Annotated in this window: 62 protein-coding genes (1 of these 62 running past the window's edge); 31 read left to right on the plus strand and 31 right to left on the minus strand. The window is 62.7% G+C overall.

Annotation, left to right across the window (positions count from 1 at the left end; all coding sequences use genetic code 11):
• From MN188_RS14865 to MN188_RS14885, 5 genes are all read left to right on the plus strand, one after another.
• The coding region (locus MN188_RS14865; RefSeq protein ID WP_242110009.1) for an Ig-like domain-containing protein at positions 1-4,113 on the plus strand (4,113 nt) is incomplete at its 5' end.
• A gap of 211 nt (positions 4,114-4,324) precedes the next feature.
• The gene (locus MN188_RS14870; RefSeq protein ID WP_242110011.1) at positions 4,325-5,941 is read left to right on the plus strand and encodes an ArnT family glycosyltransferase; all 1,617 of its coding nucleotides are present in this window, start codon (positions 4,325-4,327) and stop codon (positions 5,939-5,941) included.
• 104 nt (positions 5,942-6,045) lie between these two features.
• A complete protein-coding gene (locus tag MN188_RS14875) occupies positions 6,046-6,585 on the plus strand; it encodes a phosphatase PAP2 family protein (protein WP_242110013.1) in 540 nt (179 codons plus the stop codon).
• Positions 6,586-6,645: 60 nt separating this feature from the next.
• Complete coding sequence (locus MN188_RS14880) at positions 6,646-7,392, plus strand: glycosyltransferase family 2 protein (RefSeq protein ID WP_242110014.1); 747 nt, start codon at positions 6,646-6,648, stop codon at positions 7,390-7,392.
• A 1-nt stretch (position 7,393) separates the two neighbouring features.
• The gene (locus MN188_RS14885) at positions 7,394-7,711 is read left to right on the plus strand and encodes a lipid-A-disaccharide synthase N-terminal domain-containing protein (RefSeq protein ID WP_242110016.1); all 318 of its coding nucleotides are present in this window, start codon (positions 7,394-7,396) and stop codon (positions 7,709-7,711) included.
• Positions 7,712-7,720: 9 nt separating this feature from the next.
• On the opposite strand, the gene MN188_RS14890 is transcribed toward MN188_RS14885, so the two are convergent.
• The 17 genes from MN188_RS14890 to MN188_RS14970 all read right to left on the minus strand — a co-directional run bounded on the left by MN188_RS14890 (position 7,721) and on the right by MN188_RS14970 (position 20,048).
• Entirely contained in the window at positions 7,721-8,533 is an 813-nt protein-coding gene (locus MN188_RS14890; protein WP_242110017.1) for a division plane positioning ATPase MipZ, read from the minus strand.
• A 48-nt stretch (positions 8,534-8,581) separates the two neighbouring features.
• Positions 8,582-9,766, minus strand: a complete 1,185-nt coding sequence (locus MN188_RS14895) for a cation:proton antiporter (protein ID WP_242110018.1) — start codon at positions 9,764-9,766, stop codon at positions 8,582-8,584.
• A gap of 126 nt (positions 9,767-9,892) precedes the next feature.
• A complete protein-coding gene (gene rpmE / locus MN188_RS14900; RefSeq protein ID WP_242110019.1) occupies positions 9,893-10,114 on the minus strand; it encodes a 50S ribosomal protein L31 in 222 nt (73 codons plus the stop codon).
• A gap of 11 nt (positions 10,115-10,125) precedes the next feature.
• Complete coding sequence (gene rplS / locus MN188_RS14905; RefSeq protein ID WP_242110020.1) at positions 10,126-10,500, minus strand: 50S ribosomal protein L19; 375 nt, start codon at positions 10,498-10,500, stop codon at positions 10,126-10,128.
• A gap of 279 nt (positions 10,501-10,779) precedes the next feature.
• A complete protein-coding gene (locus MN188_RS14910; RefSeq protein WP_242110021.1) occupies positions 10,780-11,835 on the minus strand; it encodes an acyltransferase family protein in 1,056 nt (351 codons plus the stop codon).
• A gap of 72 nt (positions 11,836-11,907) precedes the next feature.
• Entirely contained in the window at positions 11,908-12,738 is an 831-nt protein-coding gene (gene trmD, locus MN188_RS14915; RefSeq protein ID WP_242110022.1) for a tRNA (guanosine(37)-N1)-methyltransferase TrmD, read from the minus strand.
• A 65-nt stretch (positions 12,739-12,803) separates the two neighbouring features.
• Positions 12,804-13,586, minus strand: a complete 783-nt coding sequence (locus MN188_RS14920; RefSeq protein ID WP_242110023.1) for a hypothetical protein — start codon at positions 13,584-13,586, stop codon at positions 12,804-12,806.
• Positions 13,583-14,095 carry a ribosome maturation factor RimM gene (rimM, locus tag MN188_RS14925; RefSeq protein ID WP_242110024.1) on the minus strand — a complete coding sequence of 171 codons (513 nt, stop codon included), beginning with the start codon at positions 14,093-14,095 and terminating at the stop codon, positions 13,583-13,585. Before rimM ends, MN188_RS14920 begins: the two co-directional genes overlap by 4 nt.
• A gap of 92 nt (positions 14,096-14,187) precedes the next feature.
• Complete coding sequence (gene rpsP / locus MN188_RS14930) at positions 14,188-14,601, minus strand: 30S ribosomal protein S16 (RefSeq protein WP_242110027.1); 414 nt, start codon at positions 14,599-14,601, stop codon at positions 14,188-14,190.
• A 36-nt stretch (positions 14,602-14,637) separates the two neighbouring features.
• Positions 14,638-14,949: a chorismate mutase gene (locus MN188_RS14935; protein ID WP_242110028.1), complete on the minus strand. Its 312-nt coding sequence runs from the start codon at positions 14,947-14,949 to the stop codon at positions 14,638-14,640.
• Positions 14,946-15,461 carry a GNAT family N-acetyltransferase gene (locus tag MN188_RS14940; protein ID WP_242110030.1) on the minus strand — a complete coding sequence of 172 codons (516 nt, stop codon included), beginning with the start codon at positions 15,459-15,461 and terminating at the stop codon, positions 14,946-14,948. Before MN188_RS14940 ends, MN188_RS14935 begins: the two co-directional genes overlap by 4 nt.
• A complete protein-coding gene (locus tag MN188_RS14945; protein ID WP_242110031.1) occupies positions 15,458-15,985 on the minus strand; it encodes a GNAT family N-acetyltransferase in 528 nt (175 codons plus the stop codon). The genes MN188_RS14940 and MN188_RS14945 overlap by 4 nt, the downstream gene beginning before the upstream one ends.
• A complete protein-coding gene (locus MN188_RS14950) occupies positions 15,982-16,593 on the minus strand; it encodes a GNAT family N-acetyltransferase (protein WP_242110032.1) in 612 nt (203 codons plus the stop codon). The genes MN188_RS14945 and MN188_RS14950 overlap by 4 nt, the downstream gene beginning before the upstream one ends.
• Positions 16,590-17,141, minus strand: coding sequence for a GNAT family N-acetyltransferase (locus MN188_RS14955; protein WP_242110033.1), 552 nt, complete (start codon positions 17,139-17,141; stop codon positions 16,590-16,592). The genes MN188_RS14950 and MN188_RS14955 overlap by 4 nt, the downstream gene beginning before the upstream one ends.
• The gene (gene ffh / locus MN188_RS14960; protein WP_242110034.1) at positions 17,138-18,646 is read right to left on the minus strand and encodes a signal recognition particle protein; all 1,509 of its coding nucleotides are present in this window, start codon (positions 18,644-18,646) and stop codon (positions 17,138-17,140) included. Before ffh ends, MN188_RS14955 begins: the two co-directional genes overlap by 4 nt.
• Positions 18,647-18,903: 257 nt before the next feature.
• Entirely contained in the window at positions 18,904-19,380 is a 477-nt protein-coding gene (locus tag MN188_RS14965) for a hypothetical protein (protein ID WP_242110035.1), read from the minus strand.
• Between the two features lie 92 nt (positions 19,381-19,472).
• On the minus strand, positions 19,473-20,048 hold the full coding sequence (locus tag MN188_RS14970; RefSeq protein ID WP_242110036.1) for an FMN-dependent NADH-azoreductase: 576 nt from the start codon (positions 20,046-20,048) through the stop codon (positions 19,473-19,475).
• A gap of 104 nt (positions 20,049-20,152) precedes the next feature.
• Here MN188_RS14970 and MN188_RS14975 point away from each other — a divergent pair, with 104 nt between their 5' ends.
• The 3 genes from MN188_RS14975 to MN188_RS14985 are packed head-to-tail and all read left to right on the plus strand — an operon-like array spanning position 20,153 to position 22,448.
• Positions 20,153-21,016 (plus strand): LysR family transcriptional regulator, encoded by an 864-nt coding sequence (locus tag MN188_RS14975; protein WP_242110037.1) that lies wholly within the window; start codon positions 20,153-20,155, stop codon positions 21,014-21,016.
• Positions 21,007-21,891 carry a DMT family transporter gene (locus tag MN188_RS14980; RefSeq protein WP_242110038.1) on the plus strand — a complete coding sequence of 295 codons (885 nt, stop codon included), beginning with the start codon at positions 21,007-21,009 and terminating at the stop codon, positions 21,889-21,891. The genes MN188_RS14975 and MN188_RS14980 overlap by 10 nt, the downstream gene beginning before the upstream one ends.
• 59 nt (positions 21,892-21,950) lie before the next feature.
• Positions 21,951-22,448: a ClbS/DfsB family four-helix bundle protein gene (locus tag MN188_RS14985; RefSeq protein ID WP_242110039.1), complete on the plus strand. Its 498-nt coding sequence runs from the start codon at positions 21,951-21,953 to the stop codon at positions 22,446-22,448.
• A 17-nt stretch (positions 22,449-22,465) separates the two neighbouring features.
• On the opposite strand, the gene MN188_RS14990 is transcribed toward MN188_RS14985, so the two are convergent.
• Positions 22,466-22,789: an ArsR/SmtB family transcription factor gene (locus MN188_RS14990; RefSeq protein WP_242110041.1), complete on the minus strand. Its 324-nt coding sequence runs from the start codon at positions 22,787-22,789 to the stop codon at positions 22,466-22,468.
• Positions 22,790-23,007: 218 nt separating this feature from the next.
• On the opposite strand from MN188_RS14990, the gene MN188_RS14995 reads away from it, so the two are divergent.
• From MN188_RS14995 to MN188_RS15020, 6 genes are all read left to right on the plus strand, one after another.
• On the plus strand, positions 23,008-23,340 hold the full coding sequence (locus tag MN188_RS14995; RefSeq protein ID WP_242110042.1) for an AtpZ/AtpI family protein: 333 nt from the start codon (positions 23,008-23,010) through the stop codon (positions 23,338-23,340).
• A 64-nt stretch (positions 23,341-23,404) separates the two neighbouring features.
• Entirely contained in the window at positions 23,405-24,181 is a 777-nt protein-coding gene (locus tag MN188_RS15000; RefSeq protein WP_275116241.1) for a F0F1 ATP synthase subunit A, read from the plus strand.
• A 54-nt stretch (positions 24,182-24,235) separates the two neighbouring features.
• Positions 24,236-24,472 carry a F0F1 ATP synthase subunit C gene (locus MN188_RS15005; protein WP_242110043.1) on the plus strand — a complete coding sequence of 79 codons (237 nt, stop codon included), beginning with the start codon at positions 24,236-24,238 and terminating at the stop codon, positions 24,470-24,472.
• A gap of 79 nt (positions 24,473-24,551) precedes the next feature.
• Positions 24,552-25,124, plus strand: a complete 573-nt coding sequence (locus MN188_RS15010; RefSeq protein WP_420839006.1) for a F0F1 ATP synthase subunit B' — start codon at positions 24,552-24,554, stop codon at positions 25,122-25,124.
• Between the two features lie 4 nt (positions 25,125-25,128).
• Positions 25,129-25,689: a F0F1 ATP synthase subunit B gene (locus tag MN188_RS15015; protein ID WP_242110044.1), complete on the plus strand. Its 561-nt coding sequence runs from the start codon at positions 25,129-25,131 to the stop codon at positions 25,687-25,689.
• A 120-nt stretch (positions 25,690-25,809) separates the two neighbouring features.
• The gene (locus MN188_RS15020) at positions 25,810-26,019 is read left to right on the plus strand and encodes a YgaP family membrane protein (RefSeq protein WP_242110045.1); all 210 of its coding nucleotides are present in this window, start codon (positions 25,810-25,812) and stop codon (positions 26,017-26,019) included.
• A gap of 45 nt (positions 26,020-26,064) precedes the next feature.
• Here MN188_RS15020 and MN188_RS15025 read toward each other — a convergent pair whose 3' ends face one another.
• The 4 genes from MN188_RS15025 to MN188_RS15040 form a co-directional block, all read right to left on the minus strand.
• Positions 26,065-26,820 carry a FadR/GntR family transcriptional regulator gene (locus tag MN188_RS15025; RefSeq protein WP_242110046.1) on the minus strand — a complete coding sequence of 252 codons (756 nt, stop codon included), beginning with the start codon at positions 26,818-26,820 and terminating at the stop codon, positions 26,065-26,067.
• Positions 26,821-26,929: 109 nt separating this feature from the next.
• A complete protein-coding gene (locus MN188_RS15030) occupies positions 26,930-27,571 on the minus strand; it encodes a YiaD family glycine zipper/OmpA-like lipoprotein (protein WP_242110047.1) in 642 nt (213 codons plus the stop codon).
• A gap of 104 nt (positions 27,572-27,675) precedes the next feature.
• On the minus strand, positions 27,676-28,536 hold the full coding sequence (locus tag MN188_RS15035) for a methylated-DNA--[protein]-cysteine S-methyltransferase (RefSeq protein ID WP_242110048.1): 861 nt from the start codon (positions 28,534-28,536) through the stop codon (positions 27,676-27,678).
• A complete protein-coding gene (locus MN188_RS15040; RefSeq protein WP_242110049.1) occupies positions 28,475-28,861 on the minus strand; it encodes a hypothetical protein in 387 nt (128 codons plus the stop codon). The genes MN188_RS15035 and MN188_RS15040 overlap by 62 nt, the downstream gene beginning before the upstream one ends.
• Positions 28,862-29,004: 143 nt before the next feature.
• Between MN188_RS15040 and nth the strand changes: the two genes are divergently transcribed.
• Together nth and MN188_RS15050 are read left to right on the plus strand one after the other, a co-directional pair.
• Positions 29,005-29,652, plus strand: coding sequence for an endonuclease III (gene nth / locus MN188_RS15045; protein ID WP_242110051.1), 648 nt, complete (start codon positions 29,005-29,007; stop codon positions 29,650-29,652).
• A complete protein-coding gene (locus tag MN188_RS15050; RefSeq protein WP_242110052.1) occupies positions 29,645-30,643 on the plus strand; it encodes an adenosine kinase in 999 nt (332 codons plus the stop codon). The genes nth and MN188_RS15050 overlap by 8 nt, the downstream gene beginning before the upstream one ends.
• A 95-nt stretch (positions 30,644-30,738) precedes the next feature.
• On the opposite strand, the gene MN188_RS15055 is transcribed toward MN188_RS15050, so the two are convergent.
• A complete protein-coding gene (locus tag MN188_RS15055; protein WP_242110053.1) occupies positions 30,739-31,155 on the minus strand; it encodes an OsmC family protein in 417 nt (138 codons plus the stop codon).
• Positions 31,156-31,176: 21 nt separating this feature from the next.
• Entirely contained in the window at positions 31,177-31,995 is an 819-nt protein-coding gene (locus MN188_RS15060; protein WP_242110054.1) for a sulfotransferase family protein, read from the minus strand.
• A 152-nt stretch (positions 31,996-32,147) separates the two neighbouring features.
• Here MN188_RS15060 and MN188_RS15065 point away from each other — a divergent pair, with 152 nt between their 5' ends.
• From MN188_RS15065 to MN188_RS15090, 6 genes are all read left to right on the plus strand, one after another.
• The gene (locus MN188_RS15065; protein WP_242110055.1) at positions 32,148-33,725 is read left to right on the plus strand and encodes a DUF5928 domain-containing protein; all 1,578 of its coding nucleotides are present in this window, start codon (positions 32,148-32,150) and stop codon (positions 33,723-33,725) included.
• Between the two features lie 8 nt (positions 33,726-33,733).
• Entirely contained in the window at positions 33,734-34,117 is a 384-nt protein-coding gene (locus tag MN188_RS15070) for an HIT domain-containing protein (protein WP_242110056.1), read from the plus strand.
• Positions 34,118-34,286: 169 nt separating this feature from the next.
• The gene (locus MN188_RS15075) at positions 34,287-34,463 is read left to right on the plus strand and encodes a zinc-finger domain-containing protein (protein WP_242110057.1); all 177 of its coding nucleotides are present in this window, start codon (positions 34,287-34,289) and stop codon (positions 34,461-34,463) included.
• Positions 34,464-34,503: 40 nt separating this feature from the next.
• Positions 34,504-37,293 carry a DNA polymerase I gene (gene polA / locus MN188_RS15080; RefSeq protein ID WP_242110058.1) on the plus strand — a complete coding sequence of 930 codons (2,790 nt, stop codon included), beginning with the start codon at positions 34,504-34,506 and terminating at the stop codon, positions 37,291-37,293.
• Between the two features lie 41 nt (positions 37,294-37,334).
• Positions 37,335-37,979, plus strand: a complete 645-nt coding sequence (locus MN188_RS15085; protein ID WP_242110059.1) for an SGNH/GDSL hydrolase family protein — start codon at positions 37,335-37,337, stop codon at positions 37,977-37,979.
• Between the two features lie 55 nt (positions 37,980-38,034).
• A complete protein-coding gene (locus tag MN188_RS15090; protein ID WP_242110060.1) occupies positions 38,035-38,958 on the plus strand; it encodes a cation diffusion facilitator family transporter in 924 nt (307 codons plus the stop codon).
• Here MN188_RS15090 and MN188_RS15095 read toward each other — a convergent pair.
• The 6 genes from MN188_RS15095 to MN188_RS15120 all read right to left on the minus strand — a co-directional run bounded on the left by MN188_RS15095 (position 38,955) and on the right by MN188_RS15120 (position 42,604).
• Complete coding sequence (locus MN188_RS15095) at positions 38,955-39,383, minus strand: hypothetical protein (protein ID WP_242110062.1); 429 nt, start codon at positions 39,381-39,383, stop codon at positions 38,955-38,957. The two genes, MN188_RS15090 and MN188_RS15095, sit on opposite strands and share 4 nt — an antisense overlap.
• Before the next feature lie 61 nt (positions 39,384-39,444).
• Positions 39,445-39,903, minus strand: coding sequence for a hypothetical protein (locus MN188_RS15100; RefSeq protein ID WP_242110064.1), 459 nt, complete (start codon positions 39,901-39,903; stop codon positions 39,445-39,447).
• Positions 39,904-40,018: 115 nt separating this feature from the next.
• The gene (locus MN188_RS15105; RefSeq protein WP_242110066.1) at positions 40,019-40,708 is read right to left on the minus strand and encodes a helix-turn-helix transcriptional regulator; all 690 of its coding nucleotides are present in this window, start codon (positions 40,706-40,708) and stop codon (positions 40,019-40,021) included.
• Positions 40,709-40,711: 3 nt separating this feature from the next.
• Positions 40,712-41,098 (minus strand): VOC family protein, encoded by a 387-nt coding sequence (locus MN188_RS15110; protein ID WP_242110068.1) that lies wholly within the window; start codon positions 41,096-41,098, stop codon positions 40,712-40,714.
• Positions 41,099-41,157: 59 nt separating this feature from the next.
• Entirely contained in the window at positions 41,158-41,925 is a 768-nt protein-coding gene (locus MN188_RS15115) for a hydroxypyruvate isomerase family protein (RefSeq protein WP_242110069.1), read from the minus strand.
• 76 nt (positions 41,926-42,001) lie between these two features.
• Entirely contained in the window at positions 42,002-42,604 is a 603-nt protein-coding gene (locus MN188_RS15120; protein ID WP_242110070.1) for a DUF1285 domain-containing protein, read from the minus strand.
• A gap of 60 nt (positions 42,605-42,664) precedes the next feature.
• Between MN188_RS15120 and MN188_RS15125 the strand changes: the two genes are divergently transcribed.
• Genes MN188_RS15125 through MN188_RS15140 form a run of 4 tightly spaced genes read left to right on the plus strand, consistent with a single transcriptional unit; the run spans position 42,665 to position 49,336 of the window.
• Positions 42,665-43,669: an AAA family ATPase gene (locus MN188_RS15125; RefSeq protein WP_242110071.1), complete on the plus strand. Its 1,005-nt coding sequence runs from the start codon at positions 42,665-42,667 to the stop codon at positions 43,667-43,669.
• Positions 43,666-44,538: a DUF58 domain-containing protein gene (locus MN188_RS15130; RefSeq protein ID WP_242110072.1), complete on the plus strand. Its 873-nt coding sequence runs from the start codon at positions 43,666-43,668 to the stop codon at positions 44,536-44,538. Before MN188_RS15125 ends, MN188_RS15130 begins: the two co-directional genes overlap by 4 nt.
• Complete coding sequence (locus MN188_RS15135) at positions 44,538-47,270, plus strand: DUF4159 domain-containing protein (RefSeq protein ID WP_242110073.1); 2,733 nt, start codon at positions 44,538-44,540, stop codon at positions 47,268-47,270. Before MN188_RS15130 ends, MN188_RS15135 begins: the two co-directional genes overlap by 1 nt.
• The gene (locus MN188_RS15140) at positions 47,267-49,336 is read left to right on the plus strand and encodes a hypothetical protein (RefSeq protein WP_242110074.1); all 2,070 of its coding nucleotides are present in this window, start codon (positions 47,267-47,269) and stop codon (positions 49,334-49,336) included. Before MN188_RS15135 ends, MN188_RS15140 begins: the two co-directional genes overlap by 4 nt.
• 4 nt (positions 49,337-49,340) lie before the next feature.
• Here the strand turns inward: MN188_RS15140 and MN188_RS15145 are convergent, their stop codons facing one another.
• The gene (locus MN188_RS15145) at positions 49,341-49,697 is read right to left on the minus strand and encodes a hypothetical protein (RefSeq protein WP_242110075.1); all 357 of its coding nucleotides are present in this window, start codon (positions 49,695-49,697) and stop codon (positions 49,341-49,343) included.
• 89 nt (positions 49,698-49,786) lie between these two features.
• On the opposite strand from MN188_RS15145, the gene MN188_RS15150 reads away from it, so the two are divergent.
• The 5 genes from MN188_RS15150 to MN188_RS15170 form a co-directional block, all read left to right on the plus strand.
• Entirely contained in the window at positions 49,787-51,217 is a 1,431-nt protein-coding gene (locus MN188_RS15150; RefSeq protein ID WP_242110077.1) for an FAD-linked oxidase C-terminal domain-containing protein, read from the plus strand.
• Positions 51,214-52,344, plus strand: coding sequence for an FAD-binding protein (locus MN188_RS15155; RefSeq protein ID WP_242110078.1), 1,131 nt, complete (start codon positions 51,214-51,216; stop codon positions 52,342-52,344). Before MN188_RS15150 ends, MN188_RS15155 begins: the two co-directional genes overlap by 4 nt.
• Before the next feature lies 1 nt (position 52,345).
• Positions 52,346-53,626 (plus strand): glycolate oxidase subunit GlcF, encoded by a 1,281-nt coding sequence (glcF, locus tag MN188_RS15160; protein WP_242110079.1) that lies wholly within the window; start codon positions 52,346-52,348, stop codon positions 53,624-53,626.
• Positions 53,627-53,704: 78 nt separating this feature from the next.
• The gene (locus tag MN188_RS15165; RefSeq protein WP_242110080.1) at positions 53,705-54,523 is read left to right on the plus strand and encodes a trypsin-like serine peptidase; all 819 of its coding nucleotides are present in this window, start codon (positions 53,705-53,707) and stop codon (positions 54,521-54,523) included.
• Between the two features lie 121 nt (positions 54,524-54,644).
• A protein-coding gene (locus MN188_RS15170; RefSeq protein ID WP_242110081.1) for an Hsp20 family protein crosses the window boundary here: on the plus strand, positions 54,645-54,881 show its 5' portion. Its footprint extends 216 nt past the window's final position; only the first 237 of its 453 coding nucleotides appear in the window; the start codon lies at positions 54,645-54,647; the stop codon falls past the right edge of the window.

Here is a 54,881-nt window from a genome sequence, read left to right on the forward strand (position 1 = left end):
AGCTTTGACGGCATCGAGGAGATCGACGGCGCGGGGGCTGACATCCGCGTGGGCCGCGACGGGCGGCTTGACCTGACGGGGGTGACGCTCAGCAACGTGGGGGCCCTGGTTGGCGATCGCGGCGCCGAGACGATCCTTGGCACCGCGGGCGACGACCGGATCGACGGGCGGCACGGCTTTGACAGCGTGTTCTATGCCGGGCCGGTGCAGGGCTATACCATTGAGATTACCGGGGAAATGTCGGCGGTGATCGAGAGCCCGGAGAGCGGGCGCGACAGTCTCATCGGCATCGAGGCGGTGGTGTTCGACAATTACACCCTGCGCCTTGACGGTGAAAACAACGCGCCAATTGGCGGGCTTGACCGGCTGGTCGTGGGCGAAGACGCGGCGCTGACGCTGCCGACCTCGGACCTCATGGCGAACGACTTTGATCCGGACGGCGACGCGTTCAGCGTGACGGGGGTGGGCAGCGACGCGATCGGCATCCGGCTTGAGGATGGCATGGTCACGCTTGACCCGGCCGGTGAGTTCGAGGCGCTGGGAGCGGGGCAGACCGCCGAGATCACGGCGCGCTACACCACCACGGACGCAGAAGGCGCCCAGGGCCGCGGCGCGATCGCGATCACCGTCGAGGGCGCGAACGACGCGCCCGTGGCCGGGGCTGACACCGCGGCGACGGTGGAAAGCGTGCCGGTCAGCGGCAACGTGCTGGCAAATGACACAGACGTCGACACCGGCGCGGTGCTGCGCGTGACGCAGGTGGCGGGCGACGCGGCGGGGGTGGGCCACCCGGTCACTCTGCCTTCCGGCGCCACGCTCACCCTCGGCGCTGACGGCAGCTACAGCTACAACCCGAACGAAGCCTTCGCCTTCCTCGCCCTGGGCACCACCACCACCGACACCATCAGCTACACCGTCAGCGACGAACACGGCACAACCGACACCCAATCCCTCACCGTCACAATCACGGGCGACAACGATGCCGTGATTGATGCTGACGAGACATATAGCGTGGTGGTTGGTGGCACGCTGTCCCAGGGGGCGGCGACGGGCCTGCTTGCCAATGCAACGGACATCGACCTTGCAGATGTGGTTCAAGTCGTGGGCGCCGATAGCCTGAGCGAACAGACTGGCAGTTCGGGCGGCACCTTTGTTCTGGCCGCTGATGGAAGCTTCAGGTTCAATCCTGGCGCGGATTTCAACGATGTGGGCTTTGGCGAAAGCCGGGTGACCACGCTTGACTACATCGTCACGGATGGGAACGGCAGCACGGACAGCTCAACCGTTGAAGTGACGGTGAATGGTTCGCCGTTCGACCCGTTTACCGAAGGTGAGGCCCGGTTCACGCAGTTTGACGCCAGCGACGAAGCGGCGCTGGTGCTGCGAACGGTCACGGGGACATTCGATCAGCGCAAGCAGTTGGACGTGTTCGACACCTTGGCCGAACGCGCTGCCAGATCCGAATTCGACCTATCGACGCTGTTTGACTTTACTCTGCTCGACATTGACCAATCGATCGCGATTTCGCTTGGCGCAGGGGGCGCGAGCTTGACGACGGTGGGCGATCAATCCGGCGACGGGGTGCTGAACGATAGTATCGCCGATGCCATCGCGGCGTTTGGTGGCGGCTTGGCGGCAGTGACGCGCCCGATCGGCCCGATTGCAGCCTCACCGACGATCGACGCGGTTTTCGATCTGGAGATCGACCTTGGATTTGATCTGGATATGGCGACGCTGGGCGAGGCGGTGTTTTTCCAACCAATCCGGATTGACCTGGCCGCGCCCGAAACAATTGGTGCCAATGATGCGTTCATCCTGCGCTCGACCAACCTGCACAGCCTGACGCCTGAGACGGCGATCGAGACGGTCGGGCTTGGAAGCATTGTTGTTGAAAACACTTTTGACATTTCAGACACGACGATTAGCCACCTCGGCTATGAGATCGAGACGCGTGATTTCGGCCCCTTCGCATTCGATGGGCTGGCGTCGAAGGACTTTGCCTTCCTGGCCGAATTCAAACTGGCGGATGCGATCGAGGCGACAAAGGCGGCGATTTCGACGCTGGTGGCCGACATCAACGATGTCTTCGGGAAATCCCTGCCAGACCCGACCGATCTTCTGGACCGGTTGGTTGATATCGACGTGGCCGGGCTGGCGCAGGGGGTGATCGGCGGCACGGTGGATATTGCGGCAATCCGGGCCGAGGTGGCGGCGGCAGCAGGCAGCGGCGACCCGGCCAGTGCCAACCCGCTTGAAGTGGTGCGCAAGCTGGTGGATCAGCTGCTTGAGGCAGGCCAGGCTGACCTGTCTACGTTGACCAGTCTGGACGGCGTGGTAACCAACGCGCGCGCGCTGTATGAGCTTGGCCAGCGCACCGTGCTCAATCAATTTGATGCGTTCACGGCGGAGGGCACGGGCTTGTTCTTCCTGCCTTCTGCCGACAACCCGGATGAGATGATCGCGGTCAGCGGAGCCGATGTTCAGGCTGCTGCCGAGCAGGAGGGCATCGCTGCGCGGGTGCAAAGTGCGCTGGCGGAACTGCAGGCGATTGCCTATGCACCTTTCGACGGTGTTTCGGTCGACTTCGCGCTGCCCATCGACAATGTCGAAACGATCTCTGGCTTTTCTCCCGACGACTCCAATGTGTTTGGTGCAGAGGCGAGGGCTGGCACTCAAGGTATCGAAGTTGTCCAGGAAACCAAGCTTGCGTCGGTGGCGATAGATTTTGAAACCGTTGCGCTGAGCCTGATCGAGGAACTCCTGAAAGAGGCAGATGACACGCCACAGACCAAGGCGTTGAAGAACTACCTTGAGTTTGCCAAAGCCGCGCAGCTCGCCGCGGAACAAGGGGTCGAGGCCGAGATGGTGTTGAAGCCCGCAGAGCTGGTGGCAGCGGCGCTTGACCAAGCCTTTCGGGCCATCAACACGGCGGGCGAGACGCTTGACAGTTTCGTGCCCGGCGATTTCTACACGAAGGTCAACGGCGTGTCGGGGGCCCAGACGATCGAGCAACTGGATGCGGCGATTGACGCATCGGTCAGCGCGCTGTTGGGTCCGCAGGGGCTGGCAGGAGGGCTGGACCGCATCCTTGAGGGGGTGACCAGCTTGCCGGGAATCCCGCAGCTTGAAGCCATTCTTGGCCAGCTTGAGAGCGCGTTCTCGTCGATCGGTATCAACGAATATGGGGCAGGTGCTTTCACCAGTGCGCTCGAAGGGGCGCAGCGGGCGATTGGCACGCTCAACGGCTTTGGCTTCTCGATTGATCTTGGCTTCTACTCGATCAACGTCTACCCGTTCCGTGGCGTGACCGGGACACCGCTGTCGATCATCAACCGGGCAGTCGACGCGGCCGCCGATGGGGTGACCGCCGTCGCCAGTGCGGGTGAGGTGGCCGCAAACTTGTCGTCGGTCATTTCTGGGCTGCGCACCGCGAATTTCAATACGATCTCCGCGTTTGCCGATGACCTAGCCGACGGGCTCAAATCCCTGGCGCGCGGCGCGGAGCTGGCGGCAGAGCTGACAGCGGACTTCGTTGACGCCAAGATCGACGCCGATCTGTCAATCGTGCAACGCGCGGTGTTTGACCCCGATGAGGTGAGCGTGACCTATGGCATCGGCGGGTTCGAAATTGCCGCCGGGGTTGGGGAAGCGGTTGGCATGTATGCCGTCGGCACGGCGGGCGACACCGTGACAGGCCATGCGACCTATGCGTTCAACGGGGATGTCGACTACGACTACCGTCTGAAGATCGACGTCGACCCTCGGTTGAACTTCTTTGACAGTGATCTGGCCGCAGAAGTTTTCATGGGCAAGTTGCAGTCGGAAGGTGCCAGCCCTGACGCGAGCTTTTCTGACGAATTCGTCTTCCTGTCGCTGAATGACGGAGACCCGCGTGAGGCGATCAACAATCCCGTGATCGACATCGAGGTGGATGTGACGGGGGCCATCACTGACCAGCTGCGCGCAACCTTCCAAGAGCGCTTCGGGTTCGACGTGCCCGACGGCGTGGTTTTGGAAGACGGCGAGATTTTCCTGTTCGCACTGGAGGACATCGCGCTTGGCATGGACGATTTCGGCAAGGTGACCGAGAGCTTCGACATCCTATTGTCCTGATGTTGCCGACGCGCGCGTGTTTGTGGCCGCAGGCATTCCTGGAGCGCCGACCGCACCGGACAGGTCCCGGCTCCTCGCTTTCGTTGACAAGGTTCCGGTCGGCTCCTAGAACCCATCGAAGCGCGCCTGTGGTGGTCACGTGGCCCTTTCTCGGTGATGTCATGCCGGTTCGGAATGCGCAGGGTTGCGCTGGCAAAGGTAAATTCCCCCAATGAAAGTATTGACCTCTCTCTGGGCATTTGCGGTTCGTTACCCGCTGCTTGTCGCGATCATTCTGATCACCGTTCAATGCGCCTTTGCGCTGGACAACCGGTTCTTCTGGTTCTCGGATGAGGTGCGCTATGCCGAGGCCTATTCCAATCTTGCGCAAGACGGGCATTGGATCGTCTTGCGGCTGAATGGCGTGCCTTACCCCGACAAGCCGCCGATCTATTTCCTGATGCTGGCCTTGCTGGACCTGCTGCCCGGCATATCGCTTCCCTCCGTGATGCTGCTTGGATCCGCAGTGTCCGGTGTCATTCTGGTTGCAGCGCTGCTGCGCCTTGGCCGGGTGATCGGGTTCACCCGCGAGGAGCTGGCAGCTGGCGTCTGTGTGCTTTTGTCCTTGGTCAGCGTCGTGATGCTGTTTCACTATGTGCGCATGGACCTGTTGTTCGTGGCGCTGATTATTTTTTCCATAGCGGGATTGTATGACCACTACCTCAACGGGGCAGGCGCAAGGCCTGCCTATCTGGGCTTTGCCTTCGCAGGGCTGGCAGCATTGACCAAGGGGCCTCTTGGGATTGTCATTCCGGTTGCCGTTGTCCTTGTCTGTGCCATCTGGGCGGGCCGCGCCAGGGGCGCTTTCACCCGCGTCACCGCCGTCGGACTTGCTGTGTCGATTGCCATCATGGCGACCTGGGCGGCCGGCATTCTTATCGTCGAAGGGATCGACTTTCTGATGGGTGACATCATCGGCGACCAGATTGTTGCGCGCGCGACGGATACGTTCCACCACAAGGAACCCGTCAGTTATTACTTCAAAGTCGTGCCGATCGCGTTGCTGCCGTGGGTGGGATACCTGCTTGCGGTATCCCCGGCCAAAGCAGTTTCTCTTCCCGCAGAGCTGCTCGCGACCCGGCATACGGCCTCTCCGACTGTCGTCCTGTCGCTGTTTGCTTTGGTGGTCTTTTGTATTCTGTCGGCGTTGGACGGCAAGGTCGCGGTCTACATCCTGCCGTTGGTCTCTTTTGTCGCCTTTGCGCTGGGAAAGCTGATTGTCGGTGCCCCCAGTTCGCGCGGTTTTATGGGTGTCGCAGCGTGCCTGCTGCTTCTTGCTGTCGGGTTGGCCTTTGGTGTTTCGGACGGCGACAACCCAAGCTTGTCGCTGTTTGGGCTTCTGAGCGCGGCAATCCTGGGCGTCATGTCCGCCTTGCTGTTTGTGATGAGGCAAAAACCGGCACCGGTCGTTTTGACGTCCCTCGCACTGGGTATGACGATCTGGAGCGCTTTTACCGCGTTGGCCGTGTTGCCCCAGCTTAACGAAAATCTTTCCACCCAACCCTTTGCGGCCGAGTTGGCGGCTTTCGCCGAACAGGGGCATGTTCCGGTCGCCTACAAGACCTATCCCGGTATTTTTTCATACTATGCTGGTCAGGATGTCGTTCAGGTCGAAACACCGGATGACCTGGCAGCGCTTGGCGCCAAGGGGGCGCCGCTGGTGATTGCCACGCAGCGCAAGGCCTGGGAAAACCTTGGCTTGGAAGGCTATGACATTCTCAAGGCCGGGAAGATTGAAGGCGGAGGCGATGAATACCTTGTTGCGGTGCCGCGGAATGTCGAGAACTAGCGTAGTATCACGCGGTCGGGGGGCTGTGCGGCTGAGCTCAAGTTGCACCAAATTCACCCCGTCGCAGAGTTGAAATCTGGCGTCGACAGGAAAATCGTTCGAAAATGCGTGCAAAACTGAACGCCATATTCACCCTGCAGCGCAAAGCGGCCCTGGTTCTTACGGTGCTGTTGGCGACGTTCGCCTTCACCGAAAAAAGCATCGAGCGGCAGGGCGACCGGTTCCAGATCGTTCTACCGCTGATGGCCTGGGGCTGCACCGCGTTGAACGGACGGGGGTTTGAATACCTGGGCCGCTATCTGGTGATGTTCGCGGGCACGCACGCCAGCAAGAGAGCGCTGGGCGACACGGCGATCAACCAGCGCCCAAACGGCGGCATTCATGGCTTCCCTTCGGGCCATACGTCTACAGCGGCCTTCGGTGCGGCTGGGGTTGCGCAGGCATGCGTGCGGAGCATGCCGATCGTGCAGGGTGTGGCAATTTCTGCCGCAGTGTTTACCGGAGCCAGCCGGGTGCAAACTGGTTGGCACGATATATGGCAGGTCTTGGCTGGGGGGCTTTGGGGCTGGGCTTGTGCCGTCGTGGGCGCACCGGGCGGCCAATTGCGCCGCCGAATGGCCGCTCGGCGCGCAGGTTCCCCTTGATCGCACGCGCCTGTCCTGCAATACCGCAGCCCTGTCGAACCCCATGGCCTGGAGGCCCCGATGACCCAGGAAAACAAGACGGACAAGACCCCGGATTTCACGCTGGTCGTGCCGATGAAGAACGAGGAAGGCAACGTGGCCTTCCTGGCGCAGGCCATTGATGAGGCCTGCGGGGCAATGGCGTTTGAAACGATCTTTGTCGATGACGGGTCGGACGATGGCACGCTGACGAAACTCAAAGAGATCGCGGCAACGTATGACTGGGCGCGCTACCTGGTACATCCGGTGTCCGGCGGGCAATCTTCTGCGGTGCACTCCGGCGTGAAAGCCGCCCGCGCCGCAGTGATCGCGACGATTGATGGTGACGGCCAGAACCCGCCCGCCGAAGTGCCCGGACTGGTCGCGCCCCTGCTGGAGGATAAAGCCGAGGTGCTGGGCCTAGTGGCTGGGCAGCGCGTCAAACGCCAAGACACATGGTCAAAAAAGGCCGCATCGAAGTTTGCCAACGACCTGCGCGGCTGGATGTTGAAGGATGGCACGCGCGACACCGGTTGCGGGCTGAAGGCCTTCCGCCGCGAAGCCTTCCTGGAACTGCCCTATTTCAACAACATGCACCGGTATTTACCAGCGCTGTTCAAGGCTTTTGGCTGGGAGGTCGGGCACAAGGATGTCAGCCACGCCGCGCGAAACGCGGGGGCCTCGAATTACACCAATTTCCAGCGTGCCCTGGTTGGTGTGCATGACCTGCTGGGCGTGTCCTGGCTGATCAAGCGCGCCAAGAAGACCCGCCCGCAAAAGGACGCCTGAGATGCAGCCGCTTTTGGAATATCTTGGCGTTGAGACGACGCTTGACGCCTGGTGGCTGGTCATCGGCATCGGTGCGCAGGCGATGTTTACCATGCGCTTTCTGATCCAGTGGTATGCCTCGGAAAAAGCCGGGGAATCGGTCGTGCCGACATTGTTCTGGTGGTTTTCAATCTTTGGCGGTGCAACGCTGCTTGCCTATGGCGTCTATCGTGGTGAGATCGTGATCATCATGGGCCAGTCACTGGGCCTGTTGATCTATGTGCGCAACCTGATGCTGATCTATCGCAAGCCGGGGCCGGGCACCGACAGCGATCTTTGACGCCACGGATCAGAAGTTGACGGTCACACCGGGCAGGTTCAGGGCCTTCATCAATTCGCGCAACTCCTGACGCGCGGCGACGTTCGAGATGTTCATCTGACCTTGAACACCAACGTCGCGCAAATCCAGAAGAGTCAGCCCGCGCGGGAACAACTCGCGAAAGATCACGCGTTCGTTGAAGCCGGGCGCGACGCGAAATCCGATGCGCTTGGCCAGTTCGTCCAGCGCATCACCCATCTTTTTCTTGTTGTGCATCATCTGCGCGCCCAGACGGTTGCGCACGACGATCCAGTCGATCGGTTTCAGCCCGGCCTGCGCGCGTAACTGGCGCGCGTTCCACACCATTTCAGAGTAAACCGACGGGCCCAGCACCTTGTTCGTATCCGCATCTACATGCGCCAGCAGGTCGAAATCGACGAAACTGTCGTTGAGCGGTGTGATCAGAGTGTCGGCCAGAGAATGGGCCACCTGGCTCAGGCGCGTGTGTGAACCCGGACAGTCGATCAAGATAAAATCGGCATCCGCCTCCATCCCGGCCACGGCCAGCGACAGGCGCCGGTCGTAGGGGTTTTCGCCGGGCTTCAGCGACGAGCGGTCCACCTCGGGCAGATCGCGATATTCCGGCGATGGCAGGTCGAACCCCAGCTTGTCCAGCGTCGCGCGACGGTTGTGCACGTAGCGGCCAAAGGTCTTCTGCCGCAGGTCCAGGTCCAGCACGCCGACCCGATGCCCCATGCGCGAAAGCGCCGTGGCCACATGCATCGACACGGTGGATTTCCCCGCCCCGCCCTTTTCGTTTCCGACAACGATGATATGCGCCAAACCGATTTCCCCAAGAATCCCGATGCCGCGAAAATGCGGCTGTGCGAACTATAAATGCCCATCATTGCCGGGGGAAGAGGCATCGACACGTCGCACCGCAAACATCGTGGCGGCTGGGCCGACGATTTCGAACAGAACCGTCGCACCAATGGTGAGCGTCAGGATCATGTCGGCATGCTGTGGAAATTCGGCGCTGGCAACCAGCGCCATGCCCACGGCCACCCCGGCCTGAGGCAGCAGGGCAGGGCCGAACCACGGTCGTTCGTGCGTCGGACTGTCGCCGATGCGCGCGCCCAGCCAGCCGCCGACCATACGCGCAACAATTCTCAGAATGACATAGCCAGTGCCGACCAGCCCGATCTGCACCAGCTTGTCCAGCTCCAGCGCCGCGCCGGCGAGGATGAAAAAGAGAATCATGAACGGCCACTGGATCAACTCGATCTCATGAAAGGCGCGTTTGTGGTGGCGCGCGCGGTTGGTGATGACCAGCCCCGCCACCATCGCCGCGATCAGGTAAGACACGTTCAGCCACAGCGACAGGCCCGCGGTGAGAAAGACAATGCCCAGCGCCTCGGCTTGCTGTGGTTCACCCGGTGACAACCGCCCAGTCAGGTAAGCACCGGGAAGACCGACGGCCAGACCCAACACCAATGCGCCGCCGATATCCCAGACCGCGTGGCGCAGAATGGTGAAATCGACGCTTCCGTTCATGCCTTTGGCCAGCACGATGATCAGCGAAAAGGCGACCAGCCCCCAGGCGTCGTCAACCGCGACAATGCCCTTGAGTTTGGTGCCAAACCTCTTCGCAACACCCGCCTGGCGGATCGCGTCCTGGGTCGCGGCCGGGTCGGTGGCACAGGCCAGTGCGCCCAGCACCAGCGCCAGCGCCGGCGGCACGCCGATCACGATCAGCCCGATGGCGACCAGTGCAATCGTCACGATCACGATCACGATCGAGATCCACAGGATCTCGGCCCCCATCTTGCGCAGTTTCTTCGCGGTCAGCCCGCCGCCCAGCAGGAACGCGACCATCGACAGGGCCGCGACGGACAGAAACTCGAACAGCGCCTCGGTCTCGGCCGGGATCACGTCGAAGCCTGACTTTCCGGCCAGAATGCCCAGGCCCAGCAGCAGCGTGACGCGGGGTAGGCGAGTGCGTCGGCCCAGAAGGTCCGCGGCCAGGCCAACCAGAAACAGCGCGCCAAGGGCGGTGAATGTCAGGGCAAGATCCATCCGGGCACAATGCCCGGTGGCGCGCGCAAGGGAAACCCTGCAAGTTGTGCGCGCCCATGCGCTCGGCCCACGAAAAAACCCGCCGGATTGCTCCGACGGGTTTCTTTGAAATGTATGGCGCGGTGCTTAGAAGCCCAGGCCTTCGTATTTCGCTTTGAACTTCGACACGCGGCCGCCGGTGTCCAGCAGGCGTGCGCCACCGCCGGTCCAGGCCGGGTGCACGGTGGGGTCGATGTCCAGTTGCAGGGTGTCGCCTTCGGCGCCCCAGGTCGATTTCATCTGATACGAGGTGCCGTCGGTCAGCTTGACCTCGATCGTGTGATATTCGGGATGAATGTCTTTTTTCATGTCGACGCTCCTCAGGCTTTCTTGGGCTTGTAGGTCGTATCTTCGGCGATACGGGCGGATTTACCGCGGCGCGACCGCAGGTAGTACAGTTTGGCGCGACGGACGCGACCGCGACGCACCACGGTGATGCTGTCGATGTTGGTCGAGTGCAGCGGGAACACACGCTCCACGCCTTCGCCAAAGGAAATCTTGCGAACGGTGAACGACCCGGCAATGCCTTTGCCGTTGTTACGGGCGATGCAGACGCCTTCGTAGTTCTGCACGCGCGAACGCGAGCCTTCGGTCACCTTGTAGCCGACGCGAATGGTGTCACCGGCTTTGAAGTCGGGGATGTCATTCCCCAGGGCGGCAATTTGTTCCGCCTCAAGCTGTGCGATCAGGTTCATCTGAAACGCTCCTTATATATGCTCACGGTTAAACCCGCGAAGTTGGTGCCGCCCAAGAGCTCCTGGTTATCACCGGGTCCGCATATGCGCCCGCAGGAGGTAAGTCGCCGTTTCTTGTGTCTGCCGCCCCGGATGCCGCACGGAAACACGTGCCCAAAGCAAAACAGGTCCTGGGACCGATTCCGATCCCGAACGGGCGGGGTATAGGGGGATTTTGCAGCCCGGGCAAGCGTTGAGTTTCGGCAGCTTGCGCGGTCTGAAGGTCAAGCCGGTTCGCGCTCAGTTGCGCGCCTTCGCAACCGACGGACGGGTACGTGGCCAAAGCCGAAACAAACCGTCGCCAATTGTGGACAAAACCTGGGTGAGCGGGCCGTCAAGACGCGCCAGATAGATCGTGGCAATCGCGGCCAGTGGCGGCACCAGCAGCAGGCCGATCAGGGTTGGTGGAAGGTATCCGGCCAGTGGTATATGCCAGAACGCCGCCGCCAGCACGCCATGCAGCAAGTAGACCGTCATCGTGCGCCGGCTCAGCCATGTCACGCGGGTTTCGCGGTCCGGCATCAGGGCCAGAAACCCGACCGCCGCCGCCGCCCCAGCCAAGATCAGCAGCAGGCGATCCAGTTCGGGCAAGAGCCAGCTCTGCGGCAGGGCGCCATAGGGCGCGGTGCCAAACAGCGGCATCAAGCTTGCGCCATTGGCCACCACCACAACAGCCAGTGTCATGACCCCGACGAACAGCAGCCGCAGCATGGCCGTTTTGCGGCGCACCAGCGACAAAAGCCGCGCGCCGTGCAGGTGGCCGATCAGAAAGACCGGGAAAAACACGATGCTGCGCGACAGGCTCAGGCTACGGTCGATGTCACCGACCCAACCGGCTGCCACGGCCATCAGCAGTGCCAAGACGATCGGGTGGGGAAGGCGTAGGAACAGCGGTAGGATCATTCGCCAGGTGAACAGGCTGAGCAGGAACCAAAGCAGCCACAAAGGCGCGAGCGGCTCGCCCAACAGATGCGGCGCCAGAACGCTCAGAACCCCGAAATACAGCACCTGGAACAGCGCCAGAGGCACCAGTAATTGCTTGATCGACTTGATGATGGCGCCACGGTTCAGGGCGGCGTTCGCATTCATCCCGGCAATCATCACGAAGGCCGGCATGTGAAACAGATAAAGCGCGCCGTAAAGCGCCCGGCTGGCGGTTGATGCGCCGGCCAATTGTTCGATCATGTGCCCCACCACGACCAACCAGATCAAAACAGCCTTTGCATTATCGATCCGCAAGGATCGGGCGCGCGGCGCCGCAGGGCGGTGCAGGTCAGGGGCGAATTCTTGTCGCATGCGCCGAATTCTGCACAGAAAATGGCGTCAGAATAAGGCAGGTCCGGGGTTTTTTGGCGAAACTGTTGAGGGTCAGGTGTCAGTCTTGCCCTGACGAGCTAGGTGAAGCGTCCACAAGTCCGGGCGCCGCTCGCGGGTGATCTGTTCGCCCATCTCGCGGCGCCATTGGGCGATCTTGCCGTGGTGGCCCGAGGTCAGAACCGCAGGGATCGGGCGTCCGCGCCATTCGGCTGGCCGGGTGTATTGCGGGTGCTCCAACAAGCCGTGAGAGAAGCTTTCCTCTTCGGTCGACGCCTCGTTGCCCAATACACCGGGGATCAGCCGCACGGTGGCGTCCAGCAGCGCCTGCGCCGCGATCTCGCCGCCGGTCAGGACGAAATCGCCCAGGCTGACCTCTTCGATCTGGTATTCTTCCAGCACGCGTTCATCGACGCCTTCAAACCGGCCGCACAGGATGGTCATGCCGTCGGCGTGGGCAAAACGATGCGCCATGGCCTGCGTCAACGGTTTGCCGCGTGGCGACATATAGACGACGGGCCATTTCGCGCGGCTCATCGGCGCGCCCTTGGCGGCCGCGTCCAGAGCGTTGCCCAGAACGTCGGCGCGCAGCACCATGCCCGCGCCGCCGCCTGCGGGTGTGTCATCGACATTGCGATGCTTGCCTTCGCCGAACGGGCGCAGGTCGATCGCATCCAATACCCACAGCCCGTCCTTCAACGCCTTGCCGGTCAGGCTTTCACCCAGCACGCCCGGAAAGGCGTCGGGAAACAGCGTGATGATCCGGGCCGCCCAGGCGCCTTTGAGGCGCGGCGTGTCCGTCATCAGCTCGCGCGGTTGCAGCGTGGGGGTCACGGCCAGGCGTCCGTGGGATTTGAGGCCTTGGGATTTGGGTTTATCGCTCATGGCGCGGGTTTACCCGGTTGCGGCCCGCGAGAGAACCGCCTTTTTCACCACGTGCAGACGGGGTGTCATGGCGTCGGTGCTTCGGACAGAAGGCGGGTCTTGATCTGCTTGAGCTCGGTTTTTGGCTGGCCGGATCGGTTCAGCTCCAAAAATTGCGCCATCAACTCCGGCGGCTGGCCAGTGTTTTCGCGGCGGGCCGGGGGCAGGGCCGCCTGTGCCGCCACGGGCGCGCCGGCCAGGTCCAACAGCGCCTGTGCCGGGCCGGCCGGGCTGTCCGCGTGGCTCTCGATCGTGACGATGTGCTGGGCGCCCAGTTCTCGGGCGACTTTGCGCAGGTCTGGAAACTCTGCGAATTGCGCTGCGAACTCTTGGTCGGTTTCGGTCAGGTGGATCGAGCGCAGAAGATGGCCGTAGACTGAGCGCAACCAGGCGCTGCGACCGCGAATAGTGAACAGGATCTCAATCTGGACCTCGGGTCCGAAACGCCGCACCAACTCCTGCCGCACCACACGCAAAAGCTGGGGCGCCTGGGAGAATCCTGTGATCGTGCGACCCCGCCAATCGCGGTGACCTGGCATCGCCCCTGTCAGGTTCTCCCGCGAAATGACAATGGTTTGCGCGTCTGGAATCGATGTGAGAAACGCGCGCATGTCCCGTCTAAACGCCCGCAGGCGCCAGGGAAACGGCTTCTGGCCGTACTGACGGGCGGTCGCCCCGGCGCCGTGCAGATCACCCGGGCCGTAGTAGTCGAACCAAGGGGTCAGGGCGGCGCGATTGTGGGCCAGGTAATTCTGCACCGACGTTGTGGCGGTCTTGTAAAACCCCGCGTGCACGATAATGCGCGTCATTCGGGGAACACCCCGTCTGGCGGGTCGGTGATGATCCGGGCCGATGCCAGATCGACGGTCGGCACCGCGTCATGGGTGAACGGCAGCAGCGCGCCGTTCTTTAGGCCCGGCCCCTGGATTTCCAGGAAATCCCCGGCGCCGTGGTTCTCGACCGAGGTCACGCGTCCAAGTTCCTTGCCGCCGGTATCGAACACCGCAAGGCCAATCAGGTCGGCGTGGTAAAACTCGTCGTCCGGCAGGCTGGGCAGCGCGGAGCGATCGGCGAACAACCGGGTGCCCGAGAGCGCGTCGCCTTGTTCTTTTGTGGAAACCCCGGAAATCCGGGCCGAAAACCCGTTCTTGATCGGGCCGTTCAGGATGATTTCGAAACTCTGGCTTCCGTCCTCGCTCCAAAGCAGGCCGTATTCGGCAACGGCTTCGGCTTCGGCGCAGAAGCTTTTCAGGCGCACGTCGCCCTTGACCCCGAAGGCCCCGGCGATGGCACCGACGCAGATGCGATCCTGGCTCATCCCTGTCATTCCTTATCCAGAACGAAAAACGCGGGGCCGTATCAGCCCCGCGCCTTTGTCTCATAGCTTGGCCCGCAAGGGCAAGCGGCTGATTACTCAGCCGTTTCTTCTGCGGCAGCTTCTTCGGCCGGGGCTTCTTCAGCCGGGGCAGCAGCGGCTTCAGCAGCAGCAGCGGCCTTTTCGGCCTTCTCTTCGACGCGGGCCTTGGCTTTTTCGCCCGGCTCACCCTTGTTCGGGTTCGAACGCTCTTTCTTCTCCAGAACGCCGGCGGCTTCCAGCATACGGCTGATGCGGTCGGTCGGCTGCGCACCCTGGTCCAGCCAGTATTTCACGCGCTCCATGTCCATCTTCACGCGCTCTTCCGAATCCTTCGGCAGCTGCGGGTTGTAGGTGCCCAGCTTCTCGATGAAACGACCATCGCGCGGCATGCGCGAGTCGGCCGCAACGATGCGGTAGAAGGGACGTTTTTTCGAGCCGCCGCGGGCGAGACGAATTTTCATAGCCATGATGTTTTCTCCTGTTTCATGTGCTGTTGAGGGGCGTCAGGCCCCGTCATTTCGGTGTTGGTGTTGGTGGTGATGTTGAATCACTTCCTGAATGATGAAGTTCAGGAATTTCTTGGCAAATTCCGGGTCAAGGTTGGCACGATTGGCCAGGTCCTCAAGCCGCGCAATCTGCGTGGCTTCCCGGGCTGGATCCGAAGGCGGAAGGTCATGTTCGGCCTTCAGTTTGCCCACGGCTTGCGTATGCGCAAAGCGCTCGCCCAGCGTATAGACCAGGATCGCGTCCAGCCGGTCGATGCTGTCACGGTGTCCTTTCAGGATCTCAGCGGCGCGGGTGACGGTGTCGGTCATGTGCGGTCCTCCGGAGCGATGTGGCGAAAAATGATCAGGTCGGGATGCTTGTCCCAGCCCGGCGCGGTGCCGTCGGGTTTTGCCCCCATGCGGGTGGCGACGGCGGCGGATTTTGTGTTGTTCGGTTCGATGTAGCTGACCAGCGTGGTCAGCCCCAACACATCGTACCCCCAGTCGCGCACGGCAATGGCGGCTTCGGAGGCGTATCCGTGACCTTCGGCGGCATCAGTATAAAGCGAATAGGCCACTTCGGGTTCCGGGCGGTGATCCATCGTGCGGATGCCCGCGCGGCCGATCACATCCCCGGTCTTCGTCAGCGTGATGTGCAGATAGCTGGGTGTGCCAGCGGCGGCGTCGGCCAGGTAGCTGTCAAAGGCTTCGCGGGCCTCATCGCGCGACGCCGGACCGCCGACCCATTTGGATCGATCCGCCGCGCAGAAGGCGGCGAAAGCGTCGAAATCCTGCGGCTGAGGCGGGCGGATCGTCAAGCGTTGTGTGGTCAGAACACTCATGCGGCCACCTCGGCAGGGGAAAGGTGGCGCCAGATTTCGATCGGACCGTATTCCGGGTCGTCATACATGCATTCAAAATGCGCGCCCAGGCGCTGGGCCACGGCTTTGGACGCTGTGTTTTCCGGGTCGATCTGTGAAATTGCAGTGTCCCAGCCCAGCGTCTCATAGGCATGAGCGCGGGCCGCCAGCGCAGCCTCGGTGGCAAAGCCCCGCCCGGTGGCGTGATCCATCAAGGACCAGCCGATTTCACGCTCGTACCATCCATGCGGGAACCACAGGCCGACACGGCCCTGGTAGGTGCGGGTCGCCTTGTCCTCAAGCGCCCAGAAGCCGAACCCGCGCAGCGCCCAGTGGCCGATCACGGTGGCCATCGTGCGCCAGGTCCGATGCGCTGGCTGCGGTCCGCCGACGAAACGCGATGCCTCTGACGCGAAGAACGCGACTTCGGCGTCGAAATCGGCTTCACGGGGCGCGCGCAGGATCAGGCGCTCAGTTTCCAGGGTCGGGATGGTGAAGGTTGTCATGCGCCACCATCCACCGCCGGCGTGGGGGCCCAATGGCGCAGAACCAGAACGTCTTCACCGACGGTCTCGGAAAGCTGTTCGGCGGCCTGCGTGTCCGGGGTTGCTCCGATCCGCAGTGCCAGCCGCACCGACCGGGCGTTTGCCGGGACGATATAGGACACCAGCGATGGCAGGGCGAGCGTTTCGCCATGGGCACGTGCGGCCAATGCAGCCTCGGTGGCGAAGCCCTGACCTTCGGCCTCTTCCAGGAAGAAATAGCCAAGCTCTGGTTCGCGGTTGTCGTATTCCATGCCGAGAAGCACAAAGCCCACAAGCGCGTTGTCGGCTTTCGTGGTGACGCTCCACAGCCCGTGCCCGTGCAGATGCCACGTGGCGATGACCTGAGTGAAGTCCAGCCAGGCGTCCCTGCGCGACATCGGCCCGCCCATAAACGCGGCACGTTCGGACATCATGATGGCGGCGTAGGTGTCGAAATCCTCAATCCGGGGTGCGCGCAGGATCAGGCGCGCGGTCTCAAGCTGCGGCAAGGCGGCTTGCAGGGCCGCGGCCAGATCGGCGGCGCCGCCGGTCGAGGGCTGTTCCCAGGGGTTTTGCTGGAGGCGGCTCATGCGTAAGCCTCCGGGCTGCCATCCGCGTCGGGCGCGATGTGGCGATAGACGTGAACTGGCGGTTCGTCCTGATCGGGCGCGGGGGCGGCCGTGTCCAGGACAGCCCCCAACCGCTGCGCCAGCGTGATCGAGCGCGCATTCGGCGCATCGATGTAGCTGACCAGCGACGGCAGGCCCAGCGTGCCATAGGCATGGTCGCGGGTTGCAATCGCAGCTTCTTCGGCAAAGCCCTGACCTTCGTGTTCTGCCGACCAGATCGACCAAGCCAGCTCAGGCTCGGGGTGGCCTTCGGGGAACCAAGGGCCGACCATGCCGAACCCTGCATCGTCCCCGCCCTTCAGGGTCAGGACATAGCTGCCATAGTCGCGCAGCATCCAGTGGCCGGTGATGTGCCCCATCGCCCGCCACGCCGTCTTGTCGTCATAAGGCCCGCCCACATGTTCGGACCGCGCAGAGGCCAGGAAGGCGCGGAACGCCTCCCAATCCGCCATTTGGGGCGGACGCAGCACAAGACGCGCGGTTTCGATATGGGCGAAGGGCAGCTTCATTTCTTCTTGCCGAACCCCGACAGACCACCGGGAAGCCCCATGCCGCCGCCACCCAGACCGGGCAGACCGCCGGGCATCTTGCCAAGCGCCTTGGCGGCTTCTTCCATCGCCTTGGGGTCGTTCATGTCGGGCATCCCGCCGGGCATGCCGCCACCTTTGCCAAACATGCCGGACATGGCCTGTTTCAGCATCTTGCCTTTGCCCATCTTGCCCATCTTCTTCATCATGTCCGACATCTGGCGGTGCATTTTAAGAAGGCGGTTCAGGTCCGAGACCTCCTGGCCCGACCCGGCCGCGATGCGTTTCTTGCGGCTGGCCTGCAACAGGCCCGGATTGGCGCGTTCGCGTTTGGTCATCGACTGGATCAGGGCGATCTGGCGGGTCAGGACCTTGTCGTCCATGCCGGCTGCCTCGGCCTGTTTGGCCATTTTCTGCATGCCGGGCATCATCCCCATGATGCCTTCCATGCCGCCCATCTTGATCATCTGTTCCAGCTGCATGCGCAGGTCGTTCATGTTGAACTGACCCTTCTGGAACCGGCGCATCATGCGCTCGGCCTGCTCGGCCTCAATCGTGTCTTGTGCCTTTTCGACCAGGGCCACGATGTCGCCCATGCCCAGGATGCGTCCGGCAATCCGGTCGGGCTCGAACGTCTCAAGCGCGTCCATCTTTTCGCCAAGACCGACGTATTTGATCGGCTTGCCGGTGACTGCGCGCATTGACAAGGCGGCACCGCCGCGCCCGTCGCCATCCATCCGTGTCAGCACGACGCCCGAGATGCCAACCTTGGCGTCGAACTCCTGCGCGACCTCGACGGCGACCTGACCGGTCAGCCCGTCCACCACCAGAAGCGTTTCGCGCGGGTCGGTGATTTTCGAGACCTCTTCGACCTCGTTCATCAACACTTCGTCGATGTGCAGGCGGCCCGCGGTGTCGAGCATATAGACGTCATAGCCGCCCATCGTCGCCTGTTGTTTGGCCCGGCGTGCGATGGCGGCTGGCTTTTCGCCCTTGACGATCGGTAGGGTGTCCACGCCAATCTGCGTGCCAAGAACGGCCAACTGATCCATCGCGGCAGGGCGATAGATGTCGAGAGAGGCCATCAGCACGCGTTTGCCGTCGCGATCTTTTAGGCGCTTGGCCAGTTTTGCGGTGGTGGTGGTTTTACCGCCACCCTGAAGGCCGACCATCAGGATCGGTGCGGGTGGGCTGTCGATTTTCAACGCGCCAGGTTCGCCTTCGCCGGTCAGGGTCTCGACCAGCGCGTCGTGCACGATCTTGACGACCTGCTGACCGGGGGTGACCGATTTCGTCACCGCCTGACCGGTCGCGGCCTCTTGCACCTTTTTCACGAAGTCGCGTGCAACGGGCAGCGAGACGTCAGCCTCAAGCAGCGCCACGCGCACCTCGCGCAGGGCGGTTTTCACGTCGTCCTCGGACAGCGCACCCTGTTTCGTGAGGCGGTCAAAGACACCAGACAGGCGGTCTGAAAGGCTCTCGAACATGTCAGCGGCTCCTATACCGTTTCTATTACCTTCCCAGATGGGGTCGGCGGCGCGAATTTCCAAAGCTCAATGCAAAGAAGCCCCCGTGGGCGCAACGCGCTGACGGGGGGCGATCCTGTGCATGGCCAGGACCGGAAGCTTTCGTACTTCCGGGTGTTGCGCGGGATGTAGGCCGCGCGGCGCGCAGAGTCAAGCGCCAGCTTGCTCCCTCGCGGGTCTGGAAGCGCCCCTGTCACCCGGCCGGCAATGCCCCGTGTTCAACCTTGCAGCCAATGGTTCACGTGATCCACCAGAAACCCCTGCCGCCCCATGTTGGTATAGACCTTCAGCAACGGGTGCACACCGCCATTGGCAAGACGCAACACCGGGCGGTAGCTGGTCGTATTGCCGCTGTCGTTGGAGTAGTTGGTGTGCTCTTCGATAAAGGCTTCGGTGACGTTGCTTAGGGGCAATTCGTCGGTGGTGTAGCTGCGAAAATTACGGCGCCGGAAGGTGATGGTGTTCGATGGCCGGTCAAAGATCACCTGCACCCGTGTCACCACGAAAACAAGCAACGCCAAAGGTGCAAGGGACGCGATCACGAAGATCACACCGATCAGCGCCTCGTCACTGGCCAGCAGCATGCCGATGCCAATACCGAAGAAGACCACGAACATCGCGATCATCGCCGTGCCGAGGATCCAAGGCTTGTGATCCAGGATCAGTTGGTCGGGGGTTTGGGACGAAATTTTCATGACGCCTCCGCTTGGTTTTCCTGTGCGAAGTTTACCCCTGACGCGGCGTGATGAGAAGGGGAAAGGGCGGGGTGGGTCGCCCTTTCCGGGGCTTAGGCCGCCAGATCCAGCGCGTCCAGTGCCAGCCCGGCCTGTGTGATCACATCGTCCGCACCGCCGGCGGCATCGACAAAGGTCACGTCAGTGATGCCCATGAAGCCAAGCACATAGCGCAGATAGGGCGTGGTGAAGTCATTTGGCGCCCCGATGGGCGTGCCGCCCGAGGCCACGACGATGATCGCTTTCTTACCCGTCAGCAGCCCCTCGGGCCCGGTCTCGGAATAGCGAAAGGTCACGCCAACCCGTGCGATCTGGTCGATCCAGGCTTTGAGTGCGGCGGGGGTGTTGAAGTTGTAGGTCGCGCTGCCGATCACAAGAACATCGGCGGCCTCAACCTCGGCCACCAGCGTGTCAGAGAGGGTGAGCGCCTCGGCCTGCGCGGCGCTGCGCATCTCGGGCGGGGTGAAGGTGGCGCCGACCCAGCTTTCGTCCAGGTGCGGTATGCCGTTGGCAAGGTCGCGGGTGGTCACCTGCGCGTCCGGGAAGCGGGCGATCAACCGGTCCGTCAGGCCGCGGGTGACCGATCCCTGGTGCCGGGCCGAGGCGTCAATGCGAAGGATATGTGTCATGTGGTGTCCTTTTCCAATATCTTCGGACAACATCGAGCCTTGCGAAAGTGAACGCAATGGGTCAATAATCACAGTCTATGTTCATTTATGCACAGAGGTGACCCATGGAACACTGGGACGAGGTCCGTACTGCCTTTCAGGTTGCGAAACATGGCACGGTCAGCGGGGCCGCTGCCGCGCTGGGTGTGCACCACGCCACGGTCATCCGCCACATCGACGCGCTTGAGGCGCGGTTGGGTGTGAAGCTGTTCCAACGCCACGCGCGCGGCTACACTCCGACCGAGGCGGGTGCCGATCTGGCGCGGGTGGGGCAGGCGACCGACGACCAACTGGCGCAGCTTGATGCCCGTATCAAGGGGCAGGGCGAGGGCGTGACCGGGGACCTTGTGGTCACCTCGCTGGCCAGCTTCGCCCGGCTGCTGGTTCCCGTTCTTGCCGACTTTCAGCTTGCCAACCCGGGGCTGACGTTGCGGTTCCTGACCGGGCAGCGCCTGTTTCGGCTGGAATACGGCGAAGCACATGTGGCGGTGCGCGCAGGCAGCGCGCCCGAGGAACCCGATAACGTGGCGCAGAAGCTTCACGCGGTCGACATGGCGCTCTACGCAGCGCCATCCTATGTCGCGCGCCGAGGCATGCCGACCGAGGCCACGCTGACCCAGCATGATTTCGTCGGGCAAGTCGAAGACCGATCACGCGCCCCGTTCATGCTGTGGATGGCCGAACGGGTGCCAGCCAAGTGCATTACCTTTCGCGCAACCGACGATCGGTCCCTTGCCGAAGCAGTTCGGGCGGGGATCGCGCTGGGCTGGATGCCTGTGGATGCAGCCGAGGGGCTGGTTCAGGTCCTGCCGCCGCGCCCGGACTGGGTGGCGCAGCTGTGGCTGGTCACCCATGTGGACCTGCACCGCACCGCCAAGGTTCAGGCGTGTCTGGCGCATCTGAAACAGGCGGCCAAGACATGGGGCTAAGCCGCGACGCCGCCCTGGGCCATGCGGCGATGCTTGCGTTTTCGGCGCTGGTCGCGGGGTCGTTCAGCCTGGGCGGGCTGGTCGCCAACGAGGTCGCGCCGGTGGCCCTGATGGCGGTGCGCTTTGCCCTGGCGGCCGTGGTGGTGGCCGGGCTGGCGCTGGCCACACGCAGCTTTCGACGCGCGGATTTCGCAGCACCCTGGCGTTACCTGCTCGCAGGTGGTGTGTTCGCCGTCTACTTCGTCTTGATGTTCGAAGGGCTGAAGACCGCGCCGCCGGTGTCGACCTCGGCTGTCTTCACCCTGACCCCGATCATGACCGCAGGCTTTGGCTGGATCATCCTGCGCCAGGTCACCACCCGTCGGGTGATGGCTGCCTTGGCCGTGGGCGCGCTCGGTGCGCTGTGGGTGATCTTTCGTGGCGATCCTGCCGCGCTGATGCGCTTCGACGTGGGGCGGGGCGAGGCGATCTACTTTGTCGGCTCGATCGCGCACGCCGCCTATATCCCGATGATCCGGCGGCTGAACCGGGGCGAAAGCGGGCTGGCCTTTACCTTTGGCGTGCTGGCCGCGGGCACCCTTGTCCTGTGCGCCGCCGGCGCCGGTGAGATTGCCGCGACCCCTTGGCGCGACCTGCCCAGTATCGTGTGGATCGCGCTTGCTTATCTCGTGATCGGCTCCACCGCGATCAGCTTTTTCCTGCTCAACACCGCCTCGATGCGCCTGCCTGCGGCCAAGGTCATGGCCTATTCCTACCTTACCCCCAGTTGGGTGATTGGGTGGGAGCTTGCCTTAGGCCACGGCGCGCCGCAGGCGATCGTGCTGGTCGGGATCGCCGTCACACTAGGCGCGGTCTGGATGCTGTTGAAGGATTGACGTTGGTCAAGGCGCCCGGCGCAGAGATCGGCCATACAGGCACCAGAAAGGGGGCCACCATGCCTGCCGCGACAGTAAAAGCCGACCTAATTGCCGTCACTGAAAAGGAATGGGCCAAGCTTGCCAAACTCATGGATAGCCTGGATCCCGACTTTGCCTGTGTGAAGCGCGAAGAGGACACCTCGATCAAAGATGTGATAGGCCACCGGGCACACTGGATCACACTGTTTCTGGGCTGGTATGCCGACGGGAAAGCAGGCAAGACCGTGCACTTTCCTGCTGAGGGCTACAAATGGAACGACCTGAAGGCCTTTAACGCGGATTTACGCGCCAAGCAGAGCGGGATGGGCTGGGACGACGTGCGGACCATGCTGGCGCAAAGCCACGCCCGGCTCATCGACTTCTACGCCACCCATGACGACGCCGCGCTCTATGGTGGGCCGATGAAGGGCGCGAACAACGCCTGGACGCCGGGGCGCTGGTCTGAGGCCGCCGGGGCCAGCCATTATCGGAGCGCTGCGAAATGGATCCGCGCCTGCCTGCGCACCGCCAAGTAGCACAGACGCCGCTGCGATCAATCGCTCAGTTCACGCGCGAGGAAGCGTTCGAAATCGTCCAGGTTCACCGGTTCGAACTGGCCGAACCCCTGCATCCAGACCGAGGCTTCGCGCAGCGCGTCCGGCTCCAGCTTGCACCACTTCACCCGGCCGCGCTTCTCCTGACTGATCAGCCCGGCGCGGGTTAGGATCGTCAGGTGTTTCGAGATCGCCGCCAGCGACATCTCGAACGGCTCGGCCACGTCGGTCACGGCCATGTCGTCCTCCAACAACATGGTCAGGATCGTGCGGCGGGTGGGGTCGCCAAGGGCCGCGAAGGTCAGGTCAAGCCGGGTGCTCATGCGCCTTGCCCTACGCAGCCACGCAGAAATCGTCAACCGATTGGTTGAATGACGCATTTCGCCGGGAATCCGTGCGCGTGCAGCATGGCGTGACGGCGCTTGTTTTGAAAAGTGTTTTTATTCAGGAGGTTACTAGGCAATCTGTTGGCGCTAAACCCCGTTGACTCATGGCCTCGTCGGGCTTAGCAAAGCATCAACTGTCACCGGGGTGTGTTTCCATGTCCGATGAACCCGATCCCAGGCGTCTTGACGACCTGGATAGGCGCATAAAGGCGCTGAAGGGCGATGAGGACGAAGCTGCGTCCGGTGCTGAAGGCCACAACCAGGCGAATATGGCCTGGCAGATGGTCATAGAGCTTGTGTCCGGTCTGTTGATCGGATTTGGCATCGGATACGGGATCGACGCCATCTTTGGCACGAAACCGATTTTCATGGTGCTGTTCATATTGCTGGGGTTTGCCGCGGGCGTGAAAGTCATGCTTGGCACTGCAACCCACATGCAGGAAAAAATGGCCGGGACTTCCCCGGCGGACGACGAAGAGGAAACTTAACGTGGCTGACGAGAGCGCAAAAAAATCGGGTGGCGGTATCACCAAGATTGTTTTCTTCCTGGTCATGGCGCTGGTTCTGCTGTCGGGCCTGCTGTTCGCCCCTGACCACGCGGGCCTTGCGATCCACCCGATGGATCAGTTCAAGATTGCCCCGCTGTTTGGTGGCGAGCACATGAGCTGGTTCACCCCCACCAATGAAACCCTTTGGATGGGCCTGACCGTGGTCGGTATCGTCCTGCTGCTGGTCATCGGCACCCGCGGGCGCGCCATCGTGCCGACGCGGACGCAGTCGGTCGCCGAAATGGCATACGGGTTCGTGTACAAGATGGTCGAGGATGTGGCCGGCAAGGATGCCGTGAAATACTTCCCCGGTATCATGACGCTGTTTCTGTTCATCGTGTTCGCCAACTTCCTGGGCCTGATCCCGAAAAGCTTCACCCCCACCAGCCACATCGCAGTCACCGCCGTTCTGGCAATGATCGTGTTCGTCTTCGTGACGGTGCTGGGCTTTGTGAAGAACGGTGCGGGCTTCCTGGGCCTGTTCTGGGTCTCGTCGGCGCCGCTGGCGCTGCGCCCGATCCTGGCCGTGATCGAACTGATCTCGTACTTCGTGCGCCCCGTAAGCCACTCCATTCGTCTGGCGGGCAACGTCATGGCGGGTCACGCGGTGATCAAGGTGTTCGCGGGCTTTGCGGGCGCGCTGGGGCTGTTCAGCTTCCTGCCCATCCTGGCAATCTCGGCGGTCTATGCGCTGGAGGTGCTGGTCGCCTTCATCCAGGCCTATGTGTTCACCATCCTGACATGCGTCTACCTGAAAGACGCGCTGCACCCGTCGCACTAAGCGGGCGCAATCTAACAACCTAATTCACGCATTCCAACTCAAGGAGAAATCGTTATGGAAGGCAATATCGCTCAAATGGGTCAATTCATCGGTGCTGGTCTGGCTGCTATCGGTTCGGGCGCCGCCGCTATCGGTGTTGGCCACGTTGCTGGTAACTTCCTGTCGGGCGCCCTGCGCAACCCGTCGGCTGCTGCCGCTCAGACCGCGACCCTGTTCATCGGCATCGCATTCGCGGAAGCCCTGGGCATCTTCTCGTTCCTGGTCGCTCTGCTGCTGATGTTCGCCGTCTAAGGCTTCTGAACCCTCCTTACGAAAGGGCAGGTCGCGCCAATCGACCTGCCCGCTGTAATCCGGTTCCAGGAGACTAGACATGGCAAACACCACGACACAGACCACGGACGCCGCACACGGTACGGCCGACATGGCGCACGGTGCCGCGGGTCACGCCGAAAGCGCGGGCATGCCGCAGCTGGACTTCTCGACTTTCGGGAACCAGATTTTCTGGCTCGTCGTCACGCTGGTCGTCATCTACTTCGTGCTGACCAAGATCGCGCTGCCGCGCATCGAGGCGGTTCTGGCTGATCGCCAGTCCACTATCACGAACGACATTGCGGCGGCTGAAGAGCTGAAGCAGCAGGCCGTCAAGGCCGAGGATGCCTATAATCAGGCGCTGGCCGATGCACGCATCGAGGCGAACAAGATCGTCGCCGAAGCCCGTGCGGAAATCCAGGCGGATGTCGACAAGGCTGCGGCCAAGGCCGACGCTGAAATCGCTGCCAAGGCGGCCGAGTCGGAAGCGGCAATCGCCGAAATCCGCAAGGGTGCGGTGGAGAGCGTGAAAGCGGTCGCCAAGGACACCACCAAGGAAATCCTGGCGGTACTCGGCACCAAGGCGGACGCCAAGACCATCACAGCGGCCATCACCGCGCGGATGAAAGGGTAAGGACATGAAAAAACTTCTGACCCTTTCGCTGGTGGCTCTGTCCACCCCTGCGTTGGCTGCCGGGGACGAACCGTTCCTGTCGATGGGCAACACCGACTTCGTCGTCATCCTGGCGTTCCTCGTCTTCATGAGCTTTCTGGCTTACATGGGCGTGCACAAGCTTCTGGGTGGTCAGCTGGACAACCGTGCCGAAGGCATCAAGTCCGAATTGGCCGAAGCCCGCGCTTTGCGGGAAGAAGCGCAGACCATCCTGGCCTCTTACGAGCGAAAGCAAAAAGAGGTGAAGGAGCAGGCCGAGCGTATCATCGCCCACGCCAAGGAAGAGGCCGCAACGGCCGCTGAGCTGGCAAAGGAAGACCTGAAAGCGTCGATCGCGCGTCGTCTGGCTGCGGCCACCGACCAGATCGCATCGGCTGAAACGGCTGCTGTGAAAGAAGTGCGCGACACTGCCGCTCAGGTCGCCGTGGGTGCTGCCCGCGACGTGATCGCCAAGCAGATGACCGCCGCCGATGGCAACAAGCTGATCGAAGCTGCGATCTCCGATGTTGAGGCCAAGCTGCACTAAACGCAGCCTCACATCCAAGAAGAAACAACCCGGTCCCTTGTGGGCCGGGTTTTTCTATGCGTCGGTAGGGTTTTCATGTATTACGAAATTTGAATATACAAATCATCAGGAGATTTCCGCATGAATGCTCAGCGCGCAACAATGTCGATTGCAGGTCTTTTCATCCTTGTCAGCCTTGGACTGGCGCATGTGATGGGCCAGATTAACCTCGGCCAAGTCAGCTGGCTTTGGTTCACCGTTTTTGTGGGCCTCAACCTGTTCCAATCCGGTCTGAGCGGCTTTTGCCCGCTGACCAGGATCCTGTCCCGCCTCGGACTGCGTTCGGCCTGACAACAGCTTTGTCGGATGACCGGCTGGTGGCGCTTTTAACAGGGTTCACCTGTGCTGTTCGTGATCCAGTCGCTGGCGCGCGATATCCTCATTGCGCATGGCTATACGCTGATCCTCGAAGGCTTGGCTGACAAAACCCAGATGGGTTTCGATCGCCCGGCGCGCGGCAAACGGATCGCGGGCTTGAAGCGCGTCGTTGATGGCGCGGTGTTGTTCCAGCAAGTCCGCGCGCGTGGTGTTTTGCTGGAACATGACCTGGCGATTATAGAACACGCCTTCGCGCAACAGGTCATACATCGACCGCATCATGTGCAGCATCAGAACGTTGTGGCTGGCTTCAATGATAGCGGTGTGGAAATCGGCATCCAGATCGGCACCCATGCCCTCGCCCGCTGCTTCCATCTTTTGGAAAATCTCGTCAATAACCTTCAGGTCCGTATCCGACGCGTAGCGTGCCGCGCGTTCGGCGGCCAGCCCCTCCATATCCCGACGAAAGGCGAGGTAATCGTGCACCGCTTCTTCGTGGCGGGAAAACAGCTGGATCAGCGCGGGCGAAAACGCCGACCCCAGCACGTCGGCGACATAGACCCCAGCCCCGGCACGCGAGGTCAGAAGCCCCTGGTCCTGAAGATCCCCCAGTGCCTCGCGCAGCGATGGGCGTGAGACGCCCAGCTTTTCCGCAAGGTCGCGTTCCGAGGGCAGGCGTTCGCCGGGTCTGAGAATGCCGCGCAGGATCAAAAGTTCGATCTGACGAACAACGGCCGAAGAGAGTTTCTCTGATTGGACTTTCTGAAATGGCATGGCGCATCCTGCAGGCAATTGGTCAAATCTTATGACCACGTGACCGGCGGGACAACAAAAAAGGGGCCGGACCCAGCGGTCCGACCCCAATTTCGTGCTGTGCGATCCGTTACCTGTTCGGGCGGATGATGATTTCGACCCGGCGGTTTTGAGCCCGGCCCTGAGGGCTGTAATTCGACGCGATCGGCTGATCTTCGCCTCGACCGATTGTCACGACACGCCCGGCGGACACACCGTTGTCAAACAGCACCGCAGCCACTGCGGCAGCGCGGCGACGCGACAGCGACAGATTGTAGCCCGGATCACCGATGTTGTCGGTGTGGCCGACGATTTCGACTGTCGAGTTCGGGTAATCGCGCAGATTGCGCGCCAGCCCGGCCAGGTCGCCACGCGTGGCGTTGGACACGATCGCGCTGTCAGTGGCGAACAGGATGTCGTTGGGCAGGGTAACGATCAGTTCGGACCCGGTGTTGGTGATGGTCACCTCGTCGTTGCCGATGTCACGACGAAGATCGCCAGCTTGCCGATCAAGCTCTTGACCGATGGCTCCACCGATGGCGCCCCCAATCACGGCGCCAACAGCGGCTTTTCCAAGGTTACCTCCGCCCGGGCGGGTGGCGCCAATGAGCCCCCCGATCATCGCGCCGGTGGCAGCACCGGTTTGGGTGCGGGGACCCATTGTTTCGGTACACCCGGTCAGCGCCACGGTGGTGGCACCAACCAGAAGAAGAGATGTTGTCAGACGTTTCATGCGGCCTCGCTTGGAATGCAGTTTCGTTGCGGATGTCATACATGAAGGCCGATTGTTATCGAATAACAAGGGGGAAAATGAGCGACAAATTGCCTGTAACGACGTCACACGACCCGCGTTTGTTCCCCGGTGCCGTCCAGCCGCGCGGCTTCCCAGGCCAGTAGGGCACGCTTGACCGGCAAGCCCCAATGATAGCCCCCCAGCGCCCCGGATTTGCGCAAGGCCCGGTGGCAGGGGATCAGCCAACTGACCGGATTGCGCCCGACCGCGTTGCCCACGGCCCGCACCGCGCGCGGGTTGCCGACAGCTTCGGCGATCTCGCTGTAAGTGGTGACTTGGCCCGTCGGGATGGTCAAAAGCGCCTCCCAAACTTTGATTTGGAACGGGGCGCCGATCAAATGCAGCGCAGCCTGGCCCTGTTGCGAGAACATGGCGTCGACCTGTGCTGCAAGGCGTTGCGGATCTTCAACAAACTGGGCCTTGGGCCAGCGCGACGTCAGGTCGGCCATCGCAACCTCGGCGCCGGTTTCGGCAGCGAAAGCCAGCCCGCACACCCCTTTGTCAGTACCCATGACCAAAGCGGGGCCGAAGGGACTGTCGAACCAGCCCCAGGCGATGTTCAACCCGTCGCCCTGTAGGGCGTAATCACCCGGGCTCATTGCCTCCCAGGTCAAGAACAGATCGTGCAGCCGGCCAGAGCCGGAAAGGCCGACCGTATGGGCCGTGTCGAGTGTGGTGAAGTGATCGCGCAACAAGGCCTTGGCATGGCCCAACGCCAAGTATTGCTGATACCGTTTCGGCGACACCCCGGCCCAGCGGGAGAAAACCCGTTGGAAATGCGCCGGACTCATGTCCATCTGCGTCGCCAACGCCTCAAGCGACAGAGGCGTGCCGTCGGCCGCATCAATCGCCTCGATAGCCCGGCGGATCACCTGATAATGATAGCTTTGATCTTGCCCGTCCATGCCACGACCCTCCTTGTCCTTGCAGACTGGACCAGGCAGGCAATGATTGCGACCCGTTTCCTGCGCCTTTCGATCCGCTTGCCGCAGGCAAAAGCTTGGGCAGAGGTGCGTGCGCGGTCTGGCACAGAAGCGCGATGATTTCGAGCCGCAGCAGGCAGACATATGCCTCCGCCATTGCTTCCTTTGTTCCCATTTGAAGCTCCTCGCCAAATTCCGCAAGCGGCACTTGGTCCTGCGTGAAATCATAACCTGGTTTGAGGCGAAGGCTGTTGGTGCCGCTGGCATAGGCAAGGGCATCAGGGGTATGGACGATGATAGTTGGCATGGGATCTCGGAAGTGTCACGGGCAGTTAGGTCAAAACACCCACTTTGCAGCGAAAGACTGGTCACCCTGTTGGACGAAATCGCGACAATTTTAACGGACCGCGGGTCTTGCCCCAGCGCGCCGGATTGGTGATACCTTGCGCTATGGTTAAGCAGATGGGTTATCAGACAATCGTTGAGGTGTTTCGCCGGTTCCACGAGGCGGAGCCGCAGCCGAAAGGTGAGCTTAATCACACCAACGCCTATACACTGGTGGTCGCGGTTGCGCTGTCCGCGCAGGCCACGGATGTCGGCGTGAACAAGGCGACCGAAGCCCTATTCAAGATCGTCGACACGCCGCAAAAGATGCTCGACCTGGGTGAAGAGGCGCTTACCGAGCACATCAAGACGATCGGACTGTTCCGCCAGAAGGCGAAGAACGTGATGAAGACCGCCCGCATCCTGGTCGAAGACTACGGCGGTGAGGTGCCATCATCGCGCGCCGCATTGCAATCGCTGCCCGGTGTCGGGCGCAAGACCGCGAATGTGGTTTTGAACATGTGGTGGGGGGTGCCGGCCCAGGCGGTGGACACCCATATCCTGCGCGTCGGCAACCGCACCGGCATCGCCGTTGGCAAGGATGTCGATGCGGTCGAACGCGCGATCGAAGACAACGTGCCCGCCGAATACCAACACCACGCGCACCATTGGTTGATCCTGCACGGACGCTATACCTGCAAAGCGCGCAAACCCGTCTGCGGCAATTGTTTGATCCGCGACATCTGCCCCTATGAGGACAAGGTCTATGACTAAAAAGTTTCAGGTTGTCGGTATCGGCAACGCCATGGTCGATGTGCTGGCCCATTGCGACGATGCCTTCCTGGCCGGGCACGGGATCGAAAAGGGCATCATGCAATTGATCGACCTGGACCGGGCTGCCAAGTTGTATGCCGAGGTCGGGCTGGCCACGGAAATGTCCGGGGGATCGGCCGCGAACACCATCGCGGGCATCGCCCATTTGGGCGGGCGCACCGCCTATGTCGGCAAGGTGAAAGACGACCAGTTGGGCGCGATCTTTGCCCACGATTTGCGCGCGCAAGGGGCAGTGTATGATACGCCGCTGGCGCCGAAGGATGCGGACGGGGAAACCGGGCGCTGCATCGTGCTGGTCACGCCGGATGGCGAACGCTCAATGAACACCTATTTGGGGGTGACCGAGCATCTGGCGCCCTCGGACATCGACGAAAGCCAGATGGCGGATGCGGCGTGGATTTTCCTGGAAGGCTACCGCTTCGACGGGCCGGAAAGCCACGAGGCCTTCGCCAAGGCGATCAGCGCCTGCAAGGGGACGGGCGGGCGCGTGTCAATCACGCTGTCCGATCCATTCTGCATCGACCGCCACCGCGACGCTTTCGCGAAAATGTTGCGCGAGGATGTGGATCTTTTGTTCGCGAACCGGGCCGAGATGCTGTCGATGTATCAGGTTGACGGGTTGGGCGCCGCGATGGCCAAGGCCGCGGCCGAGGTCGACATCGTTGTGGCGACGGACAGCGAACACGGGGTGCATATCGCTCAGGGCGACAACCGCTGGCACGTGCCAGCCGTGCCGACGAAAGTGGTTGACGCGACGGGGGCAGGGGACCTTTTTGCCGGGGCGTTTCTGTGGGGATTGGCGGAAGGGTATGACCTGGAGGTCTGCGGGCACATGGGCAACATCGCCGCCAGCGAAGTCATCAGCCATCTGGGTGCCCGGGTCGAAGCGGACCTGAAGGCGCTGTTCGCGCAGCATTCGATCGGGCTCTGACCCCGCCTTTCCCAGCGCGGGCGCCCACCCACCCGCCCCGCCGCGCCGGGGAAGGCACGAAGATCGCGATGATTTTCATTTTTGTTGGGGGGGGGCTATGCCGTGTCTTCGACCGTGAAGTCGTGTGTCACGGTGGCGCTGGCCGCCATCATGGCCGAGGCCGAGCAGTACTTGTCGACCGACAGGCCGATCGCGCGCGCCACCTTGTCGGCGGACATCCCGCGCCCTTTGACGGTGAACTGCAGGTGGATGCGGGTGAACACCTTGGGGTCGGTTTCGGCGCGATCTGCGTCCACCTCGACCTGCACGTCCTCGATGTTCTGACGCCCCTTTTCCAGGATCGAGACCACATCATAGGCCGAACAGCCCGCCGTGCCGATCAAAAGCAGCTCCATAGGGCTGGGGCCGGGGGTTGGTCCGCCGTCGTGGCTTGCGCCCAGGACGATCGAATGCCCTGTGCCCGAGGTGCCCAGAAAGGTGCGCCCCTCGGCCCATTTTACACGCGCTTTCATGTCATATTCCTTTCGCGAAGATCATTCGCCCAGCTTGGCGTGAACCTCTGCCAGGTCAATCTCGCCGATTGGCATCTTGTTCGACGGGTCGTGGAAATCGTATTTGAACAGGTTGAAATCCCGTTTGTAGATTTCATAGACCAGGTGCATCGACAGGTCGTCAAAGTAATCCTCGACCGGATGCGCCCGTTTCGGCCCGTGCCCTTCGCTTTCGTTGAAGCGCGGGATGTCGTTCAGATCGACCTTGTGCGGTGTGTCGACCGCGTCCAGCACCGACTGCATGCCGTCGTTGAACTTCTCGGTCCAGAAGATGTTGTCATAGGTGCCCCCATTCAGGATGTATGTGGACACGTGCCCCGACATGGCTGACCAGTGAATGTCGGGGTCCATCGGGCGGCGCCAGCGGATGGTATCGCGGGCAAACAAAAGAAACCTGCGGAAGCTCTGGATCTGGTCGAAATCGAACTCATCTTCGGGGCTGCCGACCTCGATCCCGTATTTCTGGATCAACAGCGGCACCAGGTTGCCCCGGTAGCGGCGGCCGTTGCGTTGGATGCCGCAGATCTTGTCGAAAAACGATGACAGGATGCGCGTATACGGGTTGCGCACGCAGGTGAAGGCGTAGCTTTCGTGGGCCTTTACATTCTTCTCGATCAAAGGCTGACTGTCTTCCTGGGACCACTTGTGCAAGCGATCCTTGCTGTCGTGGATGTCACCATCGAAAAACTCACCATGATCCGAGTAGAACATGATTTGACCGATGGTCGAGCATGCGCATTTCGGCACAACACGGTAGACCACACTTTCGCTCTCGGTCATCCAGGTTCCAGGAAATCCCATACTCTCAACGCCTCCTTCAGGCCCGTTAATCGCGTGTTTACGCTGATCACGGGTAATAGTGCAGAAAAAAGCAAAAAAACGGTGTTTATTCAATGGGTGTTCACGTTATCTAATGCAACAATGCCGCGTAATCTGAGGTTTTCGTTTCTGAAATGGCAAAAATTGCCTACATTCTGCTGTGTCACAAGGACCCCAAGGCGATCATCGACCAGGCGACGCGCCTGACGGCGGCTGGGGATTGCATCTCGATTCACTTCGATGCACGGGCCAAGGCGGAACATTTCACGTTGATCCGCGACGCGCTTGAGGACAATCCGAATGTGGCGTTTGCCAAGAAGCGGATCAAATGCGGTTGGGGCGCCTGGACGCTGGTGCAGGCAACTCTGTATGCAGTCGAAGCCGCGGTCGATGCCTTCCCACGTGCGACCCATTTCTACATGGTGTCGGGCGATTGCATGACGACCAAGACGGCGCAGTACACCCACGAATTCCTGGACAGCGACGACGTCGATTACATCGAAAGCTTCGACTATTTTGAGAGCGACTGGATCAAGACCGGGATGAAGGAAGAGCGGTTGATCTATCGCCATTTCTTCAACGAACGCACCCAGAAGCGGCGGTTCTATGCCAGCTTCAACCTGCAAAAGAAGCTGGGCCTGAAGCGCGACATCCCGCATGACCTTCAGATCATGATCGGCAGCCAATGGTGGTGCCTGCGCCGCCGCACGGTTGAATGGATCCTGGACTTCACACGCGAGCGCAAAGATGTGATGCGGTTCTTTCGCACCACATGGATCCCGGATGAGACCTTTTTTCAGACACTCGTGCGCCACCTGGTGCCGGAGAATGAGATTCGCACCCGCACCCTGACCTTCCTCATGTTCACCGACTACGGCATGCCGGTGACGTTCTACAACGATCACTTTGATCTTCTGCGTAGTCAGGATTTCCTGTTCGCGCGCAAGATCAGCCCGGAAGCGAAAGAGCTGAAGCAGCGGCTGGGCGAGCTCTATGCGCAAGAGGACGTGGAGTTCCAGATTTCAAGCGAGGGGCTTTCGTTGTTCAAGTTCCTAAGCGGACGCGGCCGAATTGGGCGCCGCTTTGCCCCCCGGTTCTGGGAGGCCGAAAGCACGTTGGGCCGAGAACGTGAATTGCTGATCCTGGTGGCAAAGAAATGGCACGTCGGCAAGCGTGTGCTGGACCGGATCAAGCAGGTGACGAACCTGCCCGCGATCGAATACCTGTTTGACGAAGAAGGCACGCCTTTGCCTGACCTGGGCGGGATTCAGAGCACTCTGGGCAAGCGAACCCGCCACCGGCGCGCGCTGATGCGGATGCTGTTTGACTATTTCGACACCGACCGGTTGGTGATCTGTCTGGACCCGAACAACCTGGACCTGATGCAGGACTTTTTTGCCGACCGGTCGATGACCCGGCTTTTAGAGGTGGAAAGCGAGTTCACCGACGAATACCTTCTGGGCCACGCGCGCCGCGTCGGGCTGGCCGGTGAAAGCACACCACAGGATGCGATTGACCGTCTTTTGCCGACGATCCGGCGCGATGTGCGATTTGAAAGCGACCGGATCCGCGACGCTGGGTTTGAGGAATTCTATCGCCTGCGTGAAAACGCAAGCCCCGAGGAAAATGCGCGCCCCCTTGCGAAATTCCTGTCGATCCCCGAAGAACGAGCCCGTGAGATTGCTGAAACGAACCATCTGTTTGCAGATTGAGGGGCACAATGGGCTACGACTACGACGACCAGAACATTTTCGCGAAAATCCTTCGAGGCGAGATCCCGAATGACACGGTGTATGAGGATGATTTTGCGCTGGCCTTTCGCGACATTCAGCCCCAGGCACCAGACCATGTGCTGGTGATCCCCAAGGGGCCTTATGTGAACCAGGACCATTTTGCCGCCGAGGCTACGGACGCCGAGATTGTCGGGTTCACCCGCGCGATCGGCAAGGTCTGTGCTGCGATGGGTGTCACCCCCGGCGCGGGCGGCATGGGATACCGGATGATCGCCAATGCAGGTGAGGCCGGGGTGCAGGAGGTGCCGCATCTGCATGTGCACATCCTATCAGGCCGGATGCTGGGCCGGATGGTCAAGCGCTTCGACTGAGGCGGGATCCGATAGAATTGCCTGCGGCAATACATGATGTCTCGCAAGGGCGTGGCCCTGCTCGGATTGGCGCCTGGAGCGAGAGTTTCGCGTGAATGGACGATCCGGGACTTGCCGCCACCGGGCGGGCTGATAAACTGCGACGAAATGTGTAAGCAAGGTTGATGACATGACCCAGGACGCCCCGGAAACCAAGATCGTGGACAGCTACAAGGTCGTCTGTGACGGCGGCGAGGGCGGGCATCCGCGCGTCTTTCTGCAGATCCCGGTGGAGCAAGGTTGGGTCGAATGCCCCTATTGCGACTGCAAGTTTGTGCACAAGGACGCGGCTGACAAGGCCGCCTGAGGCGTCACCGCCCAATTGATGTGAACAAGGAGGGCGGGGCATGAGCTTCGGCAAAGGTTGTCATTTGCATCTGGTCGACGGCTCGGCCTTCATTTTTCGCGCCTATCACGCCTTGCCGCCGCTGACGCGCAAATCCGACGGTTTGCCGATCGGAGCGGTCGCGGGCTTTTGCAACATGCTGTTCAAGTTTGTTGAGGACGCGAAGGGCGACGACGCCCCGACCCATGTTGCGGTTGTTTTCGACTATTCCGGCAAGACGTTTCGCAACGACATGTACCCGGCCTACAAGGCGAACCGCCCGCCCGCGCCCGAGGATCTGGTGCCGCAGTTCCCGCTGACCCGCGACGCTACGCGGGCTTTCAATCTCGCCTGTGTTGAGGTCGAGAATTTCGAAGCCGATGACATCATCGCCACCCTGGCCCGTCAGGCGGATGCCGCCGGGGGCCGGGTGTCGGTTATCAGCTCGGACAAGGATCTGATGCAACTGGTGGGGGGCGGGGTCGAAATGGTTGACCCGATGAAGAACCGCCGCATTGGCGTCGAGGGCGTCGAGGAGAAATTCGGCGTCGGCCCGGACCGCGTGGTGGACGTGCAGGCGCTGGCTGGCGACAGCGTTGACAACGTGCCCGGCGCACCGGGGATCGGGATCAAGACCGCAGCCCTTTTGATCAACGAATATGGCGATCTGGAAACCCTGCTGGCGCGCGCAGAAGAGATCAAGCAGCCCAAACGTCGGGAAACACTGATCAATTTCGCGGATCAGATCCGCATCTCGCGCGACCTGGTGAAGCTGGACGATGCGATGGAGCTGGACTTCGGCCTGGATGACCTGGAACTGAAGGATCCCGAACCCTCGGTGCTTCTGCCGTTCCTGGCCGACATGGAATTTCGCACCCTTACCAACCGTGTGGCCGACAAGCTGGGCATGGACGCGCCGGAAATTGCCGAATCTCCGGGCGCGGTGTCGGATGCGCCCGAGCAGCCGCCGATCGACCCGGAGGCCTATGAATGGGTCAAGGATCGCGCCGGGCTTGAGGCCTGGATCACCCGCATTCGCGACCGCGGTTATGTGGCCGTCGACACGGAAACCACCGGGCTGGACGAAATGCGCGTGGACCTGGTGGGTATCTCGCTGTGCGTGGACGCAGGCGAGGCGTGTTATATCCCGTTGATTCACAAGGACAGCGCAGCGGATGATCTGTTCGGCGGCGATCAGCTGTCTGAAGGGCAGATGAGCGTCGAAGATGCCTTGGCAATGCTCAAACCGGTGCTGGAGGATGAGGCCATCCTCAAGATCGGTCAGAACATGAAATATGACGCGAAGATTTTCGCGCGCTATGGGGTGAATGTTGCCCCGTTCGATGACACGATGCTGCTGTCCTATGCGCTGAACGCGGGGGTGCATAACCACGGCATGGACCTGTTGTCTGACCGGTATCTGGGACACAAGCCGATCTCGATCAAATCGCTGTTGGGCACCGGAAAGTCGGCGATAACGTTTGACCGGGTGCCGATTGCCGATGCGGTGAAATATGCCGCCGAGGACGCGGATATTACCCTGCGCCTGTGGCAGATCTTCAAGCCGATGCTGCACCAAAAACAGGTGACCACGGTCTATGAGACGCTGGAGCGCCCCCTGGCGCCGGTGCTGGCGAAGATGGAGATGACAGGCATCAAGGTGGACCGAGATACCCTGTCGCGCATGTCCAATGCCTTCGCGCAGAAAATGGCGGGGCTTGAGGCCGAGCTGCACGACATGGCCGGGCGCAGTTTCAACGTGCAATCCCCCGCACAGGTGGGGGAAATCCTGTTTGACCAGATGGAGCTGGAAGGCGGCAAGCGCACCAAGACCGGCCAATGGTCCACCCCCGCCGACGTGCTGGAGGACCTTGCGACCGAGCATGATTTCCCCGCCCGCGTTCTGGATTATCGCCAGCTGCAAAAGCTGAAATCGACCTATACCGACGCGTTGCAGGAACATATCCACCCGGAAACCGGCCGCGTGCACACCTCCTATGTGCAATCGGGGGCGAACACCGGGCGCCTGGCCTCGACCGATCCGAACCTGCAAAACATCCCTGTGCGCAGCGAAGAGGGCCGACGTATTCGTGAGGCGTTCGTGGCTGAACCAGGCAAGGTGCTGATATCGCTGGACTACAGCCAGATTGAGCTGCGCATTCTGGCGCAGGTTGCCGGCATCGAGACCTTGAAACAGGCGTTTCGTGACGGTCACGACATTCATGCCATGACGGCGTCCGAAATGTTCGATGTGCCGTTGGAGGACATGACACCGGACATCCGTCGTCAGGCCAAGGCGATCAATTTCGGCGTGATTTACGGGATCAGCGGCTTCGGCCTGGCCCGCAATCTGCGCATTCCACGCGCCGAGGCGCAGGGCTTCATCGACCGCTACTTCGAACGCTTCCCTGGCATTCGCGCCTATATGGACGAAACCGTGCAATTCGCGAAGGACAACGGATACGTCCAGACCCTGTTTGGCCGCAAGATCCACACCCCCGAGATCAACGCCAAGGGCCCCCATGCAGGGTTTGCCAAGCGCGCGGCGATCAACGCGCCCATCCAGGGTGCGGCTGCGGATGTGATCCGGCGCGCGATGGTGCGCATGCCGGACGCGATCACCGGACTGCCCGCGCAGATGCTGCTTCAGGTGCACGACGAACTGATCTTCGAAGTGGACGCAGGCGCGGTTGACCAGACCATCGAGACCGTGCGCGACGTGATGGAAAACGCGGCGGACCCGGCGGTGAAGCTGGATGTGCCGCTGGTGGTGGATGCAGGCCAGGGGGCCAATTGGGCCGAGGCGCATTGATCCTGCCGCGGCTTACCTATGCGCTTTGTCTCGCGCTCCTTATGCTTTTGCCGTCCGGTGCCCGTGCCGAAGGGGGCGACGCTCCACGCATTCTCGTCATCGGTGACAGCCTTCTGGCTTGGCATTCCAGCTCGGGCCGCTCGGTCGCGGATCGGTTGGAGCATCTGTTGGGGCAGCCGGTTCAGGATCGGTCGGTTTCGGCGGCGCGGATGATCTATCACCTGCCGATATCCGGTGCGGTAGGTCTGGCGATCCCCAAGCAGTTTCGGGACGGGGATTGGGACTGGGTGGTGGTGAACGGCGGCGGCAATGACCTGTGGCTGGGCTGCGGCTGCAACCGGTGTGATCGCAAGCTGAATCGGCTTCTATCCAAAAGCGCCGATAAGGGAGCGATCCACAAGCTGGTGTCCCGCATCCGCGACAGCGGTGCCAAAGTGCTGTGGCTGGGATATCTGCGCAGCCCAGGTTTCGACACGCCGATTGAATCGTGCAAGGACGACGGTGACATTCTGGAAGCGCGGATCGCGACCCTGGCCGAGGCCGAGGGGGGCGTGTTTTTCCAGTCGATTACCGACCTGGTGCCGCCCGGTGATCGGTCTTTCCACGCCGCCGACCGCATTCACCCGTCGATGAAAGCCAGCGACGCCATCGCACGACGCCTGGCGCGGGTGATCCGGGCGAATTGACCCCCTTGCGGGCCCCCGGCGTTGCCCCCATTCTGGGGCAAGAAACGGATACCTCATGCCGCATGATCACCATCACCACCATCACACCGACCCCGAGGCGGGCGACGCGCGGGTGGCCTGGGCGGTGGCGGCAAATGTTGCACTGACGCTGGCACAGATCGTGGGTGGGCTTCTGTCCGGCTCGGTCGCGCTGATTGCCGATGCAATCCACAACCTTTCAGATGCGGCCTCATTGGCGATCGCCTTTTTTGCTCGCAAGATCGCGCGCAGGCCGACCGATGCGGGGATGACCTTCGGCTACAAGCGGGCCGAGCTGGTGGCGGCGCTGATCAACTATACCACGCTGATCGTGATCGGGTTTTACCTGCTTTACGAAGGCATCATGCGCTTTTTCGATCCGCCGGAGGTGACCGGCTGGCTGGTCATCATCGTCGCTGGTATCGCGCTGGCGGTTGATGCGTTCACCGCGCTGATGACCTGGCGTATGGCGAAAGACAGCGCGAACATCCGCGCAGCGTTTCTGCACAATGTGGCGGACGCACTGGGCTCGGTCGCGGTGATCGTGGTGGGCATTCTGATCGTTACCTTCGGCTGGCACCTGGCCGACCCGATCGCCACGATCGGCATTGCCACCTATATCCTGTGGATGGGGCTGGGCGAGGTTCGCGGCGTGATCCACATTCTGATGTTGGGCGCGCCACAGGGGATCGAGGCCGAGGAGGTGTTGGCGGTGATGGAGGCGGTGGACGGCATCGACAGCGTGCATCACCTGCACATCTGGCAGATCAGCGAACAGGTCGTGTCGCTTGAGGCGCATGTGGTGGCGGATGCGGCGAACTGGCCGGATTGCGCCAACGCCAAGCGCGCGGTGAAAAACGTCCTGCGCGACAGGTTCGCCATCACCCATGTCACCTTGGACATGGAAGGGCCGGGGGATCATTGCGACCACCCCGCCCGGATCGGCGGCGCAGGGGGTTAGCGCCCCAGTTTCGTGACCACAAGGGTTCCGTTCCCGTTGTTATAGGCGTGAACATAGAACACCTGATCGCTTGTCGCCCATGTGGCAAGCGTAGTGAAGGGGCTGATGGCCACACGCGTTTCCTTGTGTGCCGGATAGGTCTCGCTGCTCAGCGTCATCTGAGCAGGCTCGGTCTTCGCGACAGGCCGATCCAGCCAGCTGCATGCGCCCGGCGGTGGGGTTCGTTTCAGAGCGCCGGTGCTGGTCTTGTGAAAGTGCACCGTGACGAACTGAACCGACGTGTTTGTCGTCGCGTTCACCGAAACGCCGGACAAGGCGACCATTTTTGCGCTGCCATGACAGGCAAGAGGATAGCTTTGCTGGCCAAGACCTGGCGAAGCCGCCAGCGCCAGGCCCAACACGGCAAAGAGTGCAAGGGGTTTCATCACGAAGCCTCCGAACTGGACAGGGGCGCGGGCCGATGGGCCCGCGCCATACAGGCAAGGGTTACGGGCCGATTTTGGTCACGACCATGTGGCCTTGCCGATTGTTGAACACATGCACCTGGAACGGCTCTGCCCGGCGCACGTATTTCATCAACTGGGTCGCCCCGTGCGACGGCGTGTTCAGGTGACATTCACCCGCCCGGCACACAGTTTGGGTCCAGGATACGGCGTGGTCGTCGAACAGCATCTTGTTCGGTTCATCGCCAACCATGCCCCGATCAATCCAAGTACATTCCCCAAGCGCCGGCGCCTTCACGCCCGCACCTGCGTTGCCCTTGTGATAGGTGATCTCGACAAAGACACGCGGATCAGACACGCGTTGCCCGATCACCGCGACCATGTCGCCGCCCCCGCGGCAGGTCATGACATACGTCTGTTCAGCCACCGCCATTCCGGTTGTCACGGCAAGCGCACCTGCCAGAAGCGCGGTGCCAAGGATGGTATGTTTCTTCATTTTCATGTCGGAAAACCTCCCATTTCCCGGTGCGGATCGCGGGCGGGATGCCCGAAAACCCACGAAGACATGATACACCTATGACGAGAGTGGCGCCTTGATCCGACCTACCTATGGCGGATTATGGCCGAAGGTCCGAAGCCTTTCTGGCGTAGAAGGCCATGAGGCTCTTGTCGCGTTCTTCCCGAAACGGGGCGCCGGTATCCAGCGCCCGGATGCGATCGATGCGGAACATGCGGAAATCGTCGCGCAGCTCGCACCAGGCGACCAGGGTCCAGACCCGACCCCAGAACCACAAGCCCAGCGGGCGCACGACCCGGGTTGTGGCCACGCCCTCGGCGTCCGCATAGCCGATGGAAACCCTGCGGCGCGCGTCCGTCGCAGCCTCGATCTGGTCGATGTTCCGGCGCTCGGCATCGCTCAGCCCAAAACTGTCGCGGGCATGGATTTCGACCCGCGCCGCGCTCTCGGCCAGGTCGCGTGGCAGGACCGCCTGGATTTTCACCAAAGCCTCTTCGGCGGCCAGTGCCATGTCTGCCCCGCCCCAGGTGCGCACCATGCGCGCGCCCGCGACCAGGGCTGCGACCTCGGCGCGGGTGAACATCAGGGGCGGCATGTCGAACCCTGCCCGCATCAGGTATCCGACGCCCGCTTCGCCCTCGATCGGCACGCCCGACCCGATCAGATCGGAAATGTCGCGATAGATCGTGCGTTCGCTGACCTCCAGCCGCTCGGCCAGCACCCGCGCAGTGGTCAGCCGACCACCGCGAAGGTATTGCACGATCTGAAACAGGCGGTCGGCACGGCGCATGGGTCAGCCCTTCGGTTCAAACAGCCCGATCGAATTGCCGTCGGGGTCGGTCGCATAGCAAAACTGCCCCGCCGGGATCTCAATCACAAGCCCATCCAGCGCCAGCGTGCCGCCGGCAGCCACCAGCCGCGCCTTGGCGGCGTCCAGGGTGTCGGGAATGGCCAGGTGAACGGTCGGCCCGGTGCCCTGTGCCGCCGGTTTGCCGGGGTACAGGTGCCCGGCCACGCCGGTTTCGAACTCCTTGGCCGGGAACATCGCCATCGGGTTTGGGCCGGTGCTGTCGATCTTCATCTGGTACCCGAACACGGCATCATAGAACGCAACGGCGCGGGTCATGTCGGTCACCGGGATTTCGGTCCAGACGACGGGGTTGGTGGGGGTATGGGTCATGTCTCTCTCCATCAAACTGCGATGAAGCCTTATTCCATACCCCTGCTGACAGCCTTCTGTCAGGAGCCTTCCAACCCGTCGGTGAGCCAGATCAGTCCCGCCTCGGTTTGCGCCGTGGGGTGATATTCCCCGCTGACGAAACCGTCATAGCCTTCGGCGTCCAGTTGGCGAAACCAGGCCGGGTAGTCGATTTCACCCCGGATCGGTTCGTGGCGTCCCGGCGTGCCACCGACCTGAATATGGCGCACCAGATCGCGGTGCTTTTCCCAGGTCGCGGGCATGTCGTGGGTGATCATCTGTGCGTGATAGGCGTCGAATTGCAGCCCCAGATTGGGCGCGCCGACCTCGGCAACGATCTCGGCGGCCTGATCGAAATTGTTCAGGAAATAGCCTGGCATGTCGACCGGGTTGATCGGCTCAATCGTCAGGCTTCTGTCGGGAAACTCCGCGGCGGCCCAGCTCAGGTTGTCGACGAAGGTCTTGCGCGCCACCAACCCCTTGGACTTGCCCGCCATGACATGCAGATGATCGACCTGCAGCGCCTGCGCGAACCGCATGGCGCGGGTCAGGTCATGGCGAAACCGCTTCTGCCCGCCCGGCACGGCGGCAAAACCGCGCTCCCCCCCGGTCCAGTTCGGCGGCGGCGTGTTGATCAGGATCATCCTCTGGCCATACATGGTCAACCGTCGGGTGATTTCATGCGCCGCGTCATCATAGGGAAACAACACCTCGACGGCATCGAACCCGGCCTCGGATGCGGCCTGAAATCGGTCCAGAAACGGCACTTCGCGAAACAGGAAACTGAGATTGGCGGCAAAGCGGGGCATGAACTCTCCTTCGCGGCACGCGCCGCCCTGTCATCTTTCCGCAAATACCCCCGCCGGGGGCAAGAAAAATCTGGCGCTACCCCGCCAGCTCCTCGGACGGGATGACCGGAAAGAACTGCCCGCCCGACCACAGGCCGAACCAAGGTGCGTCGTCGTGGGTTTCGTGGGTCCCCAGATCGACCAGGCGATAGAAGCTTTTACGGTCGATCAGCGCCTCAAGGTTGGCCCGGACCAGGACATAGGGCGATGGCTCGCCGGTCTCTGGGTCGCGCACAACGCGGATCGGGTGGTCAGGCCCGGCCCGCATCTTGTCGCCCACATGGGTGGTGAAGCACAGCACCTGATCGCGCCCCGTCCCCGAGGTCTCGAAATCCACGGCCACGAACGGCGCGTCATCCACCGTGATGCCAACCTTTTCGACCGGTGTGACCAGGAAATAGTCGTCGCCGTCCTTGCGCAGGATCGATGAAAACAGCCGCACCAGCTCGGGCCGCCCGATCGGCGTGCCCAGGTAGAACCACGTGCCATCGCGCGCAATCCGCATGTCCAGATCCCCGCAGAACTCCGGGTTCCACAGGTGAACCGGAGCAGGCCCCCGTTTTGTCGCCGCCCGCGCCGCCGATGCGAGGCTTTCCGCCGATGGCGCGGCGGCTTTTCCGCCCGATTTCGCTTTTGTCATTTGTGCCCCGCTTCCATTCGGCCTTTAATGCCAGAATAGGGATGACGCCGGAGGATTTCCATGGACAACGCAGAGCTTGTGGGCGCAATCGAGGCGCTGGGCGCGAAACTGGCCTGCGCGAAGGCCTCGATCGCACAGCGGATCATCGGACAGGAGGAGGTCGTGGACTTGGTTCTGTCAGCAATGCTGTCGGGCGGGCACGCGCTTTTGATCGGCCTGCCGGGGCTGGGCAAGACGCGGCTGGTCGACACGCTGTCCACCGTGATGGGGCTGGACGGCGGGCGCATCCAGTTCACGCCGGACCTGATGCCTGCTGACATTCTGGGCTCCGAAGTTTTGGAGGAAGGCAAGGGCGGCGACCGAACCTTCCGGTTCTTGCCCGGCCCGATCTTCTGCCAGCTGCTGCTGGCCGACGAAATCAACCGTGCCAGCCCGCGCACGCAATCGGCACTTTTGCAGGCGATGCAGGAACACGCGGTGACCATCGCGGGCCACGAACACAAGATGACCGAGCCGTTTCACGTGCTCGCCACGCAAAACCCGATCGAGCAGGAGGGGACGTATCCCTTGCCTGAGGCGCAGCTGGACCGATTCCTGTTGCAGGTCGACGTGGACTATCCGACCCGCGACGCGGAACGCGACATCCTGCTGGCCACCACCGGCACCCAGGACGCGGCGGCGACGGCGGTGTTCACGGGGGATGAGCTGATCGAAGCGCAGCGGCTGTTGCGCCGGATGCCGGTGGGGGAAGCGCTGGTCGAGGCGATCCTGGACCTGGTGCGCGCCTGTCGCCCCGAGGACGCAAGCGCGCCCGACTATGTGCGGGACGCGGTGGCCTGGGGGCCGGGGCCGCGTGCCGCCCAGGCGCTGATGCTCTTGGTGCGCGCGCGGGCTTTGCTGGACGGGCGGTTGGTGCCGAACGCCGCCGACCTGGCCGCGTTGGCACGCCCGGTGCTGGTGCACCGCATGGCGCTTTCCTATGGCGCGCGGGCGCGGGGCGACAGCCTGACCGCGATCATTGATCGCGTGGTCGACGGTCTGGACATGGGGCAAGCCGCCGCGTGAGCCAACCTGCCGCCTCTCTGCGCGGGCGGGCCGCCGGGCTGGCCCAGCCGCTGCCGCCGCTGTTGGCCGAGGCCGAGCATTTGGCCGGCGGTGTGCTTCTGGGTGAACACGGGCGACGGCGTCCGGGGCTGGGCGATGCCTTCTGGCAATACCGCCCGGCGATGCAGGGCGACACGGCACGTGCGATCGACTGGCGTCGCTCGGCCCGGTCGGATCAGCATTTCGTGCAGGAAAAGGAATGGCAGGCGGCGCAATCGGTGGTGTTTTGGGTCGACCGGGCCGCGTCCATGCACTTCGCATCGCAGGGACACCCCGAAAAGGCCGACCGGGCCGCGCTTCTGGCCCTGTCGCTATCCGTGCTTCTGGTGCGCGGCGGCGAGCGTATTGGGTTGACCGACATGGCCAATCCGCCCGCCAGCGGCACGCTTCAGCTTGAACGCGTAGCGCGGCATTTGGAAACGCAATCCAGCGCCGATTACGGCGCGCCGGACACGACGATGCTGCCCGCCCATTCCCGCGCGGTGTTCCTGTCGGATTTCATGGGCGATCTGGCCCCGTTGGAAACCGCGCTGACCACCGCCGCGGATCGGGGCGTCAAGGGCGCCTTGGTGCACATCCTCGACCCGATCGAGGAGGCGTTTCCCTTCGACGGGCGCGTCGTGTTCGAAAGCATGGGGGGCACCTTGCAGCATGAAACGCGCCGCGCCGGTGATCTGCGCGCACGTTATCTGGATCGCCTGGCCCGTCGAAAGGCGGCACTGGAGGCGCTGACTCGCACGACCGGCTGGCGATACCACTGCCACCACACCGGCACGCCCGCCGCGTCCGCGCTGTTGTGGCTGTATCACGCGATGGAGCGCCAGCGCTGATGTTTGGCCTTGGCCTCATAGGGTTCACCACGCCGCTTCTTCTGGCCGCGCTGATCGCGCTACCGGTGCTGTGGTGGCTGCTGCGCGCGGTGCCGCCGGCGCCGATCCGTCGTCGCTTCCCCGGTGTCGCGCTTCTTTTGGGGCTTGAAGATGAGGATCAGGAAACTGACCGCACGCCCTGGTGGCTGCTTCTTTTGCGTATGGCGGCGATTGCCGCGCTGATCCTGGGCTTTGCCGGCCCGGTGCTGAACCCCGATCCCCCGCGCGACGGGGCCGGGCCGCTTTTGGTGTTCATCGACGATGGTTGGGCCGCTGCCACGGACTGGAGCACCCGGATCGACGCCGCCGACGCCGCCCTTGCAGCGGCTGAACAATCGGGCCGCCGCGCCGCCCTGGTGACGGCCTCTGAAGCACCTGAGGTGCCTGCGCTACAGGCCGCCGGCACAGTGCGCGCGCGGTTGGCGGGGCTCGTGCCCGTGCCGTGGAGCCCCGGCTTTGACGCTGCGTTGGGCTGGGCTGCGGGCCTTGAAGAGACAGAAACGCTGTGGCTGTCCGACGGGGTGGCGCGCGATGGGCGCGGTGCGCTCTACAAGGCGTTCAACGCTGCCGGGGTGGTCACGATCCTGGAACCGCCCGCCCCGCGGCTGGCCTTGCGCCCCGCCGTGTTCGAAAACGGGGTGATCGCCCTGACGGTGCTGCGCAATCGCGGTGGGCCGCAGGATGTGGTGGTCAGCGGATTCGGCCCCGATCCCGGCGGCATTGAACGCGAACTTGCGCGGGTTGAAATGGAATTTCCCGACGATGATACGCTCAGCACCGCACAGCTGTCGCTGCCACCCGAGCTGCGCAACCGCGTCACCCGGTTTCAGATTGAAGGCATCCAAAGCGCGGGGGCGGTCAGCCTGACCGACGACAGCCTGAAACGCCGCCGCGTCGCGCTGTTGGGCGGGGCTGGAGCCGAAGTGCTGGAGCTGTTGTCGCCATTGCATTACCTGCGCCAGGCGCTGGTGCCCAGTGCCGAGGTGATCGAAGGCCCGATGGGCGAGCTGATCCGGGCCAGCCCGGACGTGATGATCCTGGCCGATGTCGCAACATTGGCGGAGCCCGATCAACGGGCCCTGGCCGAATGGGTTGCACAAGGCGGTCTTTTGCTGCGATTTGCGGGGCCTCGCCTGGCAGGTTCGGACGCGGGGCGCGGGGGGGATGATATCCTGCTTCCGGTGCGGTTGCGCGTCGGCGGGCGCAATGTGGGTGGCGCAATGAGCTGGGGCGAACCGCGCGCGCTGGCCCCGTTCTCCGAGGCGTCTCCGTTTTTCGGGCTCGCGCTGCCGGACGACGTGACCGTGTCGGCGCAGGTATTGGCCGAGCCGGGCCCGGACCTGGCGGCCCGCACCATTGCATCGCTTGCCGATGGCACACCGCTGGTCACGCGCAAGACGTTGGGCGATGGCCAGGTGGTGCTGTTCCACGTCTCGGCCAACGCGGAATGGTCGTCGCTGCCCCTGTCGGGGCTCTTCGTTGAAATGCTGGAGCGTCTGGCTGTCTCGACCCGGCCAAGCCGGCCAGAGAAGGCGGATCTGGCGGGCACCTCGTGGCTGGCCGAGCACCTGTTGGACGGCTTTGGCGTGCTGGCGCCGGTTCCCTCGGCCGTCGCCCTTCCGGGGGAGGTCATGGTGGCCGCTGCCGGGCCGGATCTGCGCCCGGGCCTCTACGCGGAAGGCGACAGGCGTCTGGCGGTGAATGTTGTCAGGGGGGGGGACGTTCTGGCGCCCGCGCGCTGGCCCGCCGGTATCACACCAGGCTGGGGCGAGCTGCGCGGTGAACGCCCGTTGGGTCATTGGCTGTTAACCTTGGCGCTTGCGCTTCTGGCGGTGGATATCCTGGCTGCACTGACCCTGTCCGGGCGCTTGCGCAGCGTGGCCCTGATCCTTGCAGCAATGCTGGTCCTGACCGCGCCGGGAGACGCCCGCGCCCAGTCTGAAGCGTTGATCTCTGCGGCTGGTGAAGTGACGCTGGCCCATGTCCTGACCGGGGATGGGCGGGTGGACGACATCGCCAAGGCCGGTCTGCGTGGCCTGTCCGACCACCTGTTTGCCCGCACCAGCGTCGAGCCCGCCCCGCCAGTCGGGGTTGACCTGGAAAGCGATGAGTTGTCCGTCTTTCCGCTGCTCTATTGGCCCGTGACCGAGATGCAGGCGGCCCCGTCCCCCGCCGCTTATGCGCGGCTGAACCGATACCTGAACGCGGGCGGCATGATCTTGTTCGACACCCGTGACGCGAATGTCGCGGGCTTTGGCGCGACCACGCCGACCGGGCGCCGCTTGCGCGCGCTGGCCCGGCCGCTGGACATCCCACCGTTGGAGCCGATCCCGGCGGACCATGTACTGACGCGCACCTTCTATCTTCTGTCTGACTTTCCCGGTCGCCACACGGGCACCGGGGTCTGGGTCGAGGCCGCCCCGGCCGATGCCGAACAGGCCGAGGGCATGCCGTTTCGCAACCTCAACGACGGGGTCAGCCCGGTGGTGATCGGTGGCAACGACTGGGCCGGCGCGTGGGCGGTGGATGCGCAGGGTGCGCCGATGCTGCCCGTCGGGCGTGGCCTGGCGGGTGACCGCCAGCGGGAAATGGCGGTGCGTTTCGGGGTAAACTTGGTGATGCATGTCCTGACCGGAAACTACAAAAGCGATCAGGTCCATGTACCTGCGCTTTTGGAAAGGTTGGGGCAATGAACGGGGTCAGCATTCTGTTCGATCCGGCCTTTCCCTGGCCCGTTCTCGCCGCCCTGGCCCTGGCCGCGCTCGTACTTGTGGCCTTTGCGGCCTGGCGCGGGTTGACCGGTTGGGTCGTGCGGGGGCTGGGGGTTGCGGCGATCCTTCTTGCGCTGTCCGGCCCGTCTCTGCAACGCGAAGACCGGATGCCGCTGGGCGATGTGCTTTTGGCCGTGGTGGACCGATCTGCGTCGCAAGGCCTGGCATCGCGCCCAGCCCAGACCGACGCGGCGCTGCAGGCGCTTTCGGCCCGCGTGGCGCGCAGCGAAGGGGTGGACCTGCATCTGGTCGAGGTGGGGGATGGCGAAGACAACCGTGGCACCCGCATCCTGACGGCGCTGAGCGAGGCGCTGGCCGACCTGCCGCGGGACCGGATTGCAGGCGTGGTGGTGATCTCGGACGGGCAGGCGCATGACCTTCCCGCCGCGCCCGACTTGCCCGCACCTCTGCACCTTCTTCTAACCGGACAGACCGACGACTGGGACCGACGCCTTGTGATCGACAACGCCCCCGCCTTCGCCATCCTGGGCGAAGAGCAGGAGATCGTGCTGCACATCGAAGATCAGGGCGCAGCATCGGGGAACGCAGCACGCACAACGCTGGAGATCAGCGTTGATGGTGGCGCGCCCATCACCCACGAGGTGCCGATCGGGGTTGAGTTGCGCCTGCCGGTGACCCTGACCCATGGCGGGCAGAATGTGATCCACCTCAGCACCCCCTTGATCGATGGTGAGCTAACCGACCGCAACAACGCCGCCATCGTGCAGATGTCCGGCGTGCGCGACCGTTTGCGGGTGCTATTGGTCAGCGGTGAGCCAAACCCAGGCACCCGCACCTGGCGCAACCTGTTGAAATCGGACGCCAGCGTGGATCTCGTGCATTTCACCATTCTGCGTCCGCCCAACAAACAAGACGGCGTGCCGGTCAGCGAACTCAGCCTGATCGCCTTTCCGACACAAGAACTGTTCATGGACAAGGTCGATGAATTCGACCTGATCATCTTCGATCGCTACAAGCTGCGCGGCATTTTGCCATCGCAATACCTTGCCTCGGTGCGCGATTATGTGACCGGGGGCGGGGCGGTTCTGGTCGCCGCCGGGCCGGATTTTGCCACGGCTGAAAGCCTGGCGCGCTCTCCTTTGGGTGACATCCTGCCCGCGCTGCCGACCTCACGGGTGATCGAGCAGGGGTATTTGCCCGCGGTCACCGCGCTGGGGGCCCGCCACCCAGTGACACGTGGGCTAGAGGCCTTTGCCCCCGACGATGGCTGGGGCCGCTGGTTTCGTCTGATCGAACTGGAACCAGCGGGCGGTCAGGTCGTGATGGCCGGACTGGATGCGCCGCTGCTGGCGTTGGACCGGGTCGGTGAAGGTCGCGTTGCCCTTTTGGGCTCCGATCATGCCTGGCTGTGGAGCCGGGGCGTCGAAGGCGGTGGCCCGCAACTGGAGCTGTTGCGCCGTCTGGCCCATTGGATGATGAAAGAACCCGAGCTGGAGGAAGAAGCCCTGAGCGCGTTGGCCGAGAACAGCCGCTTGGTGGTGACCCGGCGCACGATGGGCGAGGGCGAGCGTATCGCCACGGTGACCACCCCGGACGGTGCGACCCTGCCGGTCCCGTTGGAGGAAGCCTCGCCGGGGTTGTATCGCGGTCAGGTCGAGGCGCCCGCGCTGGGGCTGTATCGGTTGGAAGAGGGCGGCGTGACCGCCGTGATCGCGCTGGGGCCGTCCGCGCCGAAAGAGTTCGAGGAAACCATCGCGACCGACGCGGTTCTGGGTGATGTTGTGTCAGCAACAGGCGGTGGTGTCCTGCGCCTGTCAGACGGCATGCCGGGCTTGCGTGCGGTGCGCGAAGGACGGGTGGCGGCTGGACGCGGCTGGATCGGCTATACCCCGCGTGGCGCTTACCTGACCCAGGACGTGCGGATCGTGCCATTGGCACCACCTTGGCTGATGCTGCTGATCGCAGCCGGTCTGGCGCTGGCCGCCTGGCTGTGGGAAGGGCGTGGGCGTCGGGCGCCACAGCCCTGACGGATCACGGGACAGGCAGAATGAACACCTGGTCAGACCAGCCATCGCGGCTACAACGCGCGCGGATGTGCAGGACTTTCACGCCCTCGGGCACCGACAGCCCACCCAATGACCGGGTAAAGGGCTGCTCGGCCACATGTGGATGCGCCAGAACGCGCAGGCCTAGCGATGTGCCGTCAGGCATCAACACCTCCCAGCCGTCCGCATAGTGATCCCACCCTGTATCCGGGTGACGCAATGTGACCGATATCGTGGTGCCGGACAGGACCGCGTCTTCCACCACCGGAAAGTCCGCGAAGGCGGGCCAGGACAGGGACACGGGCAGGATTGCGGCGAACAGTACTGTGCGAAATGAGAACATGCGGGTTAGGCTAGCGCAGGTCAGGGACGCTTGCCAGATGGAAGAATTGGTTATATTTCTTTACCAATCCAAGCGCGAGGACCGAATCCATGCAGATGCCACAGCCCGACGCCAGCATTCTGGCCCGCAAGGACCGCCTTGTCGCGCAGCTTCAGGCGATCCTGCCCGAGGGCTGCGTGATCTACGACGAGCGCGAGACCAAGGCTTATGAATGCGACGCGCTGTCGGTCTACAGGTGTCCGCCGCTCTGCGCTGTTCTGCCCGAGACCACCGAACAGGTCGCGGCGGTGATGAAGCTGTGCCATGCCGAAGGCGTGCCGGTTGTGCCGCGCGGCGCGGGCACCTCGCTGGCGGGTGGCGCCCTGCCAACCGCCGACAGCGTCATCCTTGGCGTCGCGCGCATGAACGACGTGTTGGACACCGACTATCCCAACCGGGTCATCAAGGTGCAGACCGGGCGCACCAACCTGTCGGTAACCGGCGCGGTGGAGGAAGACGGCTTTTTCTATGCCCCCGACCCGTCCAGCCAACTGGCCTGCGCCATCGCGGGCAATATCGCGATGAATTCCGGCGGTGCGCACTGCCTGAAATACGGCGTGACCACCAACAACCTGATGGGCGTGACGATGGTCATGGCGGACGGCGAGATCGTCGAGATTGGCGGCGCGCATCTTGATGCGGGTGGGTTGGACCTTTTGGGGCTGATCTGCGGATCAGAAGGTCAGTTGGGCATTGTGACCGAAGCAACATTACGCATTCTGGCCAAGCCCGAAGGGGCGCGGCCGGTGCTGATCGGTTACGACACGAACGAGATCGCCGGACAATGCGTGTCCGACATCATCAAATCCGGCATCCTGCCGGTGGCGATTGAATTCATGGACCGTCCCTGCATTCGTGCGACCGAGGCCTTCGCCGGCGCCGGATACCCCGATTGCGAGGCGCTGTTGATCATCGAGGTCGAGGGCAGCGAGGCGGAAATCCAGGATCAACTGGACCGCATTATCACCATCGCCCGCCGTCACAACCCGGTGGAACTTCGCGAAAGCGGGTCCGAGGAGGAAAGCGCGCGGATCTGGCTGGGCCGTAAATCGGCTTTCGGCGCAATGGGGCAGATCAACGACTACATGTGTCTGGATGGCACGATCCCGGTGTCGGAGTTGCCGCTGGTGCTGCGTCGGATCGGTGAGATGTCGCAGGAATACGGTTTGGACGTGGGCAACGTGTTTCACGCGGGCGACGGCAATATGCACCCGCTGATCCTGTTCGACGCCAACAAACCCGGCGATCTTGAAAAATGCGAGGCCTTCGGAGCCGACATTCTGAAACTCTGCGTCGAGGTCGGCGGTTGTCTGACCGGTGAACACGGCGTGGGTGTTGAAAAACGCGACCTGATGGGTGCGCAATACACCGACGCGGACCTTGAGGTGCAACTGGGCGTGAAGGACGTGTTCGACCCGAAATGGTTGCTCAACCCCGCCAAGGTGTTCCCGCTGTCTACCACCGAAGGGCGCCGCGCATGACCCCGAACAGCGAAACCGAATTGGCCGAGGCGATCACCGCGGCGCAAGGCCCGCTGCATGTGCAGGGCGGCGGCACGCGCGACATTGGCGCGCCAGTGGCGGGTCAGGTGCTGTCAACTGCTGGCCTGTCTGGTGTGACGCTTTATGAGCCCGGCGCACTGACGTTGGTGGCAAAGGCCGGGACGCCGCTGACCGAGATCGAGGCGCTTTTGGCCGCCGAAGGCCAGCGCCTGCCGTTCGAGCCAATGGACCACCGCCCGCTTCTGGGCACCACCGGCACGCCGACCATCGGCGGGGTCGTCGCCGCCAACGTCTCTGGCCCGCGCCGCATCCAGGTCGGTGCCGCGCGCGACTTTGCCCTTGGGGTCCGCTTCGTGGACGGCACCGGGCAGGTGCTGAAGAACGGCGGTCGGGTTATGAAGAACGTCACCGGATATGACCTGGTGAAACTCATGGCAGGCAGCTGGGGCACCTTGGGCGTCCTGAGCGAGGTCAGCCTGAAGGTTGGCGCGATCCCGGAGACCGAAGCGACGCTGGTCGCCCGCGGGTTGGAAGATGACGCCGCGGTCGCCGCACTTTCTGCTGCACTGGGATCGCCGTTTGATGTGTCCGGGGCGGCGCATTTGGACGCCGGGGCAAATGGCGGCCAGTCTGAAACCCGTGTGCGTATCGAAGGTCTGGCAGGGTCGGTCGCCTATCGCGCCGCGCGGCTTGGCGAGGGGGTTTGCAAGGGGTGGGAACTGGTTGAGGCCGCCACCAGCGCGGCGCTCTGGTTGGAGGTCCGGGACGTCGGGTCGTTGCAGACCAAGCCGGGCAACATCTGGCGGTTCTCGCTCAAACCCAGCGACGCGCCCGGGATGGCGGAGGCTATTCGCAGGGCGCATCCCGAGGCCGCCTGTGTGTTCGACTGGGGCGGCGGGCTGCTGTGGGTTTCTGGTCCGGAAGGGGCTGATCTGCGCCCCAAAGGCCTTAAGGGCCACGCAACCCTTGTGCGAGCGGCTCGGGAAACCCGCGAACGACTTGCAGTTTTCCAACCTGAATCCACGCCAATTGCGGCGATCACCGCCGGTTTGCGTCACAAATTCGATCCCAGGGGCATTCTGAACCCCGGGCTGATGGGAGGCTGACATGCAAACTCATTTCACCCCGGAACAGCTAAGCGATCCCGGCATCGAACGCGCCAACGAGATCCTGCGGGCCTGTGTTCACTGCGGGTTTTGCACCGCGACTTGCCCGACCTATCAGGTGCTGGGCGACGAGCTCGACAGCCCGCGCGGCCGGATCTACTTGATCAAGGACATGTTGGAGGCGGACCGGCCTGCCGACGCCCAGACAGTGAAACATGTGGATCGCTGCCTGTCCTGTCTGGCCTGCATGTCGACCTGCCCGTCGGGTGTGCATTACATGCATCTTGTCGACCTGGCGCGCGCGCATATCGAAAAGACCTATAAGCGGCCTGTCGTGGACCGGCTATTGCGCTGGACGTTGGCGCAGGTCATTCCCTATCCGAACCGGTTTCGGCTGGCGCTTCTGGGTGCCAAGATCGGCAAGCCGTTTCGCAAACTGATCCCGGATGCGCGTATTCAGGCGATGCTGGCGATGGCGCCGAAACAGATCCCGGCCCGGTCCCGCAATGACGACGCCCAGGTGTTTCCCGCCAAAGGCCCGCGCCTGAAACGGGTCGCGCTGATGACGGGCTGTGCGCAAAAGGCGCTGGACACCGACATCAACGACGCGACGATCCGCCTTCTGACCCGTCTGGGATGTGAGGTCGTGGTGGCCAAGGGCATGGGCTGCTGCGGTGCGCTGACCCACCATATGGGCAAAGAGGACGCCAGCCACGCCTCGGCCGCCGCCAACATTCGCGCCTGGTGCGCCGAAGACCGCGGCGAAGGGCTGGATGCGATCGTCATCAACACCAGCGGCTGTGGCACCACGGTGAAGGATTATGGCTTCATGTTTCGCAACGATCCGCTCGCGGGGGACGCTGCGCGGGTAAGTGAATTGGCGATGGATATCAGCGAGTTGCTGATGACGCTTGACCTACCTTCCGTGACGATGGGGCAGCGGGTGGCGTATCACTCTGCCTGTAGCCTGCAACATGGCCAACAGGTGAAAACCCACCCCAAAACCCTGTTGAAACGGGTTGGGTTCGAGGTGGTCGAACCTGCGGATCCACACCTGTGCTGCGGTTCAGCCGGCACCTACAACCTGATGCAGCCGGCCATCAGTTCCGAGCTCAAATCACGTAAGGTCAAGACGTTGGAGGCGAAGTCGCCGGAGATCATCGCCGCCGGGAACATCGGCTGCATGGTCCAGATCGGCAGCAGCACCGGGGTGCCGGTGGTCCATACTGTGGAACTTTTGGATTGGGCCGCTGGTGGGCCAAAACCACGCAAACTGGGATGATTGGGGCAAGTCGGGCACATTCTTGCCCCATTCTTGCCTTAATTCGTTGCTACGCCCGATCCGTCGAGGGACGGACACATGCGAAAACTACTTACATTTCTGGCGCTTACGCTTGGGTTTTCAACCCCGCTTGAGGCGACGGATCCGTCCGACCTGCGCAGCTTGATCACCGGCGACGACAGCCGGGGGTGGGAGGCCGTGGGCCGCCTGAACATGGGCGGCGAAAGCTTCTGCACTGGGGCACTGATCGCCGAAAACCTGGTTCTGACCGCGGGTCATTGCCTGTTCGACAAGGATACCGGCCGCGCCTATGCGGCTGAAGATATCGAATTTCTTGCCGGTTGGCGCAATGGCCGTGCCTCGGCCTATCGCGGCGTGCGCCGCGCCGTGGTGCACCCCGATTTCGACTTTTCCGGCCGGGACAAGGCCACCCGCGTGGCCCATGACCTGGCGATCCTGGAATTGGACCGTCCGATCCGCACCACAAGCGTGATTCCGTTTTCCACGACCACTCGTCCGCGCAAGGGCGCCGAAGTGGGGGTTGTGTCCTATGCCCATGACCGCTCGGAAAGCCCCGCGCTTCAGGAAATGTGCCATGTCCTGGCGCGTCAATCCGGCACGCTGGTTTTGTCCTGTGACGTCGATTTCGGGAGCTCTGGCGCGCCGGTATTCGTCCATCATGATGGGGAGCCGCGGATCGTGTCCGTGGTTTCGGCCAAGGCAACCGTGCGCGACATTCCGGTGTCTCTGGGCACCAGCCTGGAACGCCCTCTGGCCGAGATGATGGCTATTCTGGATCAAAGCGACGGGGTGTTTACCCGCGTTCAGCCCACCTCTCAGGTGTTGACCCAGCAGGGTAGCCGCGACGCCACCGGGGCGAAATTCCTGCGCCCCTAACGGGGGACTTGAACCCGAAAATTGCGACCATATCTCTGTGACACGGGTGCCGCCTGGCGGGCCCGGATTTCTGCCTGTCCCCTGTGGGAAGGCGCCATTCAGTCGCTCAATGGAGGACATTATGCGCAATTTCGACCTGACCCCGCTTTACCGTGCCACTGTCGGTTTCGACCAGATCGCCGATCTGATGGACCGGGTGCTGACCAATGACGTCAGCCGCGAAAGCTACCCCCCGTACAACATCGAGAAGACCGGTGAGGATGCGTGGCGGATTTCCGTCGCCGTCGCCGGGTTCACCGAAGACGAATTGTCCGTCGAGGTAAAAGAAAACGCGCTGTTCGTCACCGCCAAGAAGGCG

It is taken from the genome of Aliiroseovarius subalbicans, from assembly GCF_022678625.1.
Lineage (GTDB): Bacteria > Pseudomonadota > Alphaproteobacteria > Rhodobacterales > Rhodobacteraceae > Aliiroseovarius_A > Aliiroseovarius_A subalbicans.

Coding starts and splice junctions, on each gene's coding strand:
- MN188_RS15070 (WP_242110056.1), top strand. CDS start 33,734: ATGGGCTACGACTACGACGACCAGAACATTTTCGCGAAAATCCTTCGA.
- MN188_RS14955 (WP_242110033.1), bottom strand. CDS start 17,141: ATGAAGCTGCCCTTCGCCCATATCGAAACCGCGCGTCTTGTGCTGCGT.
- MN188_RS15015 (WP_242110044.1), top strand. CDS start 25,129: ATGAAAAAACTTCTGACCCTTTCGCTGGTGGCTCTGTCCACCCCTGCG.
- MN188_RS15120 (WP_242110070.1), bottom strand. CDS start 42,604: ATGACAAAAGCGAAATCGGGCGGAAAAGCCGCCGCGCCATCGGCGGAA.
- rpsP (WP_242110027.1), bottom strand. CDS start 14,601: ATGGCTATGAAAATTCGTCTCGCCCGCGGCGGCTCGAAAAAACGTCCC.
- MN188_RS15110 (WP_242110068.1), bottom strand. CDS start 41,098: ATGACCCATACCCCCACCAACCCCGTCGTCTGGACCGAAATCCCGGTG.
- polA (WP_242110058.1), top strand. CDS start 34,504: ATGAGCTTCGGCAAAGGTTGTCATTTGCATCTGGTCGACGGCTCGGCC.
- MN188_RS15115 (WP_242110069.1), bottom strand. CDS start 41,925: ATGCCCCGCTTTGCCGCCAATCTCAGTTTCCTGTTTCGCGAAGTGCCG.
- MN188_RS15100 (WP_242110064.1), bottom strand. CDS start 39,903: ATGAAAATGAAGAAACATACCATCCTTGGCACCGCGCTTCTGGCAGGT.
- MN188_RS15025 (WP_242110046.1), bottom strand. CDS start 26,820: ATGCCATTTCAGAAAGTCCAATCAGAGAAACTCTCTTCGGCCGTTGTT.
- MN188_RS14980 (WP_242110038.1), top strand. CDS start 21,007: ATGGGGCTAAGCCGCGACGCCGCCCTGGGCCATGCGGCGATGCTTGCG.
- MN188_RS14875 (WP_242110013.1), top strand. CDS start 6,046: ATGCGTGCAAAACTGAACGCCATATTCACCCTGCAGCGCAAAGCGGCC.
- MN188_RS15095 (WP_242110062.1), bottom strand. CDS start 39,383: ATGAAACCCCTTGCACTCTTTGCCGTGTTGGGCCTGGCGCTGGCGGCT.
- MN188_RS15010 (WP_420839006.1), top strand. CDS start 24,552: ATGGCAAACACCACGACACAGACCACGGACGCCGCACACGGTACGGCC.
- MN188_RS14895 (WP_242110018.1), bottom strand. CDS start 9,766: ATGGATCTTGCCCTGACATTCACCGCCCTTGGCGCGCTGTTTCTGGTT.
- MN188_RS14965 (WP_242110035.1), bottom strand. CDS start 19,380: ATGAAAATTTCGTCCCAAACCCCCGACCAACTGATCCTGGATCACAAG.
- MN188_RS14910 (WP_242110021.1), bottom strand. CDS start 11,835: ATGCGACAAGAATTCGCCCCTGACCTGCACCGCCCTGCGGCGCCGCGC.
- MN188_RS15075 (WP_242110057.1), top strand. CDS start 34,287: ATGACCCAGGACGCCCCGGAAACCAAGATCGTGGACAGCTACAAGGTC.
- MN188_RS15140 (WP_242110074.1), top strand. CDS start 47,267: ATGAACGGGGTCAGCATTCTGTTCGATCCGGCCTTTCCCTGGCCCGTT.
- MN188_RS14870 (WP_242110011.1), top strand. CDS start 4,325: ATGAAAGTATTGACCTCTCTCTGGGCATTTGCGGTTCGTTACCCGCTG.
- MN188_RS15105 (WP_242110066.1), bottom strand. CDS start 40,708: ATGCGCCGTGCCGACCGCCTGTTTCAGATCGTGCAATACCTTCGCGGT.
- MN188_RS14880 (WP_242110014.1), top strand. CDS start 6,646: ATGACCCAGGAAAACAAGACGGACAAGACCCCGGATTTCACGCTGGTC.
- MN188_RS14995 (WP_242110042.1), top strand. CDS start 23,008: ATGTCCGATGAACCCGATCCCAGGCGTCTTGACGACCTGGATAGGCGC.
- MN188_RS15150 (WP_242110077.1), top strand. CDS start 49,787: ATGCAGATGCCACAGCCCGACGCCAGCATTCTGGCCCGCAAGGACCGC.
- MN188_RS15055 (WP_242110053.1), bottom strand. CDS start 31,155: ATGAAAGCGCGTGTAAAATGGGCCGAGGGGCGCACCTTTCTGGGCACC.
- trmD (WP_242110022.1), bottom strand. CDS start 12,738: ATGAGCGATAAACCCAAATCCCAAGGCCTCAAATCCCACGGACGCCTG.
- MN188_RS15040 (WP_242110049.1), bottom strand. CDS start 28,861: ATGCCAACTATCATCGTCCATACCCCTGATGCCCTTGCCTATGCCAGC.
- ffh (WP_242110034.1), bottom strand. CDS start 18,646: ATGTTCGAGAGCCTTTCAGACCGCCTGTCTGGTGTCTTTGACCGCCTC.
- MN188_RS15020 (WP_242110045.1), top strand. CDS start 25,810: ATGAATGCTCAGCGCGCAACAATGTCGATTGCAGGTCTTTTCATCCTT.
- MN188_RS14885 (WP_242110016.1), top strand. CDS start 7,394: ATGCAGCCGCTTTTGGAATATCTTGGCGTTGAGACGACGCTTGACGCC.
- MN188_RS15060 (WP_242110054.1), bottom strand. CDS start 31,995: ATGGGATTTCCTGGAACCTGGATGACCGAGAGCGAAAGTGTGGTCTAC.
- MN188_RS14970 (WP_242110036.1), bottom strand. CDS start 20,048: ATGACACATATCCTTCGCATTGACGCCTCGGCCCGGCACCAGGGATCG.
- MN188_RS15085 (WP_242110059.1), top strand. CDS start 37,335: ATGCTTTTGCCGTCCGGTGCCCGTGCCGAAGGGGGCGACGCTCCACGC.
- MN188_RS15030 (WP_242110047.1), bottom strand. CDS start 27,571: ATGAAACGTCTGACAACATCTCTTCTTCTGGTTGGTGCCACCACCGTG.
- MN188_RS14990 (WP_242110041.1), bottom strand. CDS start 22,789: ATGAGCACCCGGCTTGACCTGACCTTCGCGGCCCTTGGCGACCCCACC.
- nth (WP_242110051.1), top strand. CDS start 29,005: ATGGTTAAGCAGATGGGTTATCAGACAATCGTTGAGGTGTTTCGCCGG.
- MN188_RS15090 (WP_242110060.1), top strand. CDS start 38,035: ATGCCGCATGATCACCATCACCACCATCACACCGACCCCGAGGCGGGC.
- rpmE (WP_242110019.1), bottom strand. CDS start 10,114: ATGAAAAAAGACATTCATCCCGAATATCACACGATCGAGGTCAAGCTG.
- MN188_RS14950 (WP_242110032.1), bottom strand. CDS start 16,593: ATGAGCCGCCTCCAGCAAAACCCCTGGGAACAGCCCTCGACCGGCGGC.
- MN188_RS15005 (WP_242110043.1), top strand. CDS start 24,236: ATGGAAGGCAATATCGCTCAAATGGGTCAATTCATCGGTGCTGGTCTG.
- MN188_RS15035 (WP_242110048.1), bottom strand. CDS start 28,536: ATGGACGGGCAAGATCAAAGCTATCATTATCAGGTGATCCGCCGGGCT.
- MN188_RS15065 (WP_242110055.1), top strand. CDS start 32,148: ATGGCAAAAATTGCCTACATTCTGCTGTGTCACAAGGACCCCAAGGCG.
- MN188_RS15135 (WP_242110073.1), top strand. CDS start 44,538: ATGTTTGGCCTTGGCCTCATAGGGTTCACCACGCCGCTTCTTCTGGCC.
- MN188_RS14985 (WP_242110039.1), top strand. CDS start 21,951: ATGCCTGCCGCGACAGTAAAAGCCGACCTAATTGCCGTCACTGAAAAG.
- glcF (WP_242110079.1), top strand. CDS start 52,346: ATGCAAACTCATTTCACCCCGGAACAGCTAAGCGATCCCGGCATCGAA.
- MN188_RS15155 (WP_242110078.1), top strand. CDS start 51,214: ATGACCCCGAACAGCGAAACCGAATTGGCCGAGGCGATCACCGCGGCG.
- MN188_RS14940 (WP_242110030.1), bottom strand. CDS start 15,461: ATGAGTGTTCTGACCACACAACGCTTGACGATCCGCCCGCCTCAGCCG.
- MN188_RS14945 (WP_242110031.1), bottom strand. CDS start 15,985: ATGACAACCTTCACCATCCCGACCCTGGAAACTGAGCGCCTGATCCTG.
- MN188_RS14935 (WP_242110028.1), bottom strand. CDS start 14,949: ATGACCGACACCGTCACCCGCGCCGCTGAGATCCTGAAAGGACACCGT.
- MN188_RS15145 (WP_242110075.1), bottom strand. CDS start 49,697: ATGTTCTCATTTCGCACAGTACTGTTCGCCGCAATCCTGCCCGTGTCC.
- MN188_RS14920 (WP_242110023.1), bottom strand. CDS start 13,586: ATGACGCGCATTATCGTGCACGCGGGGTTTTACAAGACCGCCACAACG.
- MN188_RS14975 (WP_242110037.1), top strand. CDS start 20,153: ATGGAACACTGGGACGAGGTCCGTACTGCCTTTCAGGTTGCGAAACAT.
- MN188_RS15050 (WP_242110052.1), top strand. CDS start 29,645: ATGACTAAAAAGTTTCAGGTTGTCGGTATCGGCAACGCCATGGTCGAT.
- rimM (WP_242110024.1), bottom strand. CDS start 14,095: ATGAGCCAGGATCGCATCTGCGTCGGTGCCATCGCCGGGGCCTTCGGG.
- rplS (WP_242110020.1), bottom strand. CDS start 10,500: ATGAACCTGATCGCACAGCTTGAGGCGGAACAAATTGCCGCCCTGGGG.
- MN188_RS15165 (WP_242110080.1), top strand. CDS start 53,705: ATGCGAAAACTACTTACATTTCTGGCGCTTACGCTTGGGTTTTCAACC.
- MN188_RS15000 (WP_275116241.1), top strand. CDS start 23,405: ATGGCGCTGGTTCTGCTGTCGGGCCTGCTGTTCGCCCCTGACCACGCG.
- MN188_RS15125 (WP_242110071.1), top strand. CDS start 42,665: ATGGACAACGCAGAGCTTGTGGGCGCAATCGAGGCGCTGGGCGCGAAA.